Here is a 57,671-nt window from a genome sequence, read left to right as displayed (position 1 = left end):
CTGTAATTCCATGTGCATGGTGCAGAACATCAATTCCTGCCTCTAAGGCGATTTTTATACCTTCCTCCCCAGCAACATGGGAACCAATTCGTTTTCCTAAACGATGATATATATCTACAATCTGTTGTAACTCTTTCAACGAGTAGATAATTTCTCCTGCTCGTGGTACTTCTTTTTCTGTGAAATTTGCGGGTGTCGCATTGATAAAGATATTTTCACCAGGATAGTCACTTTCCAGAGCAATCATTTGCACTAGAACCGGGTCGGTTAAATCGTATTGACTCACACCCCGTGATTGTGTGATCGATGTGAAATGTGCCAAAGTTTCGAAACCGATGGAAATACTGGTTGTTGCAAAAGAAACATCAAGAGGAAGATCCAGAATAGCTTTTTGATAATCCTCTTTAGAAAAATTACAAAGGTGATGACCGCAGATTTGCTCTCCAAGTGCCGTGATCCCCGCTGACAATGCATGAAAAAGAATTGCTTTCCCTGCTAAAAAGTGGGTTTCAGGCGTAACGGGATAGAGTGAAGTTGGTGCGAATTCTAATAAATGAGTATGACAATCAACTAAAGAGGGAGTTATCACATAACTCGAACAATCTATCTCATCCATATCTGGGAATTGCTCTTTCATCTTTTCCCAACTGCCAATCGCGGCAATTTTTCCATTTTCAACAACCATGGCACCATTAACCAACGTCCCTAAGTGGCTGACGGTCACTATTTTCTTTCCTCGAATCAAGTAATTCATCATATATCACACCAAAAATGGAGTTAAAAAATACCCCAATACACATGCCGTTATAAATCGAAGAAACATTCCAATAATAGCAGCTTCTAATGTTTCTCTTTCATTTAAGCTAGATGTTTCGGCCCAGGTGGCAGGTACCTGACCAAAGATGACAGACAATGGCAGCCCAGAGTTGGCTAAAACAAATGAGCCAACAATTAAACGTGGATCAATGGTGCTTGCAAGATCGGCTAACTGTGCAACGGCAAGTGTCGGAGCAGCCAGAATGGACACAATCCCGGTAGCTGGCTCAATACTTAAGAAGGTAAGAACAGAGGATAAACTAGATTCTATAATGTCCCAAACACCAATGAATTTTAAAGCCCCGATAAAGAAAAAGACTGCGGCAACCGCTGGAATGATAATTAGAAATAGCAGCTCTACACCTTCTTTAGCGGATGAGAAAATCGTTTGTAAAAATTTTGTAGTTGGAGTAAAGCGTGGTAATTCTTCGAGCTCAACTTTCTTGGTATCTCGATAAATCGTTCTTGATAATAGAAATGGTACGACAATGATTGGAACAAAAATCGAAAGAATCACGAGCGGAAAGGCATTAATGTTGAACGCTGAAAGGGCAATGAGCCCTAATACAAAGGTTGCAAAGGATTGAGGTGATTGGATCATCGTCGCTACTGCAATTTTTTGCTCAGCTTTGGTTGCATTTGCTTTGACAAGAATCGGTCCAGAGATTTTCCCAGCAGCATTAATATCACCAAGGATATTGTAAACACTTGGAATGATAACAGATGGATTGATTTTAAACCACTTCATGATGGGAACAAATAGGCGAATTAACCCATCGGTAAATCCTAAACGCTCCAATATCCGACCGACGATAACGCTTACAATGATCGCGATTCCAACCTCACTGGTTAGAAAAATATCTACGACAATGGGTTTAACTTCTTTAATAATTGTATCAAATAGGGCGGAAAGCGAATTAGGAGCAAATAACAGAAGAATCAATGACCCAAAGACTAATAATATACCAATCACTTCAAAAACCTGCCACTTTAATCTTGAAGACTTTGATATTGATGCTTGTTCCTTCTCCATAGTAAGACCTCCTGACATTTTTATTACATTATGTCTGGGCGGAAAAAGTGTGTTTGTCAGAGGTTACTATGGTACACCTTCAACAGAAACCATACAGTTTCTACAAAAAACCGTACAGTTCCTACAATAAAGTGTACAGTTCCGACAAAAAACCATACAGTTTCCTACAAACAAGTGTACTGCTCCAACTTAATTAACGATTAACAAATTGTTAATTAAAGGAGTATTAACGGTTTTGGATGATTCATCGATCGCAACAGATGCTGCATTTTTTAGAAAAGCTCCAACACTTCAGTTTATTGAAGCAGTAGCGGATAACGGAAAGCAAAAGAAATCCAATCGTTATTCAAAAAAACCTGCCCAATTATACCGTTTTAACGAAGTTCAACCGATTGTTTCGATTTACAGAAATAAACTACAATGATAAGGGAGAGAACAAAATGGGGATATTTAAGAATTGGGCGCGGTTTGAAATAGGCTGGCTGTGACCTTTACAATGGTTAACATTTATCTATTCTTTGCTTGGGAGGACTCTCTTATCGGTTTAATTTCCTCTATAAGTGGAATGCTTTGCGTGGTTTTAGTAGCGAAGGGGAAAATCGTAAACTATTACTTTGGTATTGTTCAAACATTAACCTATGCATATATTGCATATGGTTAAGCTCTTTATGGCGAGGTAATGTTAAATGCGATGTTTTACTTTCCTGATCAGTTTATCGGGATTTATTTATGGAAAAAGAACAAAACCGTTCAAGCTGTGGAAGGGGAAGATGTAACCGTTCAAAGCCTTACAAAAAAGGGTTGGATGTATACTATAGTATCGATTGTGATTCTTACCGCAGCTTATGGACTCTTCATGAAATACTTAGGTGGCAACCTTGTTTGGACAGATTCAGCCACAAATGTATTATCGATAGCGGCGCAAATATTGATGTTGAAACGATTTACAGAACAATGGCTTTTATGGATTTCCGTAAATATCTTATCGATTTTCTTGTGGATCACAGCCCTCGTCACTCAAGCTGGCAATGACTTTTTGCTGTTAGTCATGTGGTCAGCATTCCTAGTAAATAGTATTTATGGGTATATCAACTGGGGAAAACTATACAACAAACAGTTAAAGGAGGCGGCTTAAAATGACCGTTGGTTTTATCGGAGGGAAGTTCCTCCCGAGACATCTTGGTCATGTGTATGCGATTGTGCACGCTTCATCGATCGTTGATGAACTGTATGTTGTTCTATCTCATAGCGAAACCCGAGACAGTGAACTTTGCTTGAATACGAAAATGAACTATATTCCCGCTAAAATTCGTATGCGCTGGCTATCTCAACTAACGAAAGATATGCCCCATCTAAGAGTAATTTCTATTGAGGACAATCAAGATAATGACAATTATAACTGGGCTGAAGGTGCAGATTTAATAAGAAACTGAATTGGAAAATAAATTGATTACGTGTTTAGTTCTGAAATTGAATATATTGATATTTTTAAAGAATTATATCCCAATGCAAAGCACAAACTGATTGATCCGCAGCGCACACATGTGAGCATCTCTGCTACTGTTATTAGGAGGGAAGGGGTGTACCGTCATTGGGAGTACATTCCTAACTTCGTAAAACCGTATTTTGTTAAGAAGATTGTTTTGGTTGGAACCGAAAGCTGCGGGAAATCAACGTTGACGAAAAACCTTGCCAAAATCTACAACACTACTTATGTGGAGGAATATGGCCGAACCGTCTGTGAAGAATTAGGCGGCTGCGATGGAATCATGATTAAAGAAGATTATCAAAAAATTGCTTACGGTCACAAAATGGCTGAATATCAGGCAATTGAAAAGGCTAATAAGCTTGTTTTTATTGATGCAGAAGCCAACGTAACCCAATTTTATTCAAACCTTTACAATAACCAAAAACATACAACCGCAAGCCCCTGCATTCATGTATGGGGTAAGGTTGTGTTTTTTAGAACAAATGTTCCTAAAATAATTGTATTCGTTTTATCTATTTGATATAATAAGAATATGAAAAGTCTAATACATTATAAAAGTAATAATAACGTATTATATTCATGCAAGTATCATGTAGTTTGGTGTCCTAAATATAGAAGGAGTGTACTGATAGATGGAGTAGATGATCGACTTAAATCTATTCTAGTTGGGGTTGCAGAAGAGACGCATTCTGAAATAATTGAAATGGAGATTATGCCCGATCATGTCCATCTTCTGGTAGAATGCGATCCACAGTTTGGCATAAATAAACTATTAGAATGATGAAAGGAAGAAGTTCTCGTTACCTCCGCCGCGAATTCCCATGGTTAAAAAGTAGAATCCCTTCCCTATGGACGAATAGTTATTTTGTTTCAACTGTTGGTGGTACCACGCTTGATATCGTAAAACAGTACATAGAAAATCAAAAAGGAGTGTAAAGTTATGGCAACATCAAAAGATCGAACACCCACTTTTATTGCAACGATTCGGCTAAAAACGGATATGAAGGCAGAAAAGCAGCTTTTGGTGATGTCAGACTGTGCAAGACAACTTTACAACGCTTGTTTAGGGGAAAGTTTGAAGAGACTTAGAGGTATTCAATCTACAGGATTGTATAAGGAGACGGTTCAATTATCTAAAACTTTGGAAGCGGATATTGAAAAACGTCGAGTGAACTTTAAACAGCTGAATGATACATTTGGTTTTACCGATTATTCCATTCAATCTTTCGGGACCAAAACGAAAAATGATTCAAAGTTTATTGCCGAACATTTAGGGACGCACATCTGTCAAAAAGCCGCTACAAGAGCCTTTAAAGCTGTTCAAAAATTCGCCTTTAAGAAAGCCAAAAAGGTATGGTTTAAACGAAAAGGTGAGTATGTTTCCTTAGAAGGGAAAAATAACAAAACATTTCTTACTTACTCCAATGGTTATGTTTTTGTCGGTAAAAGCCTTTCCTTGAAATGCTTAATCGATCCAAAAGATCAATGGATGCAGTACGCCTTAAAGCACAGAATAAAATATTGTCGGTTGATTAGAAAGGAAGTTAAGGGGAAAAATCGGTTTTATGTTCAATTAATAGTAGAAGGACACCCTTATCGTAAATATCATTTAGGACAGGAAATGATTGGACTAGATGTTGGTCCTTCCACCATTGCGATTGTAGGGGAATCAAAAGCTGAATTAAAGGAATTTTGTCAGGAGGTTGTTTTTCTTGATAAAGAAAAAAGAAGAATAAATCGCAAATTAGATCGACAGCGTCGAGCAAATAATCCAAACCATTATCAAAGCAATGGCGTTGTGAAAAAAGGGAAAAAGAAATGGATTAACTCCAAAAACTATATAAAGACTCGTTCAGAACACAGAGAAAGGGAACGAAAGATAAAAGAAGTCAGAAAACAGATCCATGGTCGAGATACCAATCAAATTCTTCAACTAGCCACTTCCATTCAAACAGAAAAACTCTCCTATAAAGCATTTCAGAAAATGTTCGGCAAAAGCATAGGTAGAAAAGCTCCAAGTATGTTTATGAAAATGTTAAAACGAAAAGTTGTATCGCAAGGTGGAATATTCCGAGAGTTCCCTACCCACTCCACAAAGTTATCTCAGACCTGTCATTGTGGTGCAATTAAGAAAAAAAGACTCAAAGACCGCTGGCATATTTGCGAATGCGGTGTCACGGCACAACGGGATTTGTACAGTGCGTTTCTAGCTAGGTATATAGCCAAAAATAATCGGTTAGCCATAAAAGAAGCGGAACATAATTGGGAACAACTCTCCATTGTTTTGGATGATTGTGTAACGATTTTGAAAAAAAAGAAGCCAGAGAGAAAATTCATATCCACATTTGGTTTATAAATCCTTTGAGATTAGAAGGTTAAATCTCTCGGTGCAGACGTACCCCGAAACAGTCAATAAGTTGTGAGCGGCAAGGGAATCCGAGCCCATGTAAATAGTCGTGTTTCGATTAGTTGCATTAGAACGATTTCGGCTATCGAAGCCTTTTAAACCGAAGTGAAGTCCCTCCTCTAGATAGATACTAGAGGAGGGAAGAGCCTAGGTTGATTGAAGGTGGAACCCCCTCCATTTATGGATGGGAGAGCGTCAGGAACATCAACCAGTACTAGATGAAATCGCTAAACTACAAGAATATGATCTTTGGCTTTTCCTGGAACCTGATGTTAAATGGGTGAATGATGGGCTAAGAGTGCATGGTGAGATTGAAACAAGGTCTCAAAACAATCAGCATTTAAAGACATTGTTAGCTGAGCACAACATTGACTATAAAATTTTGAACGGAAACTATGAAAATAGATTAAAATTGACAATCGAGATAATTGACAATTTATTACTGGAAGCACACTCCTAAACCGGAAGGTCCAACTTAGTAGAAACAGACGAATATAAAGTAACGAGTTCCATTTCCAATCGTAAACATTCAATAGGTAAAATGACTGTCAAAAGATTTTGATAGTCATTTTTTATTGGTCTATAGCGATTTTTATTACTGTTCGGATTAATTTAAAAATTTCTATAATTTCTAATTGACAACCATTATCAATAGAGAATACAATAAATATGTGGTTGATAATGAAAATCGTTATCAATCAACTAATTTCTAAGGAGGTTTTCATGGAGAAAAATCTATTACTTACTTTTTCTATTCTTCTATTAGTATTAGGATTTGGATTACATAATCCCGTATTTGCGGCAGGGAGTTCCAGTGAAGATATAACTAAAGCTGGTAAGTTCGTTGATCAAGCCATTGATTTTGCTACTAAAGGAAACCTTTCGGATAGTGAAAAAGCTTATGATCAATTTAATAAGACCTGGCGGCAAATAGAGGATGGGATTAAAGCAGATTCTGCAACTGCCTATCGAGATATTGAATCGAATATGGGAAAGGTAGTCTATGCCATAACCATTAAAAATCAAGAACAAGTTATTCAGGCTTTACAGGATTTAAAGTCTGTCAATGAAAAAATTGTAAATGGAGGGTATCCAAAAGAGTCAGGTTTTAATAATGAGGATATTACGTTAGATGAATTTATTTTACTTCTCCAAGAAACACAGAAGGAAGTGAATGAACACAATCAATCTGAAGCATTAGAGGGTATCAAAAAGGCAAATAGCAGCTGGTTGAGTGTAGAAGGAGCGGTGGTCGCACAATCTGCCTCTGTTTACAGTGATTCCGAGAGAGACTTGGTGACGATCCAAGCAATGCTTGCTGCTGACCCTCCAAATTATCAAGATGCTGATAAGACAATCAATACAATGGTAAAATACTTAACCCCCTTAGCCAATAAATCTCAATACACTTATTGGGATGCTGCCATGATTCTTATTCGAGAAGGTTTAGAAGCACTTCTTGTAGTGATAGCACTTATGTCATTTGTTAAGAAATCAGCAGAGGGAAAGGGAAAAGGATGGATTTGGACTGGTGTATTAGCTGGTCTAGGAGTTAGTGTAATACTCGCCATTATTGTAAAATTTGTGATCTCTTCTGGAGCGTTTGGTAATAATAATGCACTTATTGCTGGATGGACAGGTGTTTTTGCTGCCGTAATGTTATTGTACATGAGCTATTGGCTTCATAGTCAATCGAATATCGCTGATTGGAATCAGTATATTCGTGAAAAAAGCCAAACAGCTTTAACAACAGGTAAACTTGTTTCATTAGGTACTCTTGCTTTTCTTGCAGTATTCCGAGAAGGCACGGAAACCGTATTATTCTATATGGGTATGGCTAGCCAAATAAAACTTCAGTCCCTATTGATTGGTTTTCTAATTGGAGCTGCAATACTTGGAATCTTAGCGTATTTAATGGTATTTGCAGGATTAAAGCTGCCGCTGCGTTTATTCTTTATGGTGTCTAGTATCATCGTATTTTATCTTTGTGTTAAGTTTACGGGAATGGGAATACACAGCCTCCAATTAGCTGGATTCATCCAAACCACTAATTCTCCAGGCATTCCAAGTTTCGAATTTTTTGCACTTTATCCTTCATGGGAAAGTACAATACCTCAAGTTATTCTTGTATTTGGGGCCGTTATTATGATTCTATTAAAAAACATTAAAAGTAAAAAACCAATAAGCAGTCAAAAATTAAATTTGAAATGAGGAATAATAGAATGAAAAAAGTAACAGCAATGATTTTAGCAATCGGCTTTGGAAGTGCACTGGTTCTAGCAGGCTGTAATTCAAACGAAAGTAAAATTTCCGAGGGAGTAAATGATATGCTGGATACAGCAGAACAGCTGGCAATAGCTATTGATAACGGCGACCAAGCAAAAGTAAAGGAAGTTGGTCCCCAGTTAGAAGATCAGTGGTCTTCTTTTGAAGAAGGTGTAAAAGAGGATAACCAAGATTTATATGAAAAAATCGAAAAATATCTGGACCCAACTATTGCAGGTTCGGAAGCAGCCACTCTTGATAAAGATGCCCTAGAAACATTAAATGATCAACTTACAATGGCCTTGAAAGAATTAAAGGATGAAATCAAATAGTGAGTTTAAAAAGAACACCAGCTCTTTGGAGTTGGTGTTCTTTCATGTTGCCCAGGACAAAATACAGTGAAAGTCTTGTTGTATGTTGCCTTTAATTTTTAAATATTTTTATTGTTCAGAAAAATATTGACAACAAAATAAATATTATTTATTATAATAATCAGATAAATATTATTTATTTTACATCTTTATAAACCTAGATTAAAAAGGCAGGTGTTTACATAAAAGGTTAACCTAAATGACAGCGTTTTCTTTTGATTAACCTCTAATCCTTTTTACATATCATTTATATTAGTTGGAAGGTTCACATCAAGACTGGAGAAGAGGAAGTGGTTTAAATGAAAAATAGAAGTGAACAACTAGTTCATGATCTTGGAAAGAAAATCGTAACAAGTGAATTTGCTCCGGGAGATCTATTACCAAAGGTAGAAGATGCGAGTGAAATGCTTAAAGTTAGCCGGACGGTAGTTCGTGAAGCGTTAAGAGTATTATCTACAATGGGACTTGTCAGGTCCAATCAAAGGGCTGGTACCGTTGTACTACCGCGTTCGGATTGGCAATGGTGGAATCTTGATGTATTAACCTGGGTGCTAGAAGACGACAAAAATAGCGACTTTTTAGTGCATTTAACAGAAGTAAGATTAGGACTTGAACCCACTGCCGCAGCATTAGCAGCCAAGAGGGCAAGTGACCACGACATGAGTAAAATAAAACATGCTTTTGAGCGATTGGAGCAATCCATCGGCGATGAAAAGGCATGGGCAAGTGCTGATTATGATTTCCATGAAAGCATTTTACAAGCTTCTCACAATGATCTCATCATTAACACAGTTAAAACACTTCGAAAAGCGCTAGTCAACAGCCGCGAAAAAACGCTTGAAGCATCAAAGAATTTTCCCGAATCACCATATGATTCGCCGACACAAGAAGTGTTTAAAAGACACCGAGTTATTTATGATGCCATCATAGCACGGGATGAAGAGTTGGCCAGGCAAAAAATGACCGATTTAATCCTGCGAGTAAAGAGAATTTTGGAAAAAATATATGGTTTTCAAGACTAAATGCCATAGAAAAGTTTAAAAAATTAAGCGGTATGAGAGGAGCAAAAAAAATGGGATTACAAGTTGTACGATTTGAAAAAGAAAATAAACAGCAGTGGGGTGTTGTATCAAACGATCAAATTCTCGTATTAAAAAATACTTATAGCACTTTGGCAGATTTTTTAGAGTCAGGGGTCGAAGAAGCAAGGAGAGTCAAAGCACAAGGAACGAGTGAATCTGTTTCACTTGATGAGGTGACCATCTTAAGTCCAGTGACCAAACCGGCAAGGATCGTTTGTCAGGGGGCAAATTATTCTTCACATCGTGAAGAAGCTGGGCTAGAAGCAGCACGTCCACCTTATAACATGATTTTTAGCAAGGCAGATAGTTCACTTAGTGGTGCATATTCCGAAATTATTCGACCTTCCCATGTTCAGCTACTAGATTATGAAATTGAGTTAGGTCTAGTAATTGGAACAGAAATTTCTGGAGCGGTAAAAGTAACAGATGAGAATATTCATGAATATGTAGCTGGGCTTGTCATTTTTAATGATGTTTCCGCTCGGGATGTGCAGCTTTCTGAGGGACAATGGCTAAAAGGGAAAAGCTACCGTACATTTGGGCCTACTGGACCATTTCTATACCTACTTGATAAGGAAGATACAGCTCTCATACATGATCTCGATTTAAAATGTTGGGTAAATGATGAGTTGCGCCAATCAGCTAATACGAATCAACTAATTTACAAACCAGCAGAAACGCTCACTGAGCTTTCAGAAACGATGGATCTATCAAAAGGAGATTTAATCATCACAGGTACAACTGGCGGTGTTGCATTAACACTTACACCAGAAATATTAGGAAATATTTCAAGTCCGGCACTTGCTTACGAAAAGAAATTAGATTTATTGGTGGAAAGCCAAATTAATAATGGAAAATACCTCAAAGACGGCGATGTCATTCGTTGTCAGATTAAAAGCTCGGATGGAAGTATTGACCTTGGTGAACAAATAAACAAAGTGGTAGCAAGTAAAGTAGCCGTTTCCTAAAATATGAAATCAATAGCTGGGATTTATTCCTAATCCCAGCGTCCCTTATTTTATAGCTATTATGGATATTATCTTAGAGATGAATAAAAGGATATTTATAATTCCAACTAATGAATCCGCTTTCATTCAGGTATTTTATAAACTAAAAAGATTGATAGGGGTATGATGGATGAAAAAAGAAAATGTAGATGTTGCCATTGTTGGTTACGGTCCTGTATCTAAGCTATTAGCTACTTTACTTGGACAAAAAGGATGGAAGGTTGGAGTATATGAACGGTTTCCAAAGCCGTACCCACTTCCACGAGCAGTTGTATTTGATGACGAAGTTGCTAGGATTTTACAATCTATTCTCTCTGGCGAGGAGATAGAAAGAGTTACTCAAGCTGTCCCTGATTTTTATGAATGGGTCAACGCTGACCGAAAATTACTTTTAGGGATAGATTTTTCCCAATTTGGTATATCAGGTTGGCCAAGCCATTTATTTTTTAATCAACCAGAACTTGAAGAAATAATGGATACCGCATGTAGAAAACAGGCTACCGTTAGTGTGAATTTAGGAAGTGAAGCTGTTGGATTAAGTGAATTTGACGACCGTGCAGAACTTATCATTAAAGATGTACACGGAGTAGAAACCAAAGTTACTGCCAAATATATAGTTGGATGTGATGGAGCTAATAGTTTTGTTCGAAAAAATATCGAACATACCATTACGGATCTTGGTTTTGTTGCAGATTGGCTAGTGATTGATATTATTCCTCAAGTAGAAAGAGAATGGAAACCTATGAATCTACAAGTCTGTGATCCAGCACGACCAACGACGGTTGTTTCAGGCGGTCCCGGTAGAAGACGCTGGGAATTCATGGCCATGCCAGGTGAAACAATAGAAGACATGAACAAGGAAGAGGTGGCATGGAAGTTATTGGAGCCTTGGGATATTACGCCTGCTAACTCCGTGTTAGAACGACACGCAATTTATACATTTAAGGCACAATGGGTGGATGAATGGCGAAAAGGAAGGCTAATGTTAGCTGGTGACGCTGCACATTTAACTCCACCATTTATGGGTCAAGGGATGTGTGCAGGACTTCGTGATGCAAAGAATCTAGCATGGAAACTCGATTTGATCCTCAAAGGTCTGGCCAGTGACAACCTTCTCGATACCTATACGAAAGAACGTAAACCGCATAATCGTGATGTAGTAGAGGCAGCCTTGTTTTTAGGAAATGTCATTTGCGTAGCCGATCCAGAAGCTGCTGCTAAAAGAGATGAAGCATTTTTCACGGGCAGTGTACCGCCAATGCCTGAATTTCCATTTTTGACGGAGGGCATTCTCTATCAACAAGGCAATTACACGGGTAAACTATCGTTTCAAAGTCAGGTGAATTATCAAGGCAAAACAGGGTTGTTTGATGATCTAATTGGGGATGGATGGATTGTGATGAGTCCAATCGATGATCCGAGGAAGGTCTTACGTGAAGAGCAGGTTACCTTTCTTGAAAACATAGGAGCAAAATTCATTCAAGTTTCAGAATCTTCCGATACAAAACAAGAGTCTCCGAATCTAGTTGTCGATGTTGATGGTAAATACAAACAATATTTTAATGAAACAGGATTAGAGGCTGTTCTCGTTCGTCCAGATTTTTACCTTTTTGGAGGGACAGAAGTTTTAAATGAGTTACCTTTACTCGTGGATGATTTAGTGAAACAAATGGGTCAATTCATAAATACAGCAGCTACGAGATAACCAATATTGGGGAATATTCGTTTCCATTGCAGCTACTGTACCAGCATAAAGGATGGAGATCCTTTAGCATACGTTTCTGAACTACTTGAAGGCAAATCAGAAACAAATTTTAATAGACTCGGCTAAAAGTCTAAAAAATAATTATACTATGTTTCTTGGTAAGAATGTAATCAAAAGGGTCCATTAAATTTAAGATAAACCATTTAGGGGGAATGTATGATGTCCAAAGTAAAAGTATTTCGATTAGCTTATGTTGACTTTTCTGCAAAAAATGCCGGTGCTATGGTGGACTATTATACCCATACGATGGGGTACCGGATTACGGAGGAAAAGGACGGAGTGACCTATTTAAGTAATGGTCTTGATCATCACAATATTGTCATTACACCTGCAGAAGAAAAAGCAATTCGCAGATATGGTTATCAATTAGATGGAAAACTGACACTCGAAGAAGTACAAGAGCAACTTCATTCCAAAGGGATTGCCTCAAGTATGAAAATAGACGCGAAACCTGGTATTTCAAGATTTCTAGAATTGCAGGATCCAGCAGGGAATGTTCTTGACATATTTACGGAGATGGAACAAACTGCGATTGGTTTTGGAAATTCAGGCATTGTTCCTCTTAAGCTAGGACATATTGCTTTTTATGCGAAAAATTTTAAGGAAACGATTAAATTTTATCAGGAAGTTTTAAACTTTGATTTTACCGATCAAATTGGAATAGATTTCGCTAATTTCCTAACTTGTAATACCGATCACCACGTCATAAATATTGTCGCATCAGAGGAGACGCGTCTTCACCATATTGCTTTCCAATTAAAAGACGCAAGCCATCAATATGCCAGTTCCGATCTATTAGCCAAGCACGGACGTCCTGTTCTTTGGGGACCATCCCGACATACTGCTGGACATAACATTGCCACCTACCATCATGACCCAGAAGAAAATGTGGTGGAATTATATACAGATATGGATGTTTTTATTTCAGAACTTGGAATTTTTGAGCCTCGTCCATGGCATGAAATGCTGCCCCAAAAACCAAAAGTTTGGGAAGCGTTGAGTGCTTGGGGCACTGAATTTGAATTAGACTTGGCAAATGTGTAAGTAGTCTCTATTTCAAGGATAGTTCTAAATTAAACGAGTTGATATAAGAAGTAGGGGCCATAGAGAGCTTAAAAAGTACTTTTTGGTCTCCCTTCTTGTTTGCCTGATTAAAGGAGACGCAAATTGATACATATAACTAGAATAAGTTTTTACTAATAAAAGAGATGAATGGAGGAGTAAAACAATGACAACTTATATTATTGATGGTGCGAGAACAGCTTTTGGAACGTACGGTGGGTCCTTTAAGGATGTTAGTGACGTTGACTTAGGGGTTACAGCGACAAAAGGAGCCATTGAAAGAAGCGGTATTCCTGCTTCCGATATAGATGAAATTATTTTCGGAAATGTGATTCAGACTGCTGAATATTCTCCCTATTTGGCCAGACATATTGGTTTAAAAAGCGGCATGTCAGAATCATCATCAGCCCTTACCTTGAATCGGCTTTGTGGATCGGGCTTACAGTCGATTGTATCAGGAGCACAATCTATTGCGTTAGGGGAAGCGAAGGTCATCGTGGCAGGTGGTACGGAGAGCATGAGTTCAGCACCACAAATTTTAAAGGGAACCCGATTTGGTTCACCAAATAAAGCACCTGTCGTGGTGGATATGCTTTGGGAAACACTAGTTGATCAATATGTGGGCTGTGGAATGGGCATGACAGCTGAAAATCTGGCAGATAAATATGACATTTCCCGAGAGGAGCAAGATGCATTTGCCGTTCAATCGCAGCAAAAGGCGGGAAATGCAAGAGAGCACGGACGTTTTGCGGAAGAAATTGTACCCGTTGTGATAAAAGGTAGTAAAGGGAAAGAAACCGTGATTGAGTTGGATGAACATATAAGAGCCGATGTAAATGTAGAAGGATTAGCGAAATTAAGACCAGCGTTTAAGAAAGATGGGACAGTAACTCCAGGCAATGCCAGTGGAATTAATGATGGTGCTTCTGCAGTCATTTTAGCGTCTGAAGACTATTGTTTGGAGCATAACTTAAAGCCATTAGCCAAGATTGTTTCATGGGGAGTGGCAGGGGTAGACCCGAAAATTATGGGAATTGGACCTGTTCCTGCAAGTAAAAAGGCTTTGGAAAATGCTGGACTCAGTTTAAGTGACATAGATTTGTTTGAATTTAACGAGGCATTCGCTGCACAATCATTATCTGTGATCAAAGAGTTAGGTGTTGACCAGGAAAAAGTAAATGTCAACGGTGGTGCAATTGCCCTCGGTCACCCCCTTGGTGCAAGTGGTACGAGAATCACCTATTCTTTAGCGCTTGAACTGAAGAAAAGGAATTTGAAATATGGTTTAGCTTCCCTTTGTATTGGCGGCGGTCAAGGCATTGCTATGATTATTGAGTCTGTGTAAGACAAAATTAGATGGAGTATGAGGAGGAACGATTAATGGAAAACAATAAAGTCCTTTTATCTGTTGAAAATCATGTCGGAGTCATCACGTTAAATCGTCCAGAAGCAGCCAATTCACTTGATTTGCAAATGGCAAAGGAATTGATGGATGTCGCCATTTTTTGTTCTGAGAGTGAAACGATTCGGGCAGTTGTGATTACCGGTGCAGGAAATAAGTTTTCAGTAGGGGGCGATTTAAAAAGCTTTGCTCAAGAGGGGGATGAAATAAGCTCGCATTTGAAAAGTGTGACGTTTTATCTGCATCAGGCCATTTCCCTTTTTGCAAGAATGAACAAACCTTTTATTGGGGCTGTCAATGGAGTCGCAGCTGGTGCCGGAATGAGCCTTGCCTGTGCATGTGATTTGGTATATGCCTCTGAGAAGTCTAAATTTGTGATGGCCTATAACAAAATCGGTTTAACACCTGATGGGTCAGGTAGTTATTTTCTACCTCGTCTTGTCGGGATGAGACGAGCATTAGAATTAATGTATACCAATCGGCAGTTAACGGCGAATGAGGCATTTGAATGGGGAATCGTCAATCAAGTAGTTTCTGATGAGAACCTGATGGAAGTAGTTCTAAGTATTGCTGAACAGTTGGCAAAAGGTCCAATGAATGCCTACGGAGCAACTAAAAAGTTATTCTATCACTCTCTTCAAGAAACGCTAGAGTCGCAAATGAGCAAGGAATCTTTATTACTCGCCTCTAGAGCAAGCAGCAAAGAGGGGAAAGAAGGAATTTCTGCTTTTCTTGAAAAGCGTGAAGCGAATTTCTTAGAGTAAAAGATTTATGTGATTTCAGAATCCTTAATTGGAGGGATAGGATTGAAAGCAGCTAAAGTACAAGAAAAGTTACTCTGGGAGCCCTCACAGCAAATGATAAATGAGTCAAATATTAAAAAATTTATAGTTTGGCTAGAGGAAAAAAGAGGGCTTAAATTTGATCAGTATGAAGAATTATGGAAATGGTCCGTAACGGAGATTGAAAACTTTTGGACCGCCATATGGGAATTTTTTGATATAAAAGCAACAGGGGCTTATCAAGAAGTGTTATCAGGTAATAAAATGCCAAACGTTAGATGGTTTCAGGGTGCGGAATTAAATTATGCAGAGCATATATTTAGGCAGGAGAATCCAAATAAACCTGCGATCATTTATAAATCCGAGATAAGTCCAGCACAGGAACTTAGCTGGGCTGAATTAAGAAAGAATACAGCGGCAATCGCGAACCATTTAAAGTCGATAGGGGTCAAGCGGGGAGATCGTGTAGTTGCTTATGCTCCAAATATTCCTGAAACCATCACAGCCTTTCTTGCGTGTGCCAGTATCGGTGCTGTTTGGTCAAGCTGCGCACCGGAATTTGGGATTGCAAGTGTCATTGACCGATTTAAACAAATCGAACCAACTGTATTAATTGCTGTGGATGGCTACCAATACGGCGGCAAGACTTATGACCGTCTGGATCATTTGAAAAAAATACAAGCAGAATTGCCGACACTGAAACAAACCATTCTCATTCCATATTTACAAGAGAAATCTGAATGGATTGAGGGAAAGAATTCTATTTTTTGGAACCAGGTTTTAAAAGAAAATAACGATGCTACGTTAACATTTGAGCACGTTCCTTTTAATGATCCGCTTTGGATTTTGTATTCTTCAGGCACCACAGGAAAACCAAAAGGGATTGTTCAAAGCCAAGGAGGAGTCCTGTTAGAGCATTTAAAATTCCTAGGTCTTCAAATGGATATAAGGAAGGACGACCGATTTTTTTGGTACACGACTACAGGCTGGATGATGTGGAATATTGGCGTTAGCGGGTTATTGACAGGAGCAACCATTGCCCTTTTTGATGGTAATCCAAACTATCCAAACGATGAAACTTTGTGGAGGTTTGCAGAATCTACGAAACTGAACATTTTTGGTACGAGTGCCAGCTTTTTAATGGCCAGTATGAAAGCAGGATTGATACCAAAGGACCAATTTGATCTCTCTCACTTGAGAACGATAGGCTCCACGGGATCGCCATTACCGGAAAGTGGATTTGACTGGATTTATGAGCATGTAAAAGAAGACATTTGGCTTACTTCTACCAGTGGTGGCACGGATATTTGTTCTGGCTTTGTGGGGGGAAGTCCAATATTACCGGTTTACTCAGGCGAAATCCAAGCTCGTGTATTGGGAGCAGCAGTAAAGGCTTATAATGATTCAGGTGAAGAGGTAATCGATGAAATCGGTGAACTTGTGATTACAGAACCAATACCATCCATGCCAATCTATTTTTGGAATGATGAGGAGGGCATACGTTATAAAGATAGTTACTTTAGTGTATTTCCTGATATATGGAGGCATGGAGACTTTATTAAGATTACGACGAGAGGATCCGCGATTATATTTGGTCGATCAGACGCGACCATAAACCGTGGCGGTATTCGAATGGGGACAAGTGAAATTTACAGTGCCCTAGAAAAAATCCCAGAAGTAATGGATAGTTTAATTGTCGATATTCCAATAAGTGCAGAACAATCCTACATGCCTTTATTTATCGTTCTAAAAGAAGGTTACGAACTTTCAAATAATCTAAAAGCAAGCATTAATCAAACCATTCGTCAAAACTGTTCCCCAAGACATATCCCAAATGAGATTTTTAGTGTAAAAGAATTACCGAAAACCTTGAACGGTAAGAAACTAGAGGTGCCGATTAAGAAAATATTAATGGGATTACCGATCGAACAAGCAGTTAACAAAGGTTCATTATTAAACCCAGAATCGTTAAGGTACTTTGTTGATTTTGGAGAACGTTTATCCTCTGGAATGGTCAAATAGAGGTAAAAGGATTGGAAAGTGATTTTCCGAAACAATCATTCAGGGGATTGCAGCATTAATCGTTCACCAAACCAATAACATGAGCAATCATACCGTTTCAAATTAAGAAAAGAAAAGCTCCAAGCTCTGTAAAAGAGTTTGGAGCTTATTTGATGATCACGAAAAATTAAAATACATTAAATAATACGATTGCCACGAGAGGCACTATGAAAATGATATAACCAATAGGGTTTCCAAAGTTAATCGTCCAACCTACGCCAAATCGTTTTCCCACAAAGATAGAGGGTCATTTTTGTTGTATGATTGACATTTTGGATATAAAATTAAGAATATTCTGTCAGTATTGTATAAGCAGAGTAAATATAGAGGAGTAAATGGATTATAATTAGATGTACATATTGGAGTGAAGGAGTTTTTATTGATGGGCGATTACCCAACCCTAACGAAAATTTCAGAAGGAATTTATCAACTTGTTGTTCGATATCCGTTTGGAATGTATGAAATGAACAGCTTTTTATTTCAGGGAGTAAATGGTTTTACAATCGTTGACACAGGCAGTGAAGCAAAGGAATCAATCGATATTTGGGAGAAAACGTTGGCATCGGGAATTACAGTCGATAAATTAGTACTTACACATGCTCATCCTGATCATATTGGTCTTGCAAAGTGGTTTCAGGAACAAAAACACGTTCCAGTCTATATTTCAAGTTTGGGCTATAAAGAAATACTGAGAAAACGAAAAAATGAAGATACCAATTGGATGCGCAGGTTCTTAAAGACACATGGTGGTCCTGAAATACCTAAAAATATGGAGAATCCAGAGGCGGCTGCCTATGAATTTGAACCTGATGGGCTTTTTGAAAAAGAGCAAACTATCATTCTAGGGGACAAAACGTATGAACCCATTTGGACTCCAGGTCATTCTTCAGATCATTTCTGTTTTTATAATAAGAATCAGCAGGTAATGATTACAGGCGATCATGTTCTCGCTGGACTGTCTCCAATTATCGCAATTTGGTCAGAAAACGACGAGAATCCAATAAAAGATAATTTTGACTCATTGGAAAGAATAAAAGCTTTTTCTACCAAGATAGCACTCCCTGGTCATGGTGAACTAATTTTTAGTCTAAACAATCGGATAGATGAAATAATATCCGGTCACAAACATCGCTTACAACAAATCTTAATTTCTATAGAAAATGATGAAAAAACATCATGGCAGATTTGTCAAGAACTATATGGAAGTTTAAGTCCGACAAAATTTTTTGCTCCATTTTTGGCCACTATTACGAGACTTATTTATCTTGAAAAGAGTGGTGAAGTATTTAGTGAATTAAAGGACGATAAATTGTATTTTCGTTCAATGGTCAATTAACCCTTTTAGGTATAATCTTCCGACTACATCTGCTGGAAAACTCTTAAAGAGATCGTTGAAAGACGAATACAAAGACTTATCACCAGAAGTGGAAAAAATATAGATTAATAGGGATCCGTCTAAATGGCGGGTTCTATTACTTGCTGGCGATGTATATAAATAAGATGAGATAGCTGATTGTTGCAATAAATTGGGCCGGTTGTAAAGATTTGAACCAGCAAGATGGATAAGCCAATCTAGACAGATACCTAAAAAAATAGTAAACTAAATAAATCTTAAATAAAAATCCGCATACCGCGGTGGAGGTTGTAGCACCCCTCGTTAAAAAAACTAAGGCGAAGCAGCACTTCTCTTAGGGGTGCTGTTTTTTCTATTGTATGGGGTGGATAAAAAAATCATCAGGGAGTGAGTTATTTGCGAATTTTATTGTATTTAATTTCGATCGTTGCTGCAAACGTCGTAACAGCGGCATTTGCGCCAATGCAATTAGGAATTTTTATTGTTCCAATGGGGACATTACTAATCGGAGCAACGTTTATTTTCCGTGACTTGGTTCAAAACAAATACGGAAGAAAGAAAACCTATATGTTTATCGGTTTAGCGCTCTTTCTATCGGCAATTGTTTCCTACTTGTTAGGGGACACATTAATCGTCGTCATGGCATCGGCAATTTCATTTGCGATTGCAGAAACAACCGATACTGAGATTTACACACGATTAAACCTGCCAATGAGCCTACGTGTACTCTATAGTGGAATCGTCGGTGGCTTATTGGATTCTGCGATTTTCGTTGTAATCGGTCTTAGCCCGCTTGGTGCAAACTTCTTACCATGGGAAGCCGTTCCATTCGCGATCATGGGTCAAGTGTTGGTAAAAACCATCATTCAGGGTATTGCAGCACTAATCATTCACCAAACCAACAATATTAGCAAAAATACATTTGCAAATTAAAATGGTAAAGCTCCTAGCTTTTAATAGAAGTTTGGAGCTTTTTTTTATGCTCCAAATCCTATATATGAATTGGATAGAAAGTCTATGTTGTGCAATTTATTAGTAATTAGTATATTATAACAATATTATGTAAACTTCAGTTGTGTTCCAGTCAGTGTAAATCCACTGAAATAGCCCAAGTGAATATTCTTCACTTGGGACAGGATTTAAGTGGCGTTAGCTATTCTTTAGATTTCCTAAAATAGTTTAATTACGTTATTTACTCTCAATTAACACCGTGCACCTACCATTGATTTAAACAACCAAGCGTAACTTGTAAAGCTAGTTCAAACTAGGCTGCCCCGCGGCACATAGAAATGACCACTTATGGCTGCTTCCTTCCGGACCTGACCAGATTCATAGGTTTCCATTGCGTAGGATCTAGTTGTCAACACTATTTTCACAAGGCAGACCTTACTTGATCAAACCTCAGGTCGGACTTCAACCCCGCTATGGCGGATTGCGGGTTACAGGGCACCGCCAACTCCCCGTCTAGCACGGTATGTATATGCTAGACTCCTGCTTATGATTAAGTAATGGTACTTTTCGAAGGGAATTAAATCCCCAACAGTGATAAATCCGGCGCATGAAATGGCTGTAAGCCAGGTTCTGTTCCTGCGTGCTATCACGATGCCAATCTCGCACGTACAGGTGTAATCATATGACTATCAGTCAAGAAGACCGATCCATCCTTTTGGTTCCTTATTCCCGCTGGATGGTGCCCCTACCAAAGTTTGGGTTGCTCGCTCGTGGGGTTTACCCGTTCCATTTCTTCTGTTTCCAAAAGAATTCGTCACTGTGGCACTTTCAGGTTACTCTCAGCATATCCTTCAAGGACTTAGCATGATTTCTCCGCCGTCAGCAGTACGAAGTCTGCTGCCCACCTTTGCAGATGGCACGAACACTCCGGGCATCTCAGCACCGGGCGAGCCTGGACTTTCCTCAACTCATGTAAACATAAGCCGCGATTACTCACCATTCCATTTTTGTTTGTTCATCAACTACGAGAATAAATATATCATAAAGGAGAGAAAGGAGTCATTAGGACACCGGTTCCAGAGAAGGAATATTTAGGATAATAAGGTTGAATGCAATCTTCGTTTTATTTTCCTAAAAAACTGGTTGTCTATCCAATGAATCTTCTATTTGCAAATTAAACATCCATTTCCGTTTGAACGTCAATCAGTGTTAGAGAATTTGTCTTATTCAAAGCACCGTCTAAAACTTGTTCAAACTCATGCAAATCCTTAGGTCTTACCCCGTTTATTCCAAAGCTTTCCGCAAGCTGCACAAAGTCAGGGTTTTCAAAGCTTGTACCATAGCTATTTGCGAATTTCTGCTGCATCATTTGTTTTTCTAATTTTAATGTAGAATCATTTAACAAAATGATGATAAAAGACAGACCTAACCGTTTTGCAGTCTCTAATTCAGAGATATTCATTAATGCCCCTCCATCGCCTGTAATACAGATAACTGGCGCGTCTGGGCAGGCTAATTTGGCACCAATAGAACCGGGCACGGCAATACCCATGGAGGCTAATCCATTGGAGATGATGAGCCGCCCGGCTTGTTTTGGTTGATAGGTACGGGCAATGGATACCTTGTGAGACCCTACATCAGAAATGATGATGGTCTGTTCCGTTGAAAGTTTTTCCATCACCGATAAGACATTCTCTATCGTGAGGGATAGATTTTCGTTCAGATTTACATCCATTTTATAAACTGTCCTAATCTGTTCCTGTAGATTTCCACTTGGAACCCAGGGTTTCGATGGAAACTCCCATTTGTTAAGTGCTTGGAATAACTCATTTAAATCTCCAACTAATTCCCTCCTTACAGGGTAATGTTCATCCATTTCGGCCGGCAATGGATCGATATGTATAATGGGACACTTCTTTTTATTCCAATCCTTTGGCAGTTTTTCAACAAAATCAAAGCCAACAACAATTAATAAATCAGATTCCTCTATCAGTGGTAAAACTTCATCTTTCATATTAAAACCAAAAGTAAAATAATTAAGAGGATGGTTTTTAGGTAAAACTCCTTTTGCCATAAAACTATGGATAACAGGTGATTTTAGGTTCTCTATAAATGTGAGGAGCCCAGCCTCTGCTTCTTGCCTGATTATCCCGTTTCCAACCATGACAAGTGGTTTTTGGCTTTGACCTATTATCGTAATAGCATCCTCTATCGATTGTGAAGTAGGTGTGGTTTTTGGAATAGGTGTGACCGGTAATGGCTGGCCTGGAATCATTTGTGGTGCTAGGTTCTCTGGTAATTCAATTAAAACAGCGCCTGGCTTTTCCATTTGTGCTATTCTAAATGCCTTCCGTATGATGGTTGAGATGGTTTGTGAATCTTTAATTTGAACACTCCATTTTGTAGCTGGTTCAAATATTTTCACGATATCTAAATATTGATGGGATTCAAAATACTGCCTTTCTAAGCCAGCTTGTCCCGTAATAGCCACAACTGGAGAATGGTCGAGATTAGCACTTGATATTCCTGTCAAAAGGTTTGTAGCACCAGGGCCTAATGTCGCTAAACAAACACCAGCCTTTTTTGTTAATCTGCCGTAAATATCTGCCATAAAAGCAGCACCTTGTTCATGTCGAACATTGATAAACTGAATTTGTTTTGATTTAGATAAGGAATCCATCAAATCAAGGGTTTCTGAGCCCATAATGCCAAAAATATACTCAACGCCCTCATTTTCCAAGCATTGAACAAGTAAATCTGTTGCTTTCATATGTGTCTCCTTTCAAACTAAACTTTTTCTATTTTCCCCTTTATAATCAATGATAATCTATATTGTTGTAAGTAAAATAAATTTGTACCAATCTGTGACCACAATAATAACCGCATACCTTCGAGTGCTACGTTTGGAAAACCGACATATGTTTAGTTATATCGTTTAATGGAAGGGGGTAAGTACATGCAGCGAATCAAATTCATGATCAAACTTTTCCTGAACGAGCCACTGTGGTTTAAAATCCTAATCTTAACCTCTATGTTCATTTCCATTCTATTTAGCAGTTCATCTTTTACAGATAATGTTCTCCTTCAGAGCCTTTCAAAAGTAGCTGCCGCAGTCTTTTTCGGTGCGTATGGATTTAAAATGAAAAGGAATTTGAAAGTATCGATTATGTTCTTTATTTTAACAGGAGTCTGCATATACCTATCAATCTTAGAGATACAGTAATATCTTAAGGAAAATAGCTATTGTAGGTGGATACAAGATATGGGTCGGAAAGACCTAAAATTTATCCAAAACTACTTAAAAAGAAAAAAAGGATTGTAAATAAATCTCCTAAAAATCAAATAAATAGCTAATGAAGATAAGACAAAAGGGGAGAGGATAAAAATGAAAAAACACCACAAATGAAAAAGAAAGCCCTGAACGTAAATGCTTTTCTTAAAGATATTTTTAAAGTAATCTGGAAATATAAAAATATTTACTAATATAGTATTTTGATATAAAATTTATATTGCGCTTAATCTTATTTTAAGAGCGGGGGACCCAAAGTTGTGTTTGCGGATAATTTCGCTATTGGTGAATTCTTAAATAGAAGGGGCTTATTGTTTCCCATTGTCCTAACCTGAAAGCTAACCTCGTAAGCGATTGAGAGGAAACAGTTGATAGAATAGTGATTCGGCAGTAGCCGTTTTTTTGTGTTATTTATCGTATCTATTTGTTTCCCTTACCTAGGAAATTCGTTTATTTAAAAAACAACAAGAAGGTAGGGTGTGTAATGAAAAAAATCAAATCAAGTTTAGCACTTCAAATTTTCATCGGTCTCCTATTAGGTATTATCGTCGGTGGAATCTTTTATGGAAGTGAGACGGCACAGAGTGTCTTACAGCCGTTTGGTGATCTTTTTATCCGATTAATTAAAATGATTGTAGTGCCAATCGTACTTTCAAGTATTATCGTTGCGATAGCTGGTGTAGGTGATTTGAAGTCGGTTGGTAAGTTAGGTGCTAAATCACTTACTTATTTTATAGGGATGACATTGTTAGCAATAGCTGTCGGACTTATATCTGCCAATATATTTCAACCTGGTGCGGGACTAAATATGGACAAGCTTGAGCAAAGTGATATTTCAGGCTATGTACACACATCAGAAGAACAAGAAGGAAAATCAATAACCGATACACTTCTTCATATTGTTCCTACAAATCCGATTAATGCCATGGTAGAAGGCGATATGCTAGCGATTATTTTCTTTGCAGTTGTATTGGGTCTTGGAATTGCAGCCATTGGTGAAAAAGGAAAACCCGTCTTGCGTGTATTTGAAGGTGTGGCAAGTGCCATGTTTTATGTGACGAATTTATTTATGAAATATGCTCCAATCGGTGTCTTTGCTTTAATCGGTGTAACGATTTCTAAATATGGTTTTGCATCACTTCTTCCATTAGCTAAGTTAGCCCTTACTGTTTATGGAACCATGATTTTCTTTGTCATTGTTGTTTTAGGCTTTATGGGTAAAATCGTTGGGTTCAGTGTCTTTAAATTAATAATGATGATCAAAGAAGAGTTAATCTTGGCTTTTTCAACTGCAAGCTCGGAAACTGTACTTCCGAAAATTATGGACAAAATGGAGCAAGCAGGAAGTCCAAAACACATTGCGACTTTCGTTATTCCAACAGGTTATTCCTTTAATTTGGATGGTTCGGTTTTATATCAAGCAATCGCATCCTTATTTATTGCCCAAATGTATGGCATTGAACTAAGCATTGTTCAACAAATTACACTCATGTTAGTCTTGATGGTCACATCTAAAGGGATGGCAGGAGTACCTGGTGTATCTTTTGTGGTTCTATTAGCTACATTTAGTACAATTGGTTTACCACCTGAAGGATTAGCATTTATTGCGGGTATTGACCGTATCTTAGATATGGGACGTACTGCGGTTAACGTGGTAGGAAATTCATTGGCAGCGATTGTTGTCGCGAAATGGGAAGGTCAATTTAACCCTCCTACTGAAGTCGAAAACATTAAAAAAGCTTCATAATATAATCAAGACTTTCAACATTTACTGTTGAAGGTCTTTTTTTTGGGGAAATTTTTATATTGGTTGATACCTCGGCTGTCGCTTTATCTATGAAAAAATATGTGTCAAAGTCTTATTTTTATCAAAAATAGGAGGTTATGTATAGGCAATTGCTCTCATTTAAGAATTGGCAATAAATAGTATTATGGTGATGTAGAGTTTTTAATTCAATATTTTATTAAAAATTATGAATATTTTGTATAGAGTAAGTAAATTTTTCGTTAAATAGAACGAATGGACAAGGAAAAATGGTAAGTTATGGGTGTATTGGTAGTGCTTTCCCGAATTAGAAAGGAGGAATAAATTTCATAGATTTGGAAGATTTTATGGGAGTGCTACTTTTATAGAGGTAACTATAAAGAGATTTAGAGGAGGAACACACTTGAAGAGGCTTAGAAAACAGGTTATTGCTTTAACGACTATGTTTGTCATGTTGATAGGTATGGTACTCCCATATCGGGCACAAGCGGCCGAACCTATTACGGTTGCTCAGGCAATTGCTAACAATACGGGGACAGCCACTGTTGCAGGATATATTGTAGGGTATACAACAAGTGGCGGTAGTGGGAAAGCTACATATGATTTTGTGGCTCCATTTAATGACAATCTAAACTTCGCCATCGCTGATACTCCTACGGAAAGAGACGCAACGAAAATATTACCCGTTCAAATCACTTCTAGTTTCCGCACAATATTTGGATTAGGAACGAATCCCTCGATCGTAGGTAAAAAGGTTTTTGTTACTGGTTCACTTGAAGCATATTTTTCAGTATCTGGCCTAAAATCTCCATCGGCCATTTCGTTCGATGGCACAACGCCACCTCCAGATGAAGACCCTGTAACAGGCGAAACAGGATTAAAAATTCGCGACATCCAAGGTCAAGCTCACACCTCTCCTTATAAAGATAAAAATGTAGTAGATGTACCGGGGGTTGTTATTCAGGTTGTAGATAGCAGCAATTTCTACATACAGGATCCCAACCCAGATGACAACTCTAATACATCGGAAGGCCTTCTCGTTTACAAGCCAACTCACGGTGTTACTGTCGGGGATAGTGTAACCGTTTCAGGACTTGTAAAAGAGTGGGTATTAGATGGTTATGCCGAGAAGCTACAAACTGATTTAGCGATGACAGAAATTAATGCCCAGTCAGGAAAGATTACAAAGGTTTCTAGTGGAAATCAGCTTCCAACTCCCATCTTAATCGGTAAGGACGCGATTCCACCAACTTCTGTCATCGATAACGATCAATTGGGAACATTTGACCCAGCAGAAGATGGCATTGATTTTTATGAAAGCCTTGAAGGAATGCTTGTTTCCATTGAAAATCCAACTGTAACAGGACCACAGAAATTTGGAGAAGTACCTGTCATTACAGGGCAAGTGGATGGAAAAGCATATACAAAAGAAGGAACTCCTCTGTTAACAAAAGAAAATCAAAATCCTGAGAAAATGCTTCTTCAGCTTGATGATCGCGAGTTTGTAACAAAAGCGGGTGACTCTTTTGCTGGAACTGTCACAGGAGTCGTTAGCTATACGTTTAGTAACTTTAAGATTCTCACAAAAGCAGCTGATTTACCTGAACGAGTAGAACGTGAAAGAACGAATGAAGTAACGACGATTCAGAAAGAAGAAGACAAACTAACCATTGCAGGCTACAATATCGAAAACTTCGTAGCATCAGATGCTGTCAAACGCGATAAGCTGGCAAAATCAATGGTTGAAAACCTAGGTTCTCCGGATATCATTGGTCTAGTTGAAGTGCTTGACGATAGTGGGGAAACAAATAACGGTGTTGTTAAAGCGGATGCAAACTACAAGGCGTTAAGTGAGGCAATCAAAGGCTTTGGCGGACCAACTTATGCTTGGACAGAAATTGCTCCTGAGAACGGTAAGGATGGAGGAGTTCCTGGAGGAAACATCCGCGTAAGTTATCTATACAATCCTGATCGTGTGACTCTAAACGAGGCTCCAAAGGGAGATGCGAGAACGGCTGTTGCTTATGAAAATGGTTCACTTACATTAAACCCAGGCCGCATTGACCCAACAAATGCTGCATTCAATAGCAGCCGTAAGCCACTTGCAGCTGAGTTTACATTCCAAGGAGAAGAAGTCATTGTCATTAATAATCACTTCAACTCAAAAGGTGGAGATGAGCCTTTATTTGGAAAAAATCAACCACCGTTCCTTGAGAGTGAAGCACAACGCATGCAAATTGCTACCATCGTTAATAACTTTGTCTCTGACATAAAAGAAAAGAACGAGGACGCAAATGTAGTGGTAGTAGGTGACTTAAACGATTTTGAGTTTTCAGCACCACTAGCGGTATTAAAAGGTGATGATTTAACGAATCTAGTTGAAACTTTACCTGCATCTGAAAGATACACATACAACTATCAAGGAAATGCACAAGTGTTGGATCATATTTTAGTATCAAATAACTTAGCTGAATCAGCTAAACTGGATATCGTGAACTTTAACTCTCCCTATATGGAAGAGCATGGACGCGCTAGTGATCATGATGCGCTTGTGGCTCAGTTAGATTTAGCGGTAGAAGAAGGACCATTTACCATGTCTCTTCTTCATACAAATGATACACATGCTTATGTTGAGCAATTCCCACGACTAATTACGGCTGTGAACGAAATGCGTACCCAGAAGGAAAATAGTCTGTTGCTTAACGCAGGGGATGTGTTCTCAGGAACATTATATTTCAGACAGTATTTAGGTCTAGCAGACTTGTATTTTATGAATCAATTAGGCTTTGATGCCATGACACTTGGAAATCATGAGTTTGATAAGGATTCGGCGACGCTAGCGAACTTTATCAAACAGGCTGAGTTCCCAATTGTGACATCCAACGTAAATATGACAAACGATTTTGAACTAGGACCACTATTCAATAATTCAATCGGTGGAACCAATGAACGAGGAGAAATCTTCCCAGCGATTATTAAAGAAGTGGATGGGGAAGAGGTAGGTATCTTTGGAGTAACAACAGAGGATACAGTATTCCTAGCGAATCCTGGAGATGACATTGTGTTTGAAGATGCAGTAGAAAAAGCCAATGAGACAGTTGAAATGCTTGAAGCACAGGGTGTAGACAAAATTATTGCGTTATCCCACTTAGGCTATCAACCAGATTTGGTTTTTGCAGAAAAGGTACACGGAATTGATGTGATTGTTGGTGGTCATTCCCATACAAAACTAGATTCTCCAGTTGTTGTAGAAAAAGAAGAGCCGACATTAATCGTCCAAGCAAACGAGTATTTAAAATACCTTGGTGTTGTTGATGTAACATTCGACGAAAATGGTGTAATAGCGAATTACACTGGCGAACTAAAGGATTTAGCTGGTTTTTCTGAAGATGAAGCAGCAAAAGCGAAGGTGGAGGAATACAAAGCTCCTTTAAAAGAGCTTCAGAAACAGGTAGTAGGCAATACTTCCGTTGTGTTAAATGGTGAACGTGCTGATGTTCGCAGCAAGGAAACCAATCTTGGAAACTTAATTGCAGACGGAATGGCAGCAACTGCAAATGGGTTCATCCCAACGTATATCGCGTTACAAAATGGCGGTGGAATTCGCGCATCCATTGACAAAGGGGATATCACGTTAGGAGAGGTGTTAACGGTATTGCCGTTCGGTAACAGCCTAGTTACTCTTGACCTAACAGGAGAAGAAATTCTTGCTTCTTTAGAGCACAGTGTGAGTTCTCCTGGTGCAGGTGCATTCATGCAGGTATCAGGGTTAAAGTTCAAGTACGATCCAGCGAAACCTGTTGGTGAACGCGTTTGGCATGTTGAGGCTTTAACGGCTGATGGTTATGAAGAAATTCAACTAGATAAAACGTATCGTGTAGCGACGAATGCCTTCACTGCCGATGGTGGCGATGGATACAGCATGTTTAAAACGGCGAAGGACGAAGGTCGTATCACTGAGTTATACATTGTAGACTTTGAAGTGTTTACTTCCTATTTAGAAAAGGTCAATCCTGTTTCACCAGTGGTTGAAGGTAGAATTGTAGAAGGAGTTGCGGACAATGTACCTCCAGAGGCTCCTTCGGTAAACGAAATAACTGACCAATCGACAAATGTTACTGGAATGGCAGAAGCCGGTGCAAAGGTTGAAGTTTACGTTGATGGAACCATTGTGGGGTCAAGTAATGCTTTAGAGGACGGTAACTTTGTAATCGAGATTGCTATGCAAGAAGCCGGAACGGAGCTTGCAATTACTGCAACAGATGCGGCGGGCAATGTAAGTGAAGCGACAGTAGTGACGGTTATGGACATTACCGCACCAGATGCCCCACAAGTCAATCCTGTTATTCATAATGACATGTTTGTCACTGGAACAACTGAAGCAGATGCAACTGTTACGGTAATGATGGGCATGGTGGAGATAGGTACAGCAATAGCAGATGCGAATGGTACGTTTAAGGTATCTGTGCCAAAGCAAAAACATAAGAATCTATTAACAGTGGCAGCAACAGATTCTGCTGGAAATGTTAGTAAGGCAACGATTGTTGACATATTAAAGAATAACGAGAAATAAAGAAAAAAGGCAGATTGCTGTTCGGGCAACCTGCCTTTTTTATCATCCCAGCGAGAAGACTCCTTCCTCAAAATGCGTTTGCATTTAGGTGGGAGATGAATCGTAGTAAAAGTGCCTGGCACGTTATCTAACCTTTACCGTGTAAAATTCTATATCGCATTTGACTCATATGATTTAAGGAGATATCGTTCTATAAAGTCAGCTAATCCGTCATTTTCATGGTGTCCTGTAACAAAATCAGCAGCAGCTTTAACCTTTTCGCTAGCGTTCCCCATTGCTACACCAGTACCAACATGACGAAGCATCTCTATATCATTGGGACCGTCTCCAATGGCCACGACTTCACTAGGGCTAATTCGATATTCGCGAAGTAAGCTTTTTATAGCAGACCATTTGGAAACATTAGGAGCAAGTAGCTCAAACCCGTCATCCCAATTGATAACTTCTGCTTCCTTTTTAAACAAATCAGATAATTCAGGACTTGGTGCACCTGTTCGTACACTATATTTAAGAACATCTTGATAATTTGCCTGTCTTAAATCTCCAATAAAGCGTGGAGGGATTTGCCCAACTTCTGTCCAATAATCGATTTCTTCATTTGTTTCCTTACAATAAAGCCCATTTGCTGTATGGACAATAACATTAAAAGGACTTTCAGCGGTTAGATGGTGAAATCGGTCTTCGTTGAGTCGGACTGTTTTCTTTTGCAAAACTCTTCCTGTCTCGGCATGGTGAATAGCGGCACCATTCAAACAGATCATCGGAGTTCGTAATCCAATTTCTTTATGGTAGGGAGCGGTTACTTCATGGTGTCGACCAGTGGCTAGAAAAACCTGGATTCCCTGATTAATGAGCCTATAAATGGCTTCCATATTTCGGTGGGAAATGTAGTTTGAGGCTTTTAGTAGTGTACCATCCATATCAATAAATATTGCACGCACATTCATATATACTGCCTCCTCAATCGTTGTAAAGCAATCCTATCATCTGAATATTAAAGCCGAGTAAATTCAGTGTATAGATTCCGTGAAGTTTATTGGGAAGCATTGAAAAAAAGAAAAAGTGCCAGTCACCATTGAGGTGCACCCCCAATGTTGGTGCTATCAGGGACGATTTCAGTTACAATAAAAATAGGTACCTTTGTAAAATCAACATTCGGATTCAATGGGGTAATCCTATACTCTTCAACTACTTCACTTTTAAGGTTATAACCTACATCTGCAATAGGGGTAAGTCAGTGAATGGGAAGGAATCTTGAATGGTTAAAATTTCTTATTAAATCATATAATGGTTTTATATATTTAATCATTTCCTGTTAATTTGGATATAAAAGAAGGTGGAGAACGAATGAAAGTTGAGTCATTTTTATGTGCTGCCCCTAATAAAAGTGTAAGTGAAGATTCAATCGTATTAAATGAAAAGATAAATGTTTATGGGGTTTTTGATGGGGCAACTCCATTAATGCCATTCAAAGATGAAAGCGGAAGGAACGGTGCATATTTAGCCTCTAATATATTTAAAGATTATTTCTTTGGACTATACCGAAATAATCTTTCATTAGTGGAAGGAATCATGAATGCTAATAGAATGTTGAGAGAACACATGGAAAAACACAAGGTGAATCAGGAAAAATATGAAGAACTTTGGTCGACATGTGCTGCAATTATAAAGATTGAACAAGACGGAAAGATTTCTTTTGCTCAGCTTGGTGATTGTATGATCATTGCTGAGTATCAAAACGGAACCATAAAAGCCTTAACAAGGGATACCGTAAAAGATATCAGTTATAGATCGAAGGCATGGCGTGAAGAACAAAGAAAGCAAGGAGTTAAACTTCCAGATGAGGAGTATTATCAGGATCGTACTCAACAGCTAATCTTTAATCGTTCATTAGCTAATAGGGAAAATGGTTACACTGTAGCCAATGGAAAAAAAGAAGTTTTAAATTTTATTCAGCATGGTCAAGTCAATATCAGTGAAATCAAAACATTATTATTAATAACAGATGGCCTATTTCATTCAAAATATTCAATCGAAGAAACATTTAATAAGATACAAACAATCGGTTTACAAGTATATTCTATGGAATTAGAACAATATGAGAAAAGCAATAATCTTCGTTCAGATGATAAGTCTGGGATCATGATTCAGCTTATGTGATAAGGAGAGGTCTACATGAAAGTAGAACCGGGTTGGATTACAGATATTAGTTTATCGTTTAAAGAACCGCTAATTGCTTTAAAAGATGTCATGTACATCATTGTACACCATACAGAAGAAATAGGATGGGATATTAATAAGACACATAGCTTTCATCAGGATTATCGTGGATGGAGTGGAATAGGATACAATTTTTTTATTGAGGAAAATGGTGAAATTATTAAAGGAAGAGGTTACCATGTTGGAGCACACGCATATTCATATAATGATAAATCAATAGGTATTTGTTTAGCTGGTAATTTTGATATTCTTACTCCATCAATAGAACAGCTAAAATCATTGAGTAACCTATGCATTTTTCTATTAAATCAATTTAATATAACAACCACACACATTCTAGGACATGGAGAATTAGAAGGTATTACAAAAAGTTGTCCTGGTAAAAACTTTGATATGGTCCAATTCAGAGAATCTATAAAGATTCAGTGCATTAAGGAAAATGGAAATTAAAAACCAAGATGTATTTTAACTACATCTTGGTTTTTTACATTTATAGAATAAAAAAGGTGGTAACTAATTTAATCAAAATAAACAGGTTCCTGAGGATTTTTTAAGTATTTAAAAGCCATCTCGATTGGTGTTTTTGTATTCCGGGCTGTTGACAGAGGGGGCAGTTCGTTTTCAGCAAAGAACTTCACTTCACTTGTTTCAATTCCTATAGCTGCCCGCCAATTATTTCACATTGTATAAATATTTTGTAAACATGAAATGCAGAAGGAGGGTGTGGGTGGCACTTTTTATCGGTTACTGCTAATACTCTAATCGGTTTCACAGTAAATCCCGATTCTTCTTTTACTTCCTTAACAGCGACTTCACTTGGGGTATGTCCAATGTCAGCCCAGCCGCCAGGTAATGCCCATTTCCCATCGGTATTTTCAAGGACCATCAGAATTTTATCATCCCTAAAGACAACGGCCCTAATATCAACCTTAGGAGTTGCATATCCAGTTTCATCTGCAAATAAATCTTTGATTACTGGTCTCTCCATATCTGTGTAATGCGCTAAAATGTCAACGCTAATATTTCTTATTAATTCAAATCTCTCCAAGTCATAAACATCATTTGAATACGTTAATCCCGCCTGCGCAATGGATTGAAGCTGTTTCGCCCAATCCAGCCATTTAGGTTCCATTATCAGCACCACCAGCTTGTCTAATAATATTTAATATAACCATATATATGAATCAAGCAAAAATTTGCTACAACTTTTTGTACTAGACTTCAGCTTCATTTAGTGGTTACAAAAGCATTACTTTTGACAATTCGATTCAATCTAAGTAAGGTTGCCTAGTAAGATATAAACATAGTGGTAGAAGTATCTTTTATAATGTTTTTCATGATGGTGGGGTTAAAACCTTATTAAATTTACTTAAAATATTCATAGTAGAGTTGAATGAAACTATCATGTCATTACTAGGAGGAATTATGATGTCAAACTCTCAAACTATAGAAAAGCTCGAACAGCAAATGTTCTTAGATGTTATTCGTGAACGTCGATCTGTTCGTGCATACGATCCAACAGTACAAATCTCACGTGAAGAAATGACTGAAATACTAGAACTGGCAACGTTAGCACCTTCGTCTTCAAACCTGCAACCATGGCGTTTTCTAGTTATCGATAAGCCGGAGTTGAAGAAAAAGCTTTTGCCAATCGCGTTTAATCAACAACAAGTAGTCGAAGCTTCTGCCGTTATTGCGGTGATTGGCGATGTGGAGAGCTACAAGAAAGCTGGAAAAATTTATGGACAGGCTGTTGAAGCAGGCTTTATGCCAGCTGATACGGCTCAATCATTCATCGAACGTACAGTCGGCATGTACTCAAGCTTGCCGCCTGAAGTGGCTCGCCAAATCGTTTATACGGATGGAGGACTAATCTCGATGCAGCTCATGCTTGCTGCCCGATCCAAAGGTTACGACACAGTTCCTATGGGAGGGTACGATAAAGCAAAGTTCGTTGAAGCTTTCGGGATTTCCGAGCAGTTTGTGCCGGTCATGCTTATTGCTATCGGAAAAGCAACGAAACCAGGACATCCTACTACGCGTCTTCCTATTGAGGATGTAGCGTTCTTTAACGAAATGCCATCGGTATAAGCATGATATAATTCAATAGAACAGAAGTATTTAAAATCATTTATAAAAAACTTCAATTTAACCCCGTCCTTTCAAAGAACGGGGTTTTGTATGTTTATAATAGGAATCCAAAGTACTAACATACCTAACGTCATTTTAGCACATCCTTTGTTAGAAATAGAGGTTTGGACGAGGAAAAGTTCTAGTCGCAGTCTAAGGACAATTGTTTTTTATTAGACCATTTAGGGAATTTTAATAACTAATCAAAGCAACAACATTAGCATATTAGGGTTTCAATTTAGAATAAAGGTCCATACTCATAAAGAGTTTGGGGGTTATTATATTTTCTTAAGAATTTTAAATTATTAGTTGACTGAATTTATATAATATTTTATATTATATATTATATAGAATATATAATATATAATCCTTCGAGGAGGTGATAGGGACGAGATGTTAAAGAAAAAAACATATACTACAAAAACTGAAATGGTATATGAAAATCTTAAGGTAGATATTGTTGCAGGTATTTTAAAGCAAGGTGAAAAGATTGTGGCGAGAGAGGTTGCTGTAGAGCTTGGTGTAAGTGATATCCCGGTCCGTGAAGCACTTAAGAAGTTAGAATCAGAGGGGTTAGTTGAGAATATCCCCCATGTAGGATCACGTGTAAGCCGAATTAATTTACAAAAGGCGGAAGAAATTTTTGCCATTCGATTGGAACTAGAATCATTTGCTGTACGGTTGGCAGCTGAAAAAGCCAAACCCGAAGAACTAAATGAGCTACAAAAATTAGTAGATGAGTTTGAAGATATCATTCAGAGAGATCAGGAACTTGAGAGTGATGATATAAAGAATTTAAGTCTTATAAACACCGAATTTCATAATATGCTATATCAAATATCGGGCAATGACACGTTATGTGAAATGATTTATTCCTTAAAGGAAAGATCTCAATTTTCTCAATCTGTATTTATGTTTCTTCCTGAACGGCAAAAACTTTCAAATAAAGAACATCAGTTAATTGTGGATGCTTTACGTATCGGTGATGCAATGAAAGCAGAGAAAACGTTAAGAGAGCAAAAAGGACATGCATTTGAGGGATTTTTAAATAAATTAAGATTGGATAGTAAAGTGGACTAAACCGACTCATTATTCAGAGAATTGAGGGAGGTGATGCAATAAGGCTTGTAGGAATGCGTTTTATTTTGCAGAGTTCTTCACAGTCACATTACATATTTCCAAATTTTTTTTAGTCAAAAATAAGTAAGCGCTTTCCAGAGTGTGAGTCTAAAATTGTGAATCATTATGAAAAACGATAGAAAAGGAGTTTAAGAGAATGATTTCTGTTAAAGAAAAACTGGTTGACAACAAAACGGTTATTGGAACCTTTAGCAAGTTTTCAAGTCCCGTTTCCTCTGAAATTCTTGGGTATCTTGGTTTTGATTTCTTAATTCTTGATATGGAGCATTCTGCACTTGATTTTCATCAAGCGGAGAATTTAATCCGAGCTGGAGATGCTGCAGGTATATCGACGATTATTCGAGTTCCAGGAGTGGAAGAAAGCCCAATTTTACGGGTGTTGGAAGCAGGTAGTCAAGGTATACAGGCTCCTGGTGTAGATACAGCAGATATGGCAAAAAAAGTTGTAGAGGCCTCAAGATATCGTCCAATCGGAAGACGGGGTCTTTCATTTTCGACCCGAGCAGCCCAGTATACGATTAAGGATAAAAATCAGCACATAATCGATTCAATCGAAAAGCAATTGGTTACTGTCCAAATTGAGAGTAAGGAAGCTGTTGAAAATGTAGAAAAGATCGCAGCGGTAGAAGGAATTGATGTTTTATTTTTAGGACCTGGTGATCTTAGTAATTCACTCGGAGTACCGGGACAACTGAATCACCCGCTTGTTCAGGAAGCAATGATCAGACTTTGTAAGGCAGCAGAGGAGAACGGTAAGGTAGCGGGTACATTTGTTGGCAATCAAGAACAGGCTTTACGAGCATTCGAGGCAGGAGTACGTTATTTGGTGTTTGATAATGATGTTGCCTTCTTTGCAAAAGGGGCCCAATCAGTACTTGAAGAACTAAAAAAATCTTTATAATCATAAGAATGGGGGTTAAGTATGAAAGCAGTACAATTGAATACAGTTCCCGAATCAAAGGGACCATGGTATAAGGACATTAATAAGCAGCAGTGGAAAGCGCTTATTGGCGCATTTCTTGGATGGGCACTCGACGCTTTTGATTTCTTACTCTACAATTTCGTGATTGTTACCTTGATTAAGGAGTGGGGTTTAACCACAGCAAGTACAGGATTAGTAGCTTCGGTTACAGTAGTTGCTTCAGCACTTGGCGGAATGGTTTTTGGCCGGGTCGCCGATCGTTATGGGCGAATGAAGGCATTAACTATAACGGTACTTATTTATTCGGTTGCTACTGGACTTAGTGGTTTATCTCAGAATATCTGGCAACTGATGTTATTTCGCGTTTTTGTTGGTTTAGGAATGGGGGGCGAATGGTCTGCTGGGGCAGCCTTAATCTCTGAAACATGGCCGAAAGAACACCGTGGGAAAGCAATGTCAATCATGCAATCAGGATATGCATTTGGTGGGTTAATGGCAGCATTAGTAGCTGGTCCTATGATTCAAGCTTTTGGATGGCGTTCCGTGTTTTTTATTGGGATATTGCCAGCACTTCTCGTATTCTGGATTCGTAGACATGTAAAGGAACCAGAAATCTGGACAAGTAATGAAGCAGAGAAAGGATCAAAGGCAGTAGCAAAAACTTCCTGGTTTGATCTTTTCCGTGGGAATTTGTTAAAGTTGACGATTGTAGGTACGCTTTTCTGTATTATTGGTTTAGGTGCAAGCTATCCAATTTCAATTTGGCTCCCAGCCTATTTAGGAACACCTGCGGCAGGCGGCGGGGCAGGGTTATCGGTTGTTAATGCCTCACTGTATATGATTCCGTTCTATTTGGGTAGTATTATTGGCTATATAGTATTCGGATTTCTAAGTGACAAAATTGGTCGGAAAAAGAGTTTTGCTTTGTACTTTTTAGGTGCAGCCATTGCCATTCCTGCTTTTATCCTAATAGGTGCAGATAATCTTATCGTATTCTTTATATTAATGGCACTTGTTGGTGTTTGCGCTGTTGGATTTTACGGTGGTTTTGGTACCGTTCTGGCGGAAATGTATCCAACATCTTTACGTGGCTCAGGTCAAGGATTCGCATATAATTTTGCTCGCGGGGTTTCAGCATTCGCGATCACTGGGGCTGGTGCAATTGCCATGACTGTGGGAATCGGAAATGCCCTTATCTATACCTCGATACTTTTTATTATTGCAATTTTTGCTACGCTACTTTTACCTGAAACAAAAGGAAAAGAATTAGAATAAAAAAGACCTAAGAAAAAGCTTTCAAATAAAAGTTTTTCTCAGGTATAAAAATAAATCATCGAACTTAAATAATATAACATTTTCCGAAATACTTCAAGAAAATAGAGAGAAAGGTGGTCCTTAGGATAAGGAGTGTCTTAGGACCATTTTTCAAAAACGCTTAAAGAATACTATATTTAAATATCATCAACAACAAAAATAGAGATAGAATCATAGAGTTTGAAAAAAAGTTGGAGGTTAACCATGTTTGATACTAGTGATCCACGTGCAACGTTGATGAACAATGTTGCTAAAAATGCAGAACATACAGAGTTTTCTAATGCGGAATACGGAAAGTTTTATGAAATGGAACCAGTTAAAACAGATATTGATTCAAAAAATTGGTGGATGCGGGGACAGAATTTCTTTATTGCATATGCAGATGCAGCCAGCGGGTCAGAGTTTAAACGAGGTCAACAAGTAGACGAATATGTTTTGATTCTCCCAGATAAAGAGAGTCAAGCCGTAGTAACTTGGGGAAATCAAGAAGCAATTGTCGACGGTTTTAGTCTTGTCATCATTCCACCAGGTGAAAGTGAGATTGAGCTAGTAAAGGGAGGAAAAGTCATTCGTTTATTTAGCTCAGCCAATACGGATCTTGAAGAATTCCCTATTAACAAAGCTTCCTATCGTGAACCACATCCCAATGTCTCATTAATAGAACCATGGCCTGAACCTAAAGAAGGATACAAGGTAAGAGCTTATAGTCTTGATGTACCGAAAGAAGAAGGGAGATTTGGGCGAATTTTTAGATGCTCAACGTTTATGGTGAACTTTTTAGATCCAAATGATGGACCACGCGATCCTTCTAAAATGTCCCCACATTCACACGATGATTTTGAACAATGTTCATTGGCAATTGAAGGAGAGTTTGTTCATCATCTTCGCTGGCCATGGACGACGGATATGGCTCAATGGCGTCCGGATGACCACGAACATTTTGCAAGTCCATCGGTGGCCGTTATTCCACCGGGAGTCATCCACACGACACAGGCGATAGGGTTAGGAATAAACCAGTTAGTTGATATCTTTTGTCCACCGCGTGTTGATTTCTCAGAGAAAAACGGATGGGTACTAAACGCTGACGAATACCCAATGCCATAACGTATTATTAAAAAACTTTAATTGTTTGAGAGGAGAAAGATTCTATGTACGAAAAATTACTTGAAGGTGCCTATGATCTGCATGTTCATACTGGTCCTGATATTAGCAAAAGAAGTTTAGATGATATTGATTATGCTCAACGTTTAAAGAAAATTGGTATGAAGGGCTTTGGTATAAAATCACATTATTTTTGCACAGCAGAAAGAGCAAGGCTTGTGAAAAAGCTTTATCCAGAATTGAATCCGATTGGTGCCATTACCTTAAACAATTCCGTTGGAGGTATTAATCCTACCGCAGTTGAAATGGCAGCGAAAGACGGTGCCAAAATTGTCTGGATGCCAACTTTTGATGCTGAAAATGAAATTCAATATATGTTCAGTCAAACCGGATATGAAGAATTGCCACCATGGGCACAAGTACAGTTCGAACGTCGGAAACAAGGAAAATCACAAACGGGAATCACCATTCTTGAGAATGGGAAGCTGAAGGATTCCGTTCATGAAGTACTGGCTTTAGTTGCAGAAAATAATCTTATCCTGGCAACAGGTCATTTAAGCAAACCTGAAATCTTTGCTCTTGTTTCTGGTGCAAGGGATCATAATGTAAAAAAAGTAATGGTCACTCATCCAACATTCTCGTCGATTGCTTTGTCAAAAGAAGAACAAAAAGAATTGACCGACCTAGGAGCCTTTATGGAGGAGTGCTTTGGCTGCATCACGCCGGAATACGGGACCACATGGGAAGAAATATATGAACACATCCGTTATATTGGTCCTGACAAAATCATTCTTTCATCTGATCTAGGTCAGATGAATAATCCGTTTCCAGATGAAGGGCTCATCACTTTTGTAAAGAATTTATCTGAAAATGGTTTTACAGATTCTGAAATTAGAAGAATGGCGGTTGAAAACACCACACTTTTGGCAGAGGGATAAAATTTAACCTTGGACCATGGGGACGGTTCTGATGGCTTTTTTTATTACACCAAAAGAACCTTTCTGTGGTACACATCCTCAATTTTCTAGCTAAATATGCCATATTTATCTTGAATTGAGGAGACTGAATTTTTTCTACGACTTAAGACTTACTTCAGGCCATTATCATGAGGTGGGGAAGCAAGTCATTATTTTGCGGGGATATGGACCAATGTCTCGATTTTTATTTAACCGGTCCGTCTCCTAGAAAAGGAATTCAAGGTCAAGGATGGTACTGTGAACAGTGCAATAAATTCTCCCTATATCCTGTAAAAGTAAAACGCGAATCTCTTGCTAACAAGTGATTCGCGTTTTACTTTTGGGGAATTCTTACAGCAATCATAGTTTTACCTTAATCTCGGTACCATCCTTAGCTTTGACGTCTACCAGCACGATTCCTTTATGATTTTTCAGTTCTTTGATGATTGGCTTTAGCGTTTCTTTATCTATCAGTGGAATAGTAAAGTCAAGTTTTTTTCTTTCAAAATGTTCTTTCGTCCATTTGTTTGCATGTTGATGTAAAAATTTTGAAGACAAAAAAGAATTACAAATGGTTAGAATGGCATATGGAATTGGGATCGTAAACCGAACGTCTTTTGCTTTCACTTTTATATGCAGCATAAGAGCAATTCCACTATTCAATGATGACAGAAACGGTATCTCCGTTTGCCGACTTAACATCAACAATTTGACCATCCAATTCGTTTTCGATTGCTTCAATAATAAGATTTATGTCAAGATCCTTTACATATTTTTCTGATTGAGGAATACTTGAAGCGATGCTATGTCCAGCCATTAATACTACTTTGATAAGTTTTATGGGTAAATTAACCGTAACGTTATCATTTTCAACTGATACAACACGAATTTTTAATGTTTTATCTACATATTTAGTCGGTTTTTCTAATAGCTTACTTCCTGCTTCTTCTTTCTCTTTTAATACTTGAATCAATTCTGATCCTTTATCTGCATCAATTTTCCCTTCTTGCACCAAAGTTAATACTCTTGCAATTTCTTCTTTCATGTTCAGTTCCTCCCTATTCATCTTTTAAAAGCTTTATAGCTTCCTCTGGAGTGATTTCGCCATCTTCCAACATGGTGACAACCTTTTTCTCGTCTACTTCATTTTTCTTCTTCTGCACATATCCTAGGGATGAGATTATGTCAGTAAGCTTACTTCGAACAGTTGGATACGAAATTCCCATTTCCTTTTCAACTTCTTTGATATTGCCTCTGCATGTTAAAAATACTTCCACAAAATGTAGCTGATCCTTTGATAATGACGCCAACTTGGATAATTCAAACTCATTTTCAATCGTAGTGTGGCAATGAGAGCACTGCAACTTCATAATCTTCAATGTTTTGCTGCAGACAGGACAATTTGTAATTACATTATAAGCCATTATGAAATTCCTTCCTTTTATTTGACTTGATTATATATCGAGAAATTTAAATAGTAAATAATAAAAATTAATTTTATTGAAGAAAAAATTAAAATTATTAATTTAAAAATTGATTTTATTAATTTAATGTTTTGGTTAGTTCAATTATGTTTTCGATTTTCTATAAAATCATATAATATTTAAAATTAGTTTAATGATTTTCTGTAAATCTAAAGTAAGAAGGTGGACGAACAATGATCGTTGAGTCTTTTTTAAAAGCTGCCCCTAATAAAAGGGTGAGTGAAGATTCAATCGTATTAAATGATATAGTGCCATTCAAAGATGAAAACGGAATGAACGGTGCATATTTAATTCACCAAGATCATCGTGGATGGAGTGGAATTGGATACAATTTTTTTATTGAGGAAAATGGTGAAATCATTAAAGGAAGGGGATACCATGTTGGAGCACACGCCTTTTCATATAATCAAAAATCAATTGGTATTTGTTTAGCTGGAAATTTTGATATTCATACTCCATCAATAGAGCAACTAAATTCATTGAGTAAACTATGTATTTTCCTATTAGATCAAAATAATTTATCAACTACTCACATTCTTGGACATCGTGAATTAAAAGGTATCGAAAAAAGTTGTCCAGGTAAAAACTTAAACATGGACCAATTTAGAAAATCTATTAAGTTGCTGTTGCCAAAATATAAAGATAATAAATAAAGTTTCGTGGCCATAAAGAAAATAGAAATTAAAAAACCAAGATATATGTTAAGGGATTTCAAATATATCTTGGTTCTCTACATTTAATTTAATCAAAATAAACAGCTTCCTGGGGATTTTTTAAGTATTTAAAAGCCATCTCAATTTGTGTTTTTGTATTCCTCGCTGTTGACAGAGGAGGCAGTTCGTTTTCAGCAAAGAACTTTACTTCACTTGTTTCAATCCCTATAGCTGGCTGTCCGCCAATTATTTCACATTGAATAAATATTTTATAAACATGAAAAGCAGACGGAGGATGTGGGTGACACTTTTTATCGATTACAGCTATTACTCTAATCGGTTTCACAGTAAATCCCGATTCTTCTTTTACTTCCTTAACAGCGACTTCACTTGGAGTATGTCCAATGTCAGCCCAGCCGCCAGGTAATGCCCAATTACCATCGGTATTTTCACGGACCATCAGCATTTTATCATCCTTAAAGACAACAGCCCTAATATCAACCTTAGGAGTTGCATAACCAGTTTCACCTGCAAATAAATCTTTGATTACAGGCCTGTCCATATCTGTGTAATGCGCTAAAATGTCAACGCTAATATTTCTAATTAATTCAAATCTTTCCAAGTCATAAACATCATTTGAATACGTTAATCCCGCCTGCGCAATGGATTGAAGTTGTTTCGCCCAATCCAGCCATTTAGGTTCCAATATCAACACCACCAGTTTGTCTAATAATATTTACTATTATCATATATATTAATCAATCAAAAATTTGCTACAACTTCTATACTAGACAATATTTTTTTGTTAAGAAAGGAAATGGACATCATAGTAAGTATAAAAAATGATAGTAAACACGAAAAAGCCCAACTTCTCAATTTTAATGCTGAGAAATCGGGCTTATTATTTTGTGGATTTTCTTAACGTTGTAAATCCCATTGTTAAGAGCCTGCTTTGTTGATGTTAAGGTTCTGTAAATCATTTTACTAAAACTTTACTTGAATCAACCTTAGGTCTTAGATGAAAATCAAACGGAGGACTGTTAAGCCAAATTCAGTTCAATTGTATAGTTACATTAAAGAGACTATAATCATCAGTTTGAAAACAGAGGTGACTTATGTATTTCAGAATAATTCGCAATGATATTTTAAAGAGCAAATTGATTACACTGACAACAATGATATTTGTAGCTTCCGCGGCCATGCTTGTTTCGCTAGCTGCGATTCTTATCGTCAATCTTTCAGGCGCACTAGATACGCTTATGACACAGGCGAAAACTCCGCATTTTATGCAAATGCATTCCGGTGATATTGATTCTGCGCGACTTAAATCCTTTGCAGAGCAAAATAACAATGTCGAAGAATATCAGGTAGTTGAGTTTCTAGGAATGGACGGCGCGCAGATTATTTTAGGCAATAATTCGCTCAGCGATAGTGTTCAGGATAACGGCTTCAGCACACAGAACGAAAAATTCGATTATCTTCTTGATCTTAACGGCAACATTATCAACGTATCCGACGGCGAGCTTTATGTTCCAATAACCTATATGAGGGACAACACCACAAAAGTGGGTGACAAGGCCGTAATAAATGGGAAGGAATTTACCGTAGCAGGATTTCTACGTGATTCAACCATGAATTCCTCGCTCTCCGCGTCAAAGCGATTTCTTGTAAGCAACAATGATTTCGCGGAAATAAAAGACCTTGGAAGTATCGAGTATCTGATTGAGTTTAGATTAAAGGATTTCTCGGCGATAGGCGAATTTGAAACAGCTTATGCTTCCGCAGGACTTGAAGCGAACGGACCAGCGGTTACCTATACGCTTTTCAAAACAATGAACGCCATTTCAGACGGAATGATGATTGCGGTTATCCTTCTTGTAAGCGCACTTGTCGTTACTATCGCTTTCATGTGCATTCGCTTTACACTCCTTACGAAAATCGAAGACGACTACCGTGAAATTGGTGTTATGAAAGCAATAGGACTTCGTGTTGCCGACATAAAGAAGATTTATCTTGCGAAATACATAAGCTTAGCGGCGGCAGGTAGTATTCTTGGGTTTATTCTTTCGCTTATATTCCAAGGCATGCTTCTTGAAAATATACGGCTTTATATGGGCGAAAGCGAAAACTCTTCTTTTGCCTTGAGTTTAGGAATTATTGGCATACTGCTTGTATTTCTTGCAATTGTTGCTTATGTAAACTTCGTTTTGAAACGCTTTCGGAAAATATCCGCAGCGGAGGCTGTACGCTTTGGTACTTCCCAGGAAAAGAAGACGAGCACTAAGCGTTTTTCCTTAAGTAGAAACAGACTGTTTAGCACGAATATTTATCTCGGAATCAAGGATATTCTCGCAAGAAAAAGACTTTACGCCACAAGTTTAGCGGTCCTGGTGATTTCGGCATTTATCATGATTGTTCCTCAGAACTTGTACAACACGATTTCCTCAAAAAGCTTCATCCAATATATGGGGATTGGAAACTACGATCTGCGCATTCAGACCAATATATCTGACAAAACCATTGAAATTGTGAAGACGATAGCCAGCGACAGTGATGTTTCAAAGTATACTGTTCTGACAACAAAGACTTTCAAAGTAAAGACGAGTAACGGGTCGGAGGAAAATATAAAAGTGGAACTCGGTGACCACTCGGTATTTCCTATCGAGTATTCTGAGGGAAGGGCACCTGCTCGTGATGACGAAATCGCGCTTTCGGCTATTAACGCCGATGAGATGAGCAAAAGGGCCGGCGATTATCTTACGATGGTGATTGAAGGGAAGGAGAAAGCCCTCACGGTAACCGGAATATACTCCGACGTTACTAATGGCGGCAAAACCGCAAAAGCTGTATTCACCGACAATTCGGCGAATGTCATGTGGACCATCGTCTGTGTTGAACTTTTGGATAAATCTCTTGTCGACAGCAAGGTTTCAGGATATTCGGACAAATTTGATTTTGCAAAGACTTCAGACATTGATGAATTTGTTTCTCAGACCCTTGGCTCGACCAATAGGTCCGTCGAAATGGCTTCCTACGCCGCTGTTGCCGTTGCACTGGCTATTACGGTATTGGTTACACTGATGTTCATGAAAATGCTTGTTGCAAAGGACAGATATTCTATTGCCGTAATGAAGGCTCTCGGTTTTACAAACTCGGATATTAAGGCGCAGTATGTTGCTCGATCGGTTTTCGTTCTAATTCTCGGAATTATTCTCGGTACGCTTCTCGCGAACACTCTAGGAGAGGTCCTCGCGGGCGTGCTTATCTCTTCGTTCGGAGCGTCAACGTTTAATTTTACGGTCAATCCGCTTACGGCCTATCTGCTTAGTCCGCTGATGATGATATTCACGGTACTTATCGCAACGATAATCGGTACATCGAGCGCGGGACAAATAAAAATTTCCGAAAATATAAAGGTGTAGGAGGAGAGTAGGTCATATGAAGAAGATTATTATCGGTGAGCATATAGTAAAATCATTCGGTGAGGGCGATGAACAGCGAAATGTTCTCGACGGAGTATCTGTTGAAATAAACGAAGGTGAGTTCGTTTCGGTTATGGGACCTTCAGGATCTGGAAAATCGACGCTGATGTTTTCACTGAGCGGAACGGATAGCGTTAATGGTGGTAAGGTCATTTTTGACGATAAGGATCTATCAGCGGCCGTAGAGAATGAGCTTTCAGATATACGTAGAAATAAAATGGGATTTGTTTACCAGCAGCCGATAATGCTTAAAAATCTAAACATTCTCGACAACATTATCTTGCCGTCAGTGAGGGATAACAGAAAAAACGTTGCAAAAATTTCGAAGAAGGCAAGCGCGCTTATGAAAAAGCTAGGTATTGCTGAGCTTGAAAAGCGCGACATTACACAGGTTTCGGGAGGTCAGCTTCAGCGTGCGGGCATATGCCGCGCGCTTATGAACAGCCCGAAGATTATCTTCGGCGACGAACCGACAGGCGCGCTCAACTCAAAATCTGCGCAGGAGGTTATGGACATATTTTCCGAAATCAATGCGGAAGGTACCGCAGTTATGCTTGTTACTCACGACGCAAAAATTGCCGCTCGGACGGAACGTGTTATGTTTATGCTTGACGGAAAAATTGTGAGTGAACTGAAGCTTCCGAAGTTTGATGGGACGGATATTGAAGGCAGAATGGAAGCTGTAACGGTGAAAATGCGGGAAATAGGAATATGATTTAAATGATGTATTTTGATGGAGGGCATAGGGGGGATTTTCATGATGATACTTCAAAATTTAAATTTAGCTGTAAGGTTCCTATTAGAATTATGTGCTTTAGCAGCAGTTGGATATTGGGGATTTCAAAAAGGAAATAGCACAATGATAAAGTGGGTGTTAGGGATTGGGGCACCAATAATAATTGCGGGCGTGTGGGGAGTATTCGGTTCACCTAATGCAATAATCAAGTTACCAATGACAATGCATTTATTACTAGAATTACTTGTATTTGGAATAACGACTATTGCGCTCTATGCAGCTGGGAAACTACAACTAGCATGGATATATGGAATATGTGTAGTCATAAATTCATTGCTGATGTTTGTGTGGAAACAATGATGTAATGTAACTTGCTAAATCAGAAATACCAGTAAATACAAATGAAAGAATTTTAATTGCTCACAAATGCTTTTGTGAGCATTTTTTTGTTTTAGAGGATTTTACAAATAATAACTTTATCATTTACTAAAATATCATATGGACGGTAATATGGAAGTTAAAGTATGATTAAAAATGAGAAAATTTTAATAGTTTATTTAATTAAGGATTCTAACAAATGATCCATTTAAAACTAGCAAATTAGGAGGGTTTATGAGATTTCGAACGAAGCTCTATACGAGCATAGGATCATTACTTTTGTTCATTACGATTATCGTTATAATACTAATGAACATGCTTGAACAGTCGACAGTTAAAATGAATGTTGTGATTAATGATTTAAATGAGAGAATCGAAATTGCTTCCACGATTAAGGATGAGACTGCAATTACATCAAAAGTGTTAAATACGATATTGAATGATCGTGAAGGGGAAATAAATTCAGACCTATTGAACGCATGGGGAAACTCAAATTCAAATTTACAAGTTGCGATTGACTCACTGAAGAGAAGGGACACCCAAGTGAAATCTCAGGAACTCATTGGTAAACTTAAAATCTTACATGAATCTTATCGAAATATGGGGCAGCAAGCTTTGATGGAAAGAAAAATCAATCCTAACGCTGAACTTACTCCAGCTTTTTTGAATGATATTGAACTATATAGTCAGAGGATGGTTCAAATCGCAGAACTGCTTCATGGCTTACAAGAACAAGGGATGAAGAATGAACTATTACGTTCTAAAGATACTTATACTTGGGCAGTTGAAAATATTTATATATATCTTGTCATCGGCTTAATCATCGGTATAGGTTTTGCCATTTGGATCATAAAAAGCACCAGCAACAACCTTAATAAGGTAACAGACGTGATGAAACAGGCAGCGGCGAGTGATTTTGATACATTACCACGTATAGATATTACCTCAAAAGGGGAACTGGGTGAAATCGCTGTGGGCTTTAATAAAATGGCCCAAGCACTTGAGAAACATAGTAGAATCGAGAAACAAGTAAAAGAAGAAGCAGAAGAGTTGAGCTGGCTGAATACAAAAATTGCTGAAATTGCAACTTTGTACCCGGAAGTAGAAAATGTCCAGATGTTAGCCGATATGCTAATCAGAAAGCTAGTACCTATGGTAGGAGCGAGCTACGGCGTCTTCTATTTAAAGGAAATTAACAAGATTGACCAGTATTTAACAAGAATGTCTTCCTTTGCCTCTAAAGCTTTAGATCAAGAACGAAAACAATTTCGTTTAGGAGAGGGACTAATTGGGCAATGTGCTCTTTCAAAGCGTTCCATCCATATAAACCAAGTTCCCGACGATTATTTAAAAATCGGTTCAGGTCTAGGAGAAGCTTCTCCTAAAACGATTATGATTTTACCAGTAATATTTGAAGACTTAGTACTTGCGGTGATTGAAATTGCCTCTTTTGAGACGTTAACTCCTTTACAAATAAAGCTGCTTGAAGAAGTGAATAACAATTTGGGTATTAAGATTAATAGTATTATCAACCACATGAAGGTTGAAAAGCTTTTGCAAGAATCACAAGCATTAACAGAAGAGCTGCAAGCCCAATCTGAGGAACTCCAGATGCAGCAAGAGGAGTTAAGGACGACAAATGAAAAACTAGAGGAACAATATGAAGCGTCTAAACAAAGGAACTTTGAAATACAGGAGGTCAGTGCGGCGCTTGAAGAAAAAGCACAGCAGTTGCTGCTTAGTTCTAAATATAAATCTGAGTTTCTATCAAATATGTCCCATGAACTAAGAACTCCTCTAAATAGTTTGCTCATTCTAGCACAAATCCTCTCTGAAAATGGAGAAGGGAATCTGACACCTAAGCAACAGGAATACATTAAAACCATTTACTCTTCCGGTAATGATTTATTGAACTTAATCAATGATATTTTAGATTTGGCAAAAGTAGAGTCTGGAAAACTAGATGTGATTTCAAAGGAAGTAGACCTAAATGAGGTAAGTGATTTTATCTATAGTCAATTCTCTCCGATTGCAAATCAAAAGAAGGTTCATTTTACAATCGAAATGGGCAGTGAATTGCCAAAGACTTTCCTAACGGATGAACAACGATTACAGCAAATCTTAAAAAATCTCCTGTCCAATGCGTTTAAATTTACGGAAAGTGGCAGTGTCACATTACAAATCAGCAAGGTCATGAAAAGCTTCACCAGGAATATAGGGGAAGAACATCATTTTGAACAAATGTTTGCTTTTTCCGTGATGGATACGGGTATTGGAATTGAGAAAGAAAAACAAGAGAGTATTTTTGAGGCTTTCAAACAAGCAGATGGCACGACAAGCCGGAAATATGGCGGTACGGGATTAGGCTTATCCATTAGCCGGGAACTTGCTTCTTTATTAGGCGGGTTTATAGAAGTTTCAAGTGAAATTGGGAAGGGAAGTACATTTACGTTATTTTTGCCATACGGTCAAATAAATAGCAAAATAGTGCAATTATCTACGGCTCGAACGGAAGCAGCTGTCAGTTTAGAAGCGAACTACTTAGTGAACAGTAATGATCAAGTTTTAAAGAAAGAGTCCATCATCAAACATGGGAAATCAATCCTGAAAAACAAGAAAATTCTTATCGTCGATGATGATATCCGTAATGTATATGCTTTAACGATTGCGCTTGAAAATCATGATATGGAGATCTTGGTTGCCGAAAACGGCAGGGAAGCGTTGGAAGTTCTAAAGGATCATCCTAATACCGACCTGATTTTAATGGATATCATGATGCCGGAGATGGATGGGTTTGAGGCAATCCAACATATTCGTAAGATAAGCATTTTTGAAACCATACCGATCATTGCCCTTACAGCAAAGGCGATGAAACACAGCAGGGAAGAATGCCTGGAGGCAGGAGCTACCGATTATATTAGTAAACCGATTAACTTGGACCAGTTGTTCTCGTTAATGCAAGTTTGGCTGTTCACGAAGGAGGGGTAGATTATCGCACAGGTAAAATCACATGAATCTAGTAAACTAGTACAGGCTGAAGAAATCGAGAAGATTGAAATCGATTTATTACTTGAAGCTATATTTCGATATTATGGGTATGATTTTAGAAATTATGCCTTTCCTTTCATCCAAAGGAGGATTAATCATCGCGTTCAGCTTGAGAGACTAGCAAGTATATCAGCTCTTCAGGAAAAAATCCTTCGTGAACCTGGTGTGATGGCAAATGTACTATCCGACTTTTCAATTAATGTTACCGAGATGTTTCGGGATCCAGCCTTTTTTAAGAGTATCCGGACAAAGGTGATCCCTTTAATAAAGGATTATCCTTCGATTAAAATTTGGCATGTTGGATGTTCTTCAGGTGAGGAAGTGTATTCAATGGCGATACTCCTGCATGAAGAAGGCATCTACGATAAAACAAGAATCTATGCAACCGATTTAAATAAGAATATTCTCGAAAAAGCAAAACAGGGAACATTCCCTTTAGAAGGTATGAAGCTCTATACCAAAAACTATATTGAAGCAGGAGGGAAGCAGGCCTTTTCTGAATATTATAAAGCCATTGACGATAAGGTTTGGTTCAACCCATTTCTTCAGAAAAATATGGTCTTTGCCCAGCATAATGTAGTATCAGACCATTCTTTTAACGAGTTTGATATGATTATATGCCGAAATGTTCTCATCTATTTTAATAAGAATCTTCAAAATGATGTTCATCAATTAATATACGAAAGCCTTAGCACCTCAGGTTTTCTTGGCTTAGGAAAAAGAGAGGGGGTTAAATTTACACGTTATGGAGACTGTTATGGAGAGTTTGATGGACCCGAAAGGCTCTATCGAAAAATTAAATAATACACCTGTTCAAAAGGTAAATATTTTAATGGTGGATGATCACCCAGAGAACCTTCTGGCATTAGAAGCAGTGCTCACTTCACCGAACTACAACCTGATTAGCGCCCATTCAGGAAAAGAAGCGTTAAAATGCATGCTTCAACATGATTTTGCTGTGATTTTACTAGACGTTCAAATGCCGGGACTTAATGGGTTTGATACTGCCAAGCTTATAAAGGCGAGAGAAAAAACAAAAAATATCCCGATTATTTTTATTACAGCGATTAATCAAGAAATGGAACATGTTCATCAAGGATACTCCGTTGGTGCGATCGATTACATTTTTAAACCCTTTCAGCCGGAAACATTGAAAAAGAAAATTGAACAGTTTGTCAAAATCCATCAAAATCATCAAGAAACGATCATTCAAACCGATCTAGGACATTTACTTGAACTAAATAAAGTCAACAAACGGCTAGATAGAACCACCCTAAATTTACATCGGACAGAGGCCTTATCAAAAGCGATAAGTGAAACGATAACCGATACCATTGTCACGTTTGATAATCAGGGTTCGATTCTTTCCGTGAATCCAGCCGTCAAAAGCATGTTTGGTTACCAGGTGGAGGAATTGATGGAAAAACATGTTCTGAAGCTTTTTCCTAAATGGGAGGATGAAGTGTTATGTGACTCGTCACTCTCACTCGCACTCTTACTCCAATCTACGCTTAGACAATCGGTAGGAAAAATCATTGAAGTAGTTGCTTGTCGAAAGGATAAAAGCTGCTTCTACGCGGATCTGTTAATTGCATCCACCATCATTGAGGATGAACAGATTTTTGTTTGTACGATACGTGATGTAACAGAAAGAAAGCAAATAGAAGAAGTGAAAAGACAGAGATTTACGAATTTGGAACAGATTGTCGAAGAGCGGACGCTTGAGCTGACCATGTCAAATATAAAACTGCAAAAAGAAATTGATGAACGAAAAAGAATGGCTGACCACCTGTTCCACACCCAAGAGAGATTTCGAAAAATCTTTGAATCCAGTCCTTGCTTAATGGCGATTTTATCGCAGCAGGATCTAACTTTTATGGAGGTTAATGCCAGCTGGACAAAAAATACTGGTTATAGCTGTGATGAATTGATTCATCAAAAAGCTAGTAGTAAGAATTTGATTGATGATGTAACGGAAACCTATATTGATTTAAATAAAAAGGTTAGTAACAAGAAAGTCAGGTTTAAGACGAAGAATGGGGAAATTCGATCAGGTTTATTATCTACCGAATTAATCGATATCCATTCTGAACCATGTATACTGATTGTTTTGACCGATATGACGGACAGGGTACACCTCGAAAATGAAATGTATCGACTGGACCGATTAAATTTAATCGGCGAAATGGCAGCAGGTATTGCACATGAGATCAGAAACCCGATGACAACCGTTCAAGGATTTTTACAATTAACAAGGAATAAAGCAGACAATTTATCTACTGAAATCATCGATTTAATGCTAGAGGAATTGAAAAGAGCAAACTCGATTATCACAGAATTTTTGAATCTAGCAAAAAATAAAATCAGTGTCAAAAAGAAGCGAAATTTGAACTCCATTATTGAAGCTTTATCTCCGCTGATTCAAGCGGAAGCGTTCCGATCGAATAAACAGCTTAAGCTTGAATTAGGAGAATGTCCAGACATTTCCCTGGATGAAAAGGAAATTCGCCAGCTCATCTTGAATATCTCCTTAAATGGATTGGATGCCATGACTTCTAGCGGAAATTTAACGATAAAAACCTATAAGGACAACGCCACAGTAGTTCTGCAAATAAAAGATGAAGGCCAGGGAATCAGCCCAGAGGTATTGTCTAAATTGGGGACACCTTTCTTCACGACCAAGGAAACAGGAACAGGTTTAGGGTTGGCCATTTGTTACAGTGTAGCAAAACGGCATGATGCCAAGATTGAAATTGAAACCGGTGATGATGGGACCACTTTCTCTGCTCGATTTCAGCTCATTCCCAGCCTAACTAACGATTAATTTCATTTTTGAACTTAGAAGAAAGGGGAAGGAGGCCGTGTTGAAGAAAGGGAAAATAATTTTGGTTATTATTGCTGTCATATCTGTCATGGTTCTAGGTTTTATATCCGTAACATTAGCTGATAAAAAGCCGACTGTGATTGTTGTGTTAAAAGGTGGAGACACACAATATTGGAGAATTATGAAAGCGGGAATGGAAAAAGGGTTTAAAGACTTTGGCATCAATGGAAAGGTGCTTGTTCCTAGTGAATCAACAACGCAGGAACAAGTAGATTTATTAATCAAGACATACAAAGAAAAGCCTGATGTTATCATTACGGCACCTATCAGTTCATCTGTAAGCCCAACATTAGAAACGTTTAAGGATGTTCCGATATTGCTAGTAAATACCGATATTCCAATTAAGAACAAAACAGCGTATATCGGAACCAATAATCTGGAATTAGGTAAAAAGGCAGGAGCCTTTCTAGCCTCGCAGCTGCAACCAGGGAATAAGATTGCCATTCTCGGAGGAGATTTGTCTAATTCCGTTTTTGAGGAGCGGATAGAAGGAGCTAAAATTTCTTTACCAAATGCAGGAATCAAAATCGCATATATAAAAACAGGCATACCAGATGATCCCAAAAAGATTCAAAGTGTGATAACAAAGCTTATGCGTGTTCAGCCTGATATTAAGGGTGTCTTGACCACACATGACACGCTCGCGTTACTTGTAATTAAGGAGTTAGAGGAACAAGGACTCTCGATACCTGTGATTGGACCGGATGGTCTTACCGAAATGCTTGAATTAATTGCAGATGAAACCCTTCCTGGTACCATGGCACAAAACCCATATGATATGGGATATTTAAGCGTTGAAACAGCCATGAAAGTGATAAAGGGAGAAAATGTGGAAAAGTTCGTGGACAGTGGTGTAGATATAATCATAAAAGAGAATGCGCAACATAGATTAAATTTTTATGAGAAAATTGTGAAGTAAACTCCAGAGAACTTCAGAGGGACGGGTCTTTTGGTACACGTTAGGCAAAAAGTGGACCAAAAGAACCGTCCCCATGGTTTCTCTTAAAAATGAAAGCCTTTTCATTTAATGGAACCTTCAGTATAATGAATCTATTAATCTACAGAATAGCAAAAGTCAATATTCATTCTTTCATTTCACTCGTATATAAGATTTGCTTTGGTCTTAATTAAATAAGATAAAAGGGAGCACTGGAATGAAAATGCTAAAACTAAATGACGTATTACATATTCGCCAGGAGAATGAATTATGGTTTGCCAACAATGAAAGATCTGTTTTTGTTTCGACCAAGGCTTTCGGGGTGATGCAGCGTGATTTAATTGAGAATATCGGGATTAATCGGATGAAAACCTTTTTTTTTAAGTATGGCTATCAATTGGGAGCTGAAGATGCCCAAGAGGTAGCAAAAAGAGACTCTTTGAGTTTATTTGAAAAAATTGAATATGGTCCGATTATTCATGCCTTAAAAGGACATACGAAAGCCCGCATTACCGAAAAAGATATTGAAGTGGATGGAAAGGATATTAAATCGTTTCGCCTTAAAGGAGTTTGGGAAAATTCTTATGAAGCGGAACAACATCTTCAAAATTTTGGGATTAGCGAAGGGCCTGTTTGTAATACGTTAACTGGTTATGCCACGGGATATATTGCTGGTTTGGTTGGAGTAAGCGTCTTTTTCAAAGAATTGCAATGTCAGGGACAAGGGGCCTCGTGTTGTGTTTGGGAAGGGCGTCTTGTTTCGGAATGGAAGGAAGAAGCGGAGGAATTCTTTTCTTATAGTAAAGAACTGCCGATTTTGAAAGAACTGGAGCAAACAAACGAAAAGCTCATGCTGGAAAGAAATAATCTCGAATTTGTGTCGAAAACATACAATGAGATGACCAATGAGCTAATCAAGGGTAATAGCATTGATTCGATTCTCAACATTTTACATGAACAAAATCACTTACCGATTGTCGTGGAGGATATTCGTCAACATGTCATAGCATGTAAAGGCATCACCATAGAAGACTTTGAATCAATTAGAGGTACAATTTCTGTGAATCCAGATAAGAAGCAATGCCATTCCAAGGTGGGCATTTTCTCGTTTGAAAAGGGGATTAGTCTGAAGACTCCAATCTATCTATTAGGAAAGATTGTAGGTCATTGTTCTTTTCTATACGAACGAGTAAGAACCCCTAAATATGAGATTGATTCGATGATTCTTGATCGCTTAGCGTCGATTTGCTCGCTGCTGTTTTTAAAGGAAAAAACAGAAGTAGAATCGATGGAACAAGTGAAAGGTCATTTTCTTGAAGAAATTATTAGTGGGAAATATACGCAACAAGAAATCATGAGAAAAGCAGATTTTATTCAGTTAGATCTTTCCGATCACTACCATATAGTGGCATTGACCTACAAGTTTTTAAATACATGTGATGAAAAGGAATTCACGCTTCATAAAAAAACATATGAAATGGTGTCTGCTTACTTTCGAGAAGAAAAAAACCTCAATGTGCTAATCGGCCAGCAGCCTGACATCTTAATTTTCCTCATTACCGAGAAACAAGTCACCCAGCAAAACTTTGAGAAAACGATCCGGGCTTTAGTCTCCTTTTTAAAGAAGAGAATAAAAAATGCTCTATTCCTAGCAGGTATAAGCTCAGAAAACAGCAACATCCTTGAAGCAGGGGTTGCAATGGAAGAAGCACGTTCAGCAGTAAGGCTATCTTCTAGGGATGAACCGATTACGCTTTTTAGTGATTTAGGTATGCTTGGAATCTTGATCAATGTCCAAAATGAACAAGCCATCAAGAAAATGATCCGAGATCATCTTGGGGTTCTGTACGAGAATCTCGATAAGAATAAACTGGAGTTGATTGATACGCTCTACCATTTTCTTGAGCAGGGTGGAAACTTGGATCAAACAGCGGAAACCCTAGCACTATCTAAAAGCGGACTTCGGTATCGTCTCAACAAAATTACCGATCTTCTTGATAGAGACTTGCGTGATCCACAAAGACAATTTCATTTGATGATGGCTTTAAAAGCATTGAAAATTGTTGAGCATGAAAGAATCAAAAAAATTCAAGCAGAGTAAATGTTATTACTCGGAACAAAGAATCACAGGAGAATAAAAAACTTGAAATCTATTCATTTAAGAATTAGCCGGCTTACCCACAGGAATTCATACTGCATTTTTCGCGAAACTGACACAAAGTAGTAGTATTTACTTAGTTTTCTATCATTTTGTGCTATTGTTTTGAATTTTCAGATAAATTATTATAAACATAGTGATGGACAGATTTGTCACACTTTAAATAGTAATTTAAGAATGGAGCTGAAGGTATGTACACAGGTAAAGAATATTTGGAAAGTCTCAATGACGGTAGGGTAGTTTATTTAAACGGAGAAAAAATTAAAGATGTCACAACACATCCAGCTTATCGGAATTCTGCTCGTTCATACGCGAGAATGTATGATGCGCTTCATGATCCAGCAACACGTGATATCTTAACGACAACAACCGAATTTGGCGACAGAACACATAAATTCTTCAAAACTCCTACTAGCTCGCAGGATTTGCTAGAAGCAAGAGATGCAATTGCCGAGTGGGCAAAACTTAGCTATGGATTTATGGGACGTACCCCTGATTATAAAGCATCGTTTATTGGTAACTTAAATGCATTAGGCGATTATTATGTAGGATTTGAAGATAATGCAAAAGCTTGGTACAAGAAAGCAACGAAAGAGCTTCCTTTTATTAACCATACGATTATCAATCCACAAGTAGATCGTTCGAAACCACTACATGAAAATAAAGATGTGTTTGTTCGTGCTGTGGCTGAGAAGGATGATGGTATTATTGTAAGCGGTGCCAAAATGGTTGGTACAGCTGCAGCTTTAACTCATTATAATTTTGTGGCAAACTATGGACCTATGGGATTAGGCGAAGATGATAACAGTCATGCACTAATCTTTTTCGTACCAATGAATGCTCCTGGTGTAAAAATGATTAGCCGTCAATCCTATGAGTTAATAGCAGCAACGAACGGTACACCATTCGACTATCCGCTCTCAAGCCGTTTTGACGAAAATGATGCCGTCATCGTGTTAGATAATGTGTTTATTCCATGGGAAGATGTGCTTTGTTATAGGAATAATGAAATTGCGAATAATTTCGTACCTCAAAGTGGATTTGTTAACCGTTTTACCTTCCATGGTTGTACTCGTCTTGCTGTAAAATTGGATTTCATGACAGGACTACTATTAAAGGCAACTGAAGCGGCTGGCACAAAGAACTTTAGAGGTGTACAAGCTCAGATTGGAGAAGTCGTTGCCCTTCGCAATATGTTCTGGGGGCTATCTACATCGATGGCTGCTGCTCCAGAAAAAGGTCCAAACGGACTCGTTATTCCAAATGGCGCATCAAGTGCTGCTTATCGCGCTTTGGCACCAAGTAGTTGGGTGAGGGTCAAAAATATATTTGAGCAAGTGGTTGCAGGTGGTTTAATTCAATTACCATCTAGTGCTAAAGATTTTCTAAACCCAGAAATTAAGACTTATTTAGACCGCTATTATCGGGGAACAGGCATCGATTCAGAGGATCGTGTGAAATTATTAAAAATGGTTTGGGATACGATTGGTACTGAATTTGGGGGACGTCATGAACTCTATGAAGTCAACTATGCTGGAAACCATGAAAATATTCGAATGGAAGCCTTATTCCATTTTGAGGCAACAGGTTTAGCGGACCAACAAAAAGCATTTGTCGATTCTGCATTAAACGATTACGACCTTAATGGCTGGACTAACAAAACCTGGGCAGAGGCTTCGGAAAAAGAAACCGTTGCAAAATCATAAAGTAGAGGGAGATCCGCTCATATTCTTTAAGGGCAATGATTGCTCGTTATCGCCTGAAGTGAATTTCGTAAATAAGTAGTCTATTTTAATTAATATAAATAATAGGGGGATTAACATGACTTCATACCAGGAACCAATTTTTGATGTAGCACAGCTTGCTCACGTGGAAATTCTATCTCCGAAGCTTGAAAAATCAGTTGAATTTTTTACAAGATTTCTTGGAATGGAAGTAACCGCTCGTTCTGAAAAATCCGTCTATCTTCGTGCTTACGAGGATTTCTATCACAATACGTTAATCATCACAGAATCCGAACAAGCAGGAGTCGGACATATCGCTTGGCGTGCCACTTCCCCGCAAGCACTTTTGCGCCGTGTGGAGGAAATTGAAAAAACGGGATTAGGGAAAGGCTGGATCGATGGAGATATCGGACATGGAAGGGCTTACCAATTTACCAATCCTGATGGTCATTTAATGGAAATTCTTTGGGATGTTGAGTATTACCATGTGGAAGAGGGACAAAGATCTAAACTATTAAATCGACCATCCAAACGCCCAGATCGTGGCGTGCCGGTTCGCCGCTTAGATCATATTAATCTGATGACTTCGAATCCACTCGCCGATACGGATTTTTTGATTGACAATCTCGGTTTTCGATTGAGAGAGCAAATTCAAGATAATGGTCATGTGCTAGGGAGCTGGATTAGTGTTTCCAATCTCGTTCATGAAATTGCCTATATGCAAGAACCTAACGGTGAAAAAGGGAAGCTGCATCATCTTTGCTACTGGTATGGAATTCCCCAAAATCTTTATGATGTGGCGGATTTGCTTAAAGACCATGGTGTTAGTATTGAAGTTCCTCCGAATAAGCATGGAATCAGCCAAGCGTTTTGTATGTATGTAATTGAACCAGGCGGAAACCGCATTGAATTGTTCGGAGATGCAGGTTA

47 protein-coding genes, 2 other RNA genes, 3 pseudogenes and 1 riboswitch (2 of these 53 cut by a window edge) are annotated in these 57,671 nt (G+C 38.2%); of the genes and pseudogenes, 40 read left to right on the top strand and 12 right to left on the bottom strand.

Features of this window, described 5'->3' with window-relative positions; translation table 11 throughout:
- Both J2Y03_RS11830 and J2Y03_RS11825 read right to left on the bottom strand, forming a co-directional pair.
- Positions 1-754, bottom strand: the 5' portion of a protein-coding gene (locus J2Y03_RS11830) for an amidohydrolase family protein (RefSeq protein WP_310194290.1). The gene continues 464 nt to the left of window position 1, outside the view; only the first 754 of its 1,218 coding nucleotides appear in the window; it begins with the start codon at positions 752-754; its stop codon lies beyond the left edge, outside the window.
- A 6-nt stretch (positions 755-760) separates the two neighbouring features.
- Positions 761-1,849: a hypothetical protein gene (locus J2Y03_RS11825; protein ID WP_310194287.1), complete on the bottom strand. Its 1,089-nt coding sequence runs from the start codon at positions 1,847-1,849 to the stop codon at positions 761-763.
- 235 nt (positions 1,850-2,084) lie between these two features.
- Between J2Y03_RS11825 and J2Y03_RS11820 the strand changes: the two genes are divergently transcribed.
- The 16 genes and pseudogenes from J2Y03_RS11820 to J2Y03_RS11745 all read left to right on the top strand — a co-directional run bounded on the left by J2Y03_RS11820 (position 2,085) and on the right by J2Y03_RS11745 (position 17,503).
- Complete coding sequence (locus tag J2Y03_RS11820) at positions 2,085-2,273, top strand: hypothetical protein (RefSeq protein ID WP_310194285.1); 189 nt, start codon at positions 2,085-2,087, stop codon at positions 2,271-2,273.
- A gap of 72 nt (positions 2,274-2,345) precedes the next feature.
- Positions 2,346-2,984: pseudogene (pnuC, locus tag J2Y03_RS11815) on the top strand (nicotinamide riboside transporter PnuC).
- Between the two features lies 1 nt (position 2,985).
- Positions 2,986-3,282 carry an adenylyltransferase/cytidyltransferase family protein gene (locus J2Y03_RS11810; protein WP_310194284.1) on the top strand — a complete coding sequence of 99 codons (297 nt, stop codon included), beginning with the start codon at positions 2,986-2,988 and terminating at the stop codon, positions 3,280-3,282.
- A gap of 147 nt (positions 3,283-3,429) precedes the next feature.
- Positions 3,430-3,858 carry an AAA family ATPase gene (locus tag J2Y03_RS11805; protein ID WP_310194282.1) on the top strand — a complete coding sequence of 143 codons (429 nt, stop codon included), beginning with the start codon at positions 3,430-3,432 and terminating at the stop codon, positions 3,856-3,858.
- A 12-nt stretch (positions 3,859-3,870) separates the two neighbouring features.
- Positions 3,871-4,274: pseudogene (tnpA, locus tag J2Y03_RS11800) on the top strand (IS200/IS605 family transposase).
- 4 nt (positions 4,275-4,278) lie between these two features.
- The gene (locus tag J2Y03_RS11795) at positions 4,279-5,694 is read left to right on the top strand and encodes a transposase (protein WP_310194279.1); all 1,416 of its coding nucleotides are present in this window, start codon (positions 4,279-4,281) and stop codon (positions 5,692-5,694) included.
- 235 nt (positions 5,695-5,929) lie between these two features.
- A complete protein-coding gene (locus J2Y03_RS11790; protein WP_310194277.1) occupies positions 5,930-6,205 on the top strand; it encodes an AAA family ATPase in 276 nt (91 codons plus the stop codon).
- A 263-nt stretch (positions 6,206-6,468) separates the two neighbouring features.
- On the top strand, positions 6,469-7,956 hold the full coding sequence (locus tag J2Y03_RS11785) for an FTR1 family iron permease (protein WP_310194274.1): 1,488 nt from the start codon (positions 6,469-6,471) through the stop codon (positions 7,954-7,956).
- Between the two features lie 11 nt (positions 7,957-7,967).
- The gene (locus J2Y03_RS11780; RefSeq protein ID WP_310194271.1) at positions 7,968-8,342 is read left to right on the top strand and encodes a hypothetical protein; all 375 of its coding nucleotides are present in this window, start codon (positions 7,968-7,970) and stop codon (positions 8,340-8,342) included.
- A gap of 338 nt (positions 8,343-8,680) precedes the next feature.
- On the top strand, positions 8,681-9,403 hold the full coding sequence (locus tag J2Y03_RS11775) for a FadR/GntR family transcriptional regulator (protein WP_310194270.1): 723 nt from the start codon (positions 8,681-8,683) through the stop codon (positions 9,401-9,403).
- 50 nt (positions 9,404-9,453) lie between these two features.
- A complete protein-coding gene (locus J2Y03_RS11770; RefSeq protein ID WP_310194267.1) occupies positions 9,454-10,431 on the top strand; it encodes a fumarylacetoacetate hydrolase family protein in 978 nt (325 codons plus the stop codon).
- Between the two features lie 169 nt (positions 10,432-10,600).
- Entirely contained in the window at positions 10,601-12,175 is a 1,575-nt protein-coding gene (mhpA, locus tag J2Y03_RS11765) for a bifunctional 3-(3-hydroxy-phenyl)propionate/3-hydroxycinnamic acid hydroxylase MhpA (RefSeq protein ID WP_310194264.1), read from the top strand.
- A gap of 219 nt (positions 12,176-12,394) precedes the next feature.
- Positions 12,395-13,279: a VOC family protein gene (locus tag J2Y03_RS11760; RefSeq protein ID WP_310194261.1), complete on the top strand. Its 885-nt coding sequence runs from the start codon at positions 12,395-12,397 to the stop codon at positions 13,277-13,279.
- Between the two features lie 184 nt (positions 13,280-13,463).
- A complete protein-coding gene (locus J2Y03_RS11755; RefSeq protein ID WP_310194258.1) occupies positions 13,464-14,642 on the top strand; it encodes an acetyl-CoA C-acetyltransferase in 1,179 nt (392 codons plus the stop codon).
- 35 nt (positions 14,643-14,677) lie between these two features.
- The gene (locus tag J2Y03_RS11750) at positions 14,678-15,463 is read left to right on the top strand and encodes an enoyl-CoA hydratase/isomerase family protein (protein ID WP_310194257.1); all 786 of its coding nucleotides are present in this window, start codon (positions 14,678-14,680) and stop codon (positions 15,461-15,463) included.
- Between the two features lie 42 nt (positions 15,464-15,505).
- On the top strand, positions 15,506-17,503 hold the full coding sequence (locus J2Y03_RS11745) for an acetoacetate--CoA ligase (RefSeq protein WP_310194254.1): 1,998 nt from the start codon (positions 15,506-15,508) through the stop codon (positions 17,501-17,503).
- Between the two features lie 166 nt (positions 17,504-17,669).
- On the opposite strand, the gene J2Y03_RS11740 is transcribed toward J2Y03_RS11745, so the two are convergent.
- Positions 17,670-17,783, bottom strand: coding sequence for a DUF5808 domain-containing protein (locus J2Y03_RS11740; RefSeq protein ID WP_310194926.1), 114 nt, complete (start codon positions 17,781-17,783; stop codon positions 17,670-17,672).
- A gap of 141 nt (positions 17,784-17,924) precedes the next feature.
- Here J2Y03_RS11740 and J2Y03_RS11735 point away from each other — a divergent pair, with 141 nt between their 5' ends.
- Both J2Y03_RS11735 and J2Y03_RS11730 read left to right on the top strand, forming a co-directional pair.
- The gene (locus J2Y03_RS11735; protein ID WP_310194252.1) at positions 17,925-18,878 is read left to right on the top strand and encodes an MBL fold metallo-hydrolase; all 954 of its coding nucleotides are present in this window, start codon (positions 17,925-17,927) and stop codon (positions 18,876-18,878) included.
- A 414-nt stretch (positions 18,879-19,292) separates the two neighbouring features.
- Complete coding sequence (locus J2Y03_RS11730; RefSeq protein ID WP_310194250.1) at positions 19,293-19,829, top strand: VUT family protein; 537 nt, start codon at positions 19,293-19,295, stop codon at positions 19,827-19,829.
- A gap of 275 nt (positions 19,830-20,104) precedes the next feature.
- On the opposite strand, the gene ffs is transcribed toward J2Y03_RS11730, so the two are convergent.
- The 3 genes from ffs to J2Y03_RS11715 all read right to left on the bottom strand — a co-directional run bounded on the left by ffs (position 20,105) and on the right by J2Y03_RS11715 (position 22,617).
- An RNA gene (gene ffs, locus J2Y03_RS11725) (signal recognition particle sRNA large type) lies at positions 20,105-20,369 on the bottom strand.
- A gap of 92 nt (positions 20,370-20,461) precedes the next feature.
- Positions 20,462-20,848: RNase P RNA component class B (gene rnpB / locus J2Y03_RS11720), an RNA gene on the bottom strand.
- Between the two features lie 173 nt (positions 20,849-21,021).
- The gene (locus tag J2Y03_RS11715; protein ID WP_310194247.1) at positions 21,022-22,617 is read right to left on the bottom strand and encodes an acetolactate synthase large subunit; all 1,596 of its coding nucleotides are present in this window, start codon (positions 22,615-22,617) and stop codon (positions 21,022-21,024) included.
- A gap of 186 nt (positions 22,618-22,803) precedes the next feature.
- On the opposite strand from J2Y03_RS11715, the gene J2Y03_RS11710 reads away from it, so the two are divergent.
- The 3 genes from J2Y03_RS11710 (at position 22,804) to J2Y03_RS11700 (ending at position 29,474) form a co-directional block, all read left to right on the top strand.
- Positions 22,804-23,070, top strand: a complete 267-nt coding sequence (locus tag J2Y03_RS11710) for a hypothetical protein (protein ID WP_132095253.1) — start codon at positions 22,804-22,806, stop codon at positions 23,068-23,070.
- 279 nt (positions 23,071-23,349) lie between these two features.
- Positions 23,350-23,504: riboswitch (cyclic di-AMP (ydaO/yuaA leader) on the top strand.
- Positions 23,505-23,620: 116 nt separating this feature from the next.
- The gene (locus J2Y03_RS11705) at positions 23,621-24,883 is read left to right on the top strand and encodes a cation:dicarboxylate symporter family transporter (RefSeq protein ID WP_310194243.1); all 1,263 of its coding nucleotides are present in this window, start codon (positions 23,621-23,623) and stop codon (positions 24,881-24,883) included.
- A 421-nt stretch (positions 24,884-25,304) separates the two neighbouring features.
- Positions 25,305-29,474 (top strand): 5'-nucleotidase C-terminal domain-containing protein, encoded by a 4,170-nt coding sequence (locus tag J2Y03_RS11700; protein WP_310194240.1) that lies wholly within the window; start codon positions 25,305-25,307, stop codon positions 29,472-29,474.
- Positions 29,475-29,623: 149 nt separating this feature from the next.
- Here the strand turns inward: J2Y03_RS11700 and J2Y03_RS11695 are convergent, their stop codons facing one another.
- Positions 29,624-30,421 carry an HAD family hydrolase gene (locus J2Y03_RS11695; RefSeq protein WP_310194237.1) on the bottom strand — a complete coding sequence of 266 codons (798 nt, stop codon included), beginning with the start codon at positions 30,419-30,421 and terminating at the stop codon, positions 29,624-29,626.
- Positions 30,422-30,821: 400 nt separating this feature from the next.
- On the opposite strand from J2Y03_RS11695, the gene J2Y03_RS11690 reads away from it, so the two are divergent.
- Entirely contained in the window at positions 30,822-31,634 is an 813-nt protein-coding gene (locus tag J2Y03_RS11690; protein WP_310194234.1) for a protein phosphatase 2C domain-containing protein, read from the top strand.
- A gap of 15 nt (positions 31,635-31,649) precedes the next feature.
- Complete coding sequence (locus tag J2Y03_RS11685) at positions 31,650-32,144, top strand: peptidoglycan recognition protein family protein (protein ID WP_310194231.1); 495 nt, start codon at positions 31,650-31,652, stop codon at positions 32,142-32,144.
- 68 nt (positions 32,145-32,212) lie between these two features.
- On the opposite strand, the pseudogene J2Y03_RS11680 reads toward J2Y03_RS11685, so the two are convergent.
- Positions 32,213-32,826: pseudogene (locus J2Y03_RS11680) on the bottom strand (NUDIX hydrolase).
- A gap of 296 nt (positions 32,827-33,122) precedes the next feature.
- Here J2Y03_RS11680 and J2Y03_RS11675 point away from each other — a divergent pair.
- From J2Y03_RS11675 to J2Y03_RS11650, 6 genes are all read left to right on the top strand, one after another.
- Positions 33,123-33,785: a nitroreductase family protein gene (locus tag J2Y03_RS11675; RefSeq protein WP_310194229.1), complete on the top strand. Its 663-nt coding sequence runs from the start codon at positions 33,123-33,125 to the stop codon at positions 33,783-33,785.
- Between the two features lie 432 nt (positions 33,786-34,217).
- On the top strand, positions 34,218-34,904 hold the full coding sequence (locus J2Y03_RS11670; RefSeq protein WP_310194225.1) for a GntR family transcriptional regulator: 687 nt from the start codon (positions 34,218-34,220) through the stop codon (positions 34,902-34,904).
- Between the two features lie 196 nt (positions 34,905-35,100).
- The gene (locus tag J2Y03_RS11665) at positions 35,101-35,865 is read left to right on the top strand and encodes an HpcH/HpaI aldolase family protein (protein ID WP_310194222.1); all 765 of its coding nucleotides are present in this window, start codon (positions 35,101-35,103) and stop codon (positions 35,863-35,865) included.
- A gap of 21 nt (positions 35,866-35,886) precedes the next feature.
- On the top strand, positions 35,887-37,161 hold the full coding sequence (locus tag J2Y03_RS11660; RefSeq protein ID WP_310194220.1) for an MFS transporter: 1,275 nt from the start codon (positions 35,887-35,889) through the stop codon (positions 37,159-37,161).
- Between the two features lie 243 nt (positions 37,162-37,404).
- Positions 37,405-38,304: a cupin domain-containing protein gene (locus tag J2Y03_RS11655; protein ID WP_310194218.1), complete on the top strand. Its 900-nt coding sequence runs from the start codon at positions 37,405-37,407 to the stop codon at positions 38,302-38,304.
- Between the two features lie 44 nt (positions 38,305-38,348).
- Entirely contained in the window at positions 38,349-39,239 is an 891-nt protein-coding gene (locus J2Y03_RS11650; protein WP_310194215.1) for a DUF6282 family protein, read from the top strand.
- Positions 39,240-39,617: 378 nt separating this feature from the next.
- On the opposite strand, the gene J2Y03_RS11645 is transcribed toward J2Y03_RS11650, so the two are convergent.
- The 3 genes from J2Y03_RS11645 to J2Y03_RS11635 are packed head-to-tail and all read right to left on the bottom strand — an operon-like array spanning position 39,618 to position 40,681.
- Entirely contained in the window at positions 39,618-39,899 is a 282-nt protein-coding gene (locus J2Y03_RS11645; RefSeq protein ID WP_310194213.1) for a hypothetical protein, read from the bottom strand.
- 13 nt (positions 39,900-39,912) lie between these two features.
- Positions 39,913-40,302, bottom strand: coding sequence for an SHOCT-like domain-containing protein (locus tag J2Y03_RS11640; RefSeq protein WP_310194210.1), 390 nt, complete (start codon positions 40,300-40,302; stop codon positions 39,913-39,915).
- A gap of 13 nt (positions 40,303-40,315) precedes the next feature.
- Entirely contained in the window at positions 40,316-40,681 is a 366-nt protein-coding gene (locus J2Y03_RS11635) for a DUF2089 domain-containing protein (protein WP_310194207.1), read from the bottom strand.
- A 233-nt stretch (positions 40,682-40,914) separates the two neighbouring features.
- On the opposite strand from J2Y03_RS11635, the gene J2Y03_RS11630 reads away from it, so the two are divergent.
- The gene (locus tag J2Y03_RS11630; RefSeq protein WP_310194204.1) at positions 40,915-41,394 is read left to right on the top strand and encodes a peptidoglycan recognition protein family protein; all 480 of its coding nucleotides are present in this window, start codon (positions 40,915-40,917) and stop codon (positions 41,392-41,394) included.
- Positions 41,395-41,482: 88 nt separating this feature from the next.
- Here J2Y03_RS11630 and J2Y03_RS11625 read toward each other — a convergent pair whose 3' ends face one another.
- Positions 41,483-42,100, bottom strand: coding sequence for an NUDIX hydrolase (locus J2Y03_RS11625; RefSeq protein ID WP_310194201.1), 618 nt, complete (start codon positions 42,098-42,100; stop codon positions 41,483-41,485).
- Between the two features lie 409 nt (positions 42,101-42,509).
- On the opposite strand from J2Y03_RS11625, the gene J2Y03_RS11620 reads away from it, so the two are divergent.
- The 10 genes from J2Y03_RS11620 to J2Y03_RS11575 form a co-directional block, all read left to right on the top strand.
- Entirely contained in the window at positions 42,510-44,816 is a 2,307-nt protein-coding gene (locus J2Y03_RS11620) for an ABC transporter permease (protein WP_310194198.1), read from the top strand.
- A 16-nt stretch (positions 44,817-44,832) separates the two neighbouring features.
- The gene (locus J2Y03_RS11615; protein ID WP_310194196.1) at positions 44,833-45,591 is read left to right on the top strand and encodes an ABC transporter ATP-binding protein; all 759 of its coding nucleotides are present in this window, start codon (positions 44,833-44,835) and stop codon (positions 45,589-45,591) included.
- Between the two features lie 42 nt (positions 45,592-45,633).
- Positions 45,634-45,972 (top strand): YrdB family protein, encoded by a 339-nt coding sequence (locus J2Y03_RS11610; protein WP_310194194.1) that lies wholly within the window; start codon positions 45,634-45,636, stop codon positions 45,970-45,972.
- Between the two features lie 252 nt (positions 45,973-46,224).
- Entirely contained in the window at positions 46,225-48,978 is a 2,754-nt protein-coding gene (locus J2Y03_RS11605; protein ID WP_310194192.1) for a response regulator, read from the top strand.
- On the top strand, positions 48,979-49,842 hold the full coding sequence (locus J2Y03_RS11600) for a CheR family methyltransferase (RefSeq protein WP_310194923.1): 864 nt from the start codon (positions 48,979-48,981) through the stop codon (positions 49,840-49,842).
- Positions 49,784-51,862: a PAS domain S-box protein gene (locus tag J2Y03_RS11595; protein WP_310194189.1), complete on the top strand. Its 2,079-nt coding sequence runs from the start codon at positions 49,784-49,786 to the stop codon at positions 51,860-51,862. Before J2Y03_RS11600 ends, J2Y03_RS11595 begins: the two co-directional genes overlap by 59 nt.
- Before the next feature lie 40 nt (positions 51,863-51,902).
- Complete coding sequence (locus J2Y03_RS11590; protein ID WP_310194187.1) at positions 51,903-52,841, top strand: sugar ABC transporter substrate-binding protein; 939 nt, start codon at positions 51,903-51,905, stop codon at positions 52,839-52,841.
- A 235-nt stretch (positions 52,842-53,076) separates the two neighbouring features.
- Complete coding sequence (locus J2Y03_RS11585) at positions 53,077-54,960, top strand: XylR N-terminal domain-containing protein (RefSeq protein WP_310194184.1); 1,884 nt, start codon at positions 53,077-53,079, stop codon at positions 54,958-54,960.
- Positions 54,961-55,208: 248 nt separating this feature from the next.
- Entirely contained in the window at positions 55,209-56,723 is a 1,515-nt protein-coding gene (locus J2Y03_RS11580) for a 4-hydroxyphenylacetate 3-hydroxylase family protein (protein WP_310194181.1), read from the top strand.
- A gap of 115 nt (positions 56,724-56,838) precedes the next feature.
- Positions 56,839-57,671 carry the 5' portion of a catechol 2,3-dioxygenase gene (locus J2Y03_RS11575; RefSeq protein ID WP_310194178.1) on the top strand. The gene runs 157 nt beyond the window's last position, so 833 of the gene's 990 nt are visible here — the first part of the coding sequence; the start codon lies at positions 56,839-56,841; its stop codon lies beyond the right edge, outside the window.

Origin of the sequence: Neobacillus niacini, from assembly GCF_031457145.1 — a bacterium.
In the GTDB taxonomy this organism is placed as follows: domain Bacteria; phylum Bacillota; class Bacilli; order Bacillales; family Cytobacillaceae; genus Neobacillus; species Neobacillus niacini_J.
The sequence above is the reverse complement of the archived record's forward strand: the minus strand, read 5'-3'. Positions and strand labels throughout refer to the sequence as shown.

Excerpts from the sequence above, each read along its gene's own strand:
- J2Y03_RS11825 (WP_310194287.1), bottom strand. The coding sequence starts at position 1,849 with ATGGAGAAGGAACAAGCATCAATATCAAAGTCTTCAAGATTAAAGTGG.
- J2Y03_RS11810 (WP_310194284.1), top strand. The coding sequence starts at position 2,986 with ATGACCGTTGGTTTTATCGGAGGGAAGTTCCTCCCGAGACATCTTGGT.
- J2Y03_RS11795 (WP_310194279.1), top strand. The coding sequence starts at position 4,279 with ATGGCAACATCAAAAGATCGAACACCCACTTTTATTGCAACGATTCGG.
- J2Y03_RS11790 (WP_310194277.1), top strand. The coding sequence starts at position 5,930 with ATGGGAGAGCGTCAGGAACATCAACCAGTACTAGATGAAATCGCTAAA.
- J2Y03_RS11785 (WP_310194274.1), top strand. The coding sequence starts at position 6,469 with ATGGAGAAAAATCTATTACTTACTTTTTCTATTCTTCTATTAGTATTA.
- J2Y03_RS11780 (WP_310194271.1), top strand. The coding sequence starts at position 7,968 with ATGAAAAAAGTAACAGCAATGATTTTAGCAATCGGCTTTGGAAGTGCA.
- J2Y03_RS11775 (WP_310194270.1), top strand. The coding sequence starts at position 8,681 with ATGAAAAATAGAAGTGAACAACTAGTTCATGATCTTGGAAAGAAAATC.
- J2Y03_RS11770 (WP_310194267.1), top strand. The coding sequence starts at position 9,454 with ATGGGATTACAAGTTGTACGATTTGAAAAAGAAAATAAACAGCAGTGG.
- mhpA (WP_310194264.1), top strand. The coding sequence starts at position 10,601 with ATGAAAAAAGAAAATGTAGATGTTGCCATTGTTGGTTACGGTCCTGTA.
- J2Y03_RS11760 (WP_310194261.1), top strand. The coding sequence starts at position 12,395 with ATGTCCAAAGTAAAAGTATTTCGATTAGCTTATGTTGACTTTTCTGCA.
- J2Y03_RS11755 (WP_310194258.1), top strand. The coding sequence starts at position 13,464 with ATGACAACTTATATTATTGATGGTGCGAGAACAGCTTTTGGAACGTAC.
- J2Y03_RS11750 (WP_310194257.1), top strand. The coding sequence starts at position 14,678 with ATGGAAAACAATAAAGTCCTTTTATCTGTTGAAAATCATGTCGGAGTC.
- J2Y03_RS11735 (WP_310194252.1), top strand. The coding sequence starts at position 17,925 with ATGGGCGATTACCCAACCCTAACGAAAATTTCAGAAGGAATTTATCAA.
- J2Y03_RS11715 (WP_310194247.1), bottom strand. The coding sequence starts at position 22,617 with ATGAAAGCAACAGATTTACTTGTTCAATGCTTGGAAAATGAGGGCGTT.
- J2Y03_RS11710 (WP_132095253.1), top strand. The coding sequence starts at position 22,804 with ATGCAGCGAATCAAATTCATGATCAAACTTTTCCTGAACGAGCCACTG.
- J2Y03_RS11705 (WP_310194243.1), top strand. The coding sequence starts at position 23,621 with ATGAAAAAAATCAAATCAAGTTTAGCACTTCAAATTTTCATCGGTCTC.
- J2Y03_RS11695 (WP_310194237.1), bottom strand. The coding sequence starts at position 30,421 with ATGAATGTGCGTGCAATATTTATTGATATGGATGGTACACTACTAAAA.
- J2Y03_RS11690 (WP_310194234.1), top strand. The coding sequence starts at position 30,822 with ATGAAAGTTGAGTCATTTTTATGTGCTGCCCCTAATAAAAGTGTAAGT.
- J2Y03_RS11685 (WP_310194231.1), top strand. The coding sequence starts at position 31,650 with ATGAAAGTAGAACCGGGTTGGATTACAGATATTAGTTTATCGTTTAAA.
- J2Y03_RS11675 (WP_310194229.1), top strand. The coding sequence starts at position 33,123 with ATGTCAAACTCTCAAACTATAGAAAAGCTCGAACAGCAAATGTTCTTA.
- J2Y03_RS11670 (WP_310194225.1), top strand. The coding sequence starts at position 34,218 with ATGTTAAAGAAAAAAACATATACTACAAAAACTGAAATGGTATATGAA.
- J2Y03_RS11665 (WP_310194222.1), top strand. The coding sequence starts at position 35,101 with ATGATTTCTGTTAAAGAAAAACTGGTTGACAACAAAACGGTTATTGGA.
- J2Y03_RS11660 (WP_310194220.1), top strand. The coding sequence starts at position 35,887 with ATGAAAGCAGTACAATTGAATACAGTTCCCGAATCAAAGGGACCATGG.
- J2Y03_RS11655 (WP_310194218.1), top strand. The coding sequence starts at position 37,405 with ATGTTTGATACTAGTGATCCACGTGCAACGTTGATGAACAATGTTGCT.
- J2Y03_RS11650 (WP_310194215.1), top strand. The coding sequence starts at position 38,349 with ATGTACGAAAAATTACTTGAAGGTGCCTATGATCTGCATGTTCATACT.
- J2Y03_RS11645 (WP_310194213.1), bottom strand. The coding sequence starts at position 39,899 with ATGCTGCATATAAAAGTGAAAGCAAAAGACGTTCGGTTTACGATCCCA.
- J2Y03_RS11640 (WP_310194210.1), bottom strand. The coding sequence starts at position 40,302 with ATGAAAGAAGAAATTGCAAGAGTATTAACTTTGGTGCAAGAAGGGAAA.
- J2Y03_RS11635 (WP_310194207.1), bottom strand. The coding sequence starts at position 40,681 with ATGGCTTATAATGTAATTACAAATTGTCCTGTCTGCAGCAAAACATTG.
- J2Y03_RS11630 (WP_310194204.1), top strand. The coding sequence starts at position 40,915 with ATGATCGTTGAGTCTTTTTTAAAAGCTGCCCCTAATAAAAGGGTGAGT.
- J2Y03_RS11620 (WP_310194198.1), top strand. The coding sequence starts at position 42,510 with ATGTATTTCAGAATAATTCGCAATGATATTTTAAAGAGCAAATTGATT.
- J2Y03_RS11615 (WP_310194196.1), top strand. The coding sequence starts at position 44,833 with ATGAAGAAGATTATTATCGGTGAGCATATAGTAAAATCATTCGGTGAG.
- J2Y03_RS11610 (WP_310194194.1), top strand. The coding sequence starts at position 45,634 with ATGATGATACTTCAAAATTTAAATTTAGCTGTAAGGTTCCTATTAGAA.
- J2Y03_RS11605 (WP_310194192.1), top strand. The coding sequence starts at position 46,225 with ATGAGATTTCGAACGAAGCTCTATACGAGCATAGGATCATTACTTTTG.
- J2Y03_RS11595 (WP_310194189.1), top strand. The coding sequence starts at position 49,784 with ATGGAGACTGTTATGGAGAGTTTGATGGACCCGAAAGGCTCTATCGAA.
- J2Y03_RS11585 (WP_310194184.1), top strand. The coding sequence starts at position 53,077 with ATGAAAATGCTAAAACTAAATGACGTATTACATATTCGCCAGGAGAAT.
- J2Y03_RS11580 (WP_310194181.1), top strand. The coding sequence starts at position 55,209 with ATGTACACAGGTAAAGAATATTTGGAAAGTCTCAATGACGGTAGGGTA.